This window comes from Hanstruepera sp. CR43, from assembly GCF_055227665.1.
On record NZ_CP200078.1, the window covers coordinates 1,672,473 to 1,730,143 of the forward strand.

A 57,671-nucleotide genomic window follows, 5' to 3' on the forward strand; every position below is an offset into this window, starting at 1 on the left:
AACCGTTGGTGTTGACGTTCAATCAAAAAATGTCATTATTGGATTCCTTCAAGATTTGAACAAAAAAGGAACCACCATCATCTATACTTCGCATCACTTAAATGAAGCAGAATCTTTTTGTACACGAGTTGCCATAATAGACCATGGTAAAATCATTACGAAAGGAAAACCAGCAGAGCTTATTAATAAACATCAAGGCACTCATAATTTGGAAGATGTGTTTTTAAGATTAACCGGAAAAGCTTTACGAGACCATGCATAAACTCAAGGCTTCAACATACAAGGAATTTCTATTGCTTACCAGAGACATTGGAGGAATCGCTATTTTATTTATTATGCCATTGGTTCTAATTATAACCATAACGCTTATTCAAGACAGCACATTCAAAACAGTATCTGATGTTAAAATTCCTATTCTTTTAGTAAACAATGATAATGGAAGTGTTTCAGAAACCATTAAAAATGGTCTCTCGGAATCAAATGCATTTGAAGTCATTCTAAAATCTAATGAAAATGAAGCGAAGGAATTGGTGTTTTCAGGAAAATATCAAATGGCCATTATCATTCCCAAAGACTTATCTTCCGATTTAGAAAAAAAAGTCAGTCAAAACGTTGATGGAATCATTGCCAAATTTGGACTGGAAGAAGAAACGGAAACAGAACCCATTGACATTCCAAACAAAGAAGTCAAGCTTTACTTTGACCCAGCTACCCAAGTATCATTTAAATCTTCTGTGAAAAACGGTATTGATAAAATGATTTCGAAAATTGAAACACAAACCATTTATAAGGCTTTTCAAGAACAAATCTCCGACGACCCATCAGAGGTTGTTTTTGAAACTGATAATTTCATCACCTTTACAGAAATTTTACCCCAAGACGGCGATAAGGACATTATTCCAAATTCTGTACAACATAATGTGCCAGCATGGACATTGTTCGCCATCTTCTTCATAATCGTACCACTATCCATAAACATTGTTAAGGAAAAAAGTCAAGGGACTTTTGTGAGGTTGCGAACCAATCCTGTTTCTTATGCAACAGTCCTTGGCGGGAAAACTATTGTTTACCTGATTGTTTGCTTGATTCAATTTGTTTTGATGTTGCTTATTGGAATCTATTTATTCCCAGCAATCGGACTGCCAACATTGGATATCTCAGGAAGATTGCCGTTACTATTTATCGTTGCAACTTTTGCTGGTTTGGCTGCAATTGGTCTAGGTTTATTATTGGGAACTATTGCAAAAACACAAGAACAATCTGCTCCATTTGGTGCTACTTTTGTGGTTATTCTTGCCGCTATAGGTGGGGTTTGGGTTCCTGTATTTATTATGCCAAAGTTCATGCAGGTTTTATCAAATATTTCTCCCATGAATTGGGGTCTAAATGCATTTTACGATGTATTTTTACGGAACGGTTCGTTACTGGACATCCTTCCCGAGTTGTTACTGCTACTCGCATTTTTTCTGGTAACTATTTTAATTGCTATTGCTTATAATGAAAAAAAGAACGCTGTCTAAACATAAAGAAATATCACATACTAGCCAGGTTCGTGTTCGCTTTGTAGAAACAGATCCTTTGGGTATAGTTTGGCATGGCAATTATATTCAATACTTTGAAGATGGTCGAGAAGCCTTTGGAAGACAGCACGGCATATCCTATTTAGATCAAAAAGAATTTGGCTTTGCTACGCCTATTGTAAAATCGAGTACAGACCATAAGTTACCGCTACGCTATGGTGATGTAGCTACCATAAAAACCATTTACGTTGACAGCCCTGCGGCAAAAATGGTGTTTCGATATGAAATTTACAATCAAAATCAGCAATTGGTTTGCACTGGCGAAACCGTTCAGGTTTTTGTAGATAATATTGGTGAAGGTGATTTGGCGCTTACTGCTCCTGAATTTTTTATGGATTGGAAAAAACGTGTTGGCTTACTGGATGACTGATATCTATGTTTCACATAACAATATTCTATCATCATTAGGCTTTAATAGTGAATCTGTTGTGAAAAATATTCACAATGAGGTTTCTGGACTCCAATACATTGATGACCAAGGCATTTTACCTGAACCTTTTTATACCTCATTAATTCCAACAGAAAAACTAAATCAAGAATTCAACAATTTAAATCCTCAAAAAACACATACCTGTTTGGAGAAGATGATGATAACATCATTAAGCAAGGTCATAGCCTCTTCAAACATAGATTTAAATGACCGTGTTGGTTTAATTATTTCAACAACCAAGGGCAATATTGATGCTCTTGATAACAACAATCCGTTTCCGAAAGAACGAGCTTATTTGAGTGAATTAGGAAAACAGATTAAAGATTTTTTTGACTTTAAGAATGATGCTATTGTTGTTTCAAATGCTTGTGTCTCCGGGATTTTAGCTGTTGCAATTGCTAAGAGATATATTGAACAAGGTGTTTACGATCACGTGTTTATTACAAGTGGTGACGTAATTACTGAATTTATTCTTTCTGGATTTAATTCTTTTCAAGCGTTAAGTAATGAGCCTTGCAGACCTTATGATGCTCATAGAACTGGAATCAATATTGGAGAGATTTCAGCCAGTGTATTAGTGACAAAAGAGTCCAAAAATCTGCCTGATGAAACGGTAAGAATATTAGGTGAAGGTTCCTGCAATGATGCCAACCATATTTCTGGTCCTTCAAGAACTGGGGAAGGTCTTTTTAGAAGTATGCAATCGGCTTTTTCTCAAGCAACCATTTCAGTTAATGAAATTGACTATATTTCTGCTCACGGAACAGCAACGCTTTTTAATGACGAGATGGAAGCTTTAGCTTTCAATCGTATGGCATTAGGGCCAGTTCCCCTAAACAGTTTAAAAGGCTATTTTGGTCATAGTTTAGGAGCATCGGGTCTGGTAGAAACCATTGTTGGGATGCATTCCTTGAAGAATAATACGTTATATAAATCTTTGGGTTTTGAATCTTTAGGAGTAACAAAACCCATTAATATTATAAAACAAACAACTGAAAAAAAATTACACACGTTTTTAAAAACAGCTTCAGGCTTTGGGGGCTGCAATACGGCCGTAATTTTTCAAAAAATTAAATAAAACTATATGTCAACACAGAACCTAAAGGCTATAACTGCTCTGGAAGAAGCTCATAAAATTGCTTTTGCTCCATTTATATTTCAAACCGTCGTGTCATTAAGAAAACTCGGTGTCTTTGACCTTATTTTCGAAAGAAGAAGAAAAGGTGGTATTACTATGGAAAGCATTGCTGAAACATTGAGCTTAAGCCTTTATGGTGTTGGTGTGCTGTTGGAAATTGCTGAATCATCCAATATTGTTGTGCAAGATGATTCCGGGCAATTTAAATTAACAACTATAGGTTATTTTTTAGCCTACAATGAAACCGTTAATGTTAATATCAACTTCGCAAATGAAGTTTGCTATAAAGGCATGTTTCATTTAGATGAAGCCATTAAAACAGGTAAACCTGAAGGCTTAAAAGAACTGGGGAATTGGAAAACGATTTATGAAGGTCTTTCCCAACTAACTCCATTAGAACAAAAATCGTGGTTTGAATTTGACCATCATTACTCGGATGATATTTTTGGAGACGCATTAAAAATTATCTTTCAAAAGAATCGTAAATCCATGTTGGACATTGGTGCCAACACTGGAAAATTTACCATTCAATGTTGCAAGCATAATGATGCTGTTAATATGACTATGGTAGATCTTCCTGGCCAGTTAAACGTGGCGTTAAAAAACGTAGAAAAAGAAGGATTTCAAAACCGTGTTAAAGGCCATCAGATAGATTGGTTGTCCGAAAACCCAAAGCTTCCTCATGGTGCAGATACATTTTGGCTTTGTCAATTTTTAGACTGTTTTTCAAAAGACGAGATTTTAAAAGTGCTTCAAACCTGTGTAGAAGTCATGGATGACAATGCTGAACTTATTATCGTCGAAACATTTACTGATAGGCAACGATTTCAAAGTGCTAAATTTATTTTAGAAGCAACATCATTATATTTCACAGCTTTGGCCAATGGTAACTCAAAAATGTATAAAGCCGATGAATTTATTGAAATTGCTGACAAAGCCGGTTTAAAACTCAATGAAGATGTGGCATTGGGTGAATATCACACGTTGTTCACATTTACTAAAAAAGTTTCATGAGCACTGATTTTTACATAAAATCTTATTGCAGAATAAAAAATAATACGGTTTCTTTAAATGATTCTGTTCTCTTTAATGATGAGTCGAAATCATTTACAGATTTTATTAAATCGGTTTACAAAAATCAAAATATTAAGTATCCTAAATTTTTTAAAATGGATAACTTAAGTAAACTCGCTTTTTTGGCTGCTGATATTTTACTGAAAAATGAAAATCTCAAATTGGAAAATGAAAATAATATTGCTATTGTTTTTTCCAATAGGGCTTCTAGTTTAGACACCGATAGAAAACATCAAGAATCCATCCAAAATAAAGAAAGCTACTACCCTAGCCCAGCCGTATTTGTTTATACTTTACCAAATATTTGTATTGGTGAGATAAGTATCAAATATAAACTGTATTCTGAAAATAGTTTTTTTATCTTTGACAACTTTAATGCTTCGCATTTACTAACGTACTCAAATAGTTTGTTATCAAGTAACAAAGCCAACGAAGTGTTGTGTGGTTGGGTGGAATTTGACGACGAAAATAATTACGAAGCCTTTTTATATTTAGTTTCAAAAACAGGAACTATAAAACATACGGAACAAAACATAATAACATTATATAATACATAATTATGGATGCTTTAAAACAAGAATTAAAAGAAAATATAATTGAGCAATTGAATTTAGAAGACATGTCTCCAGAGGATATTGCAAATGACGATATGCTTTTTGGTGACGGATTAGGTTTAGATTCTATTGATGCACTGGAGTTAATCGTTATGTTGGATAAAAGTTATGGTATCAAATTAACTGACCCTAAAGAAGGTCGTGCGATTTTTGAATCGATTGATACCATGGCTGCTTATATCACAGAACACAGAACCAAATAAGTCGTTCATTTGAGTAAAGGAGTTGCTATCACTGGAATAGGGATTATTTCTGCCATTGGAAACAATGTGGCAGAAAACTACCATGCACTTATTAACGGTAATAAGGGGATTTCCCGTGTTAAAAAAATTAAAACGAATCATGTCAATGATATCATGGTTGGTGAAATTGCATTTACCAATAGTGAATTTGAACAACAACTCCATTTAAGTTCAGACAATAATTACTCCAGGACTGCTTTCCTAGGTGTAGTGGCCGCAAAGGAAGCTATTAAAAATGCCGGAATAACCGATATTAATGCTCACAAAACTGGATTGGTTTCAGCGACAAGTGTTGGTGGCATGGATATGACAGAACGCTATTTTTATGATTATCTTGAAAATAAAGCCACACAAAAATATATCGAAGGACATCATGCTGGTGATTCTACACAGAAAATAGCAGAACAACTAGGCATTGAAAAAAGCTTGGTTACAACTATTAGTACTGCTTGTTCTTCGGCTGCTAATTCCATTATGCTTGGAGCTCGATTAATTAAATCAGGCTTATTGGATCGTGTGATTGTTGGAGGTGCCGACTGTTTATCAAAGTTTACAATCAATGGATTCAAGACGTTAATGATATTATCAGATACCTACAATACGCCTTTTGATGAAAACCGAAAAGGTTTGAATTTAGGTGAAGCTGCCGCTTTCTTGGTATTGGAATCGGATGCTGTCGTGCAGGCAGAAAATAAAACTGTTTTGGCCTATGTAAAAGGTTATGGGAATGCCAATGATGCTTATCACCAAACAGCATCTTCAGATAATGGTGATGGCGCATTCCTAGCAATGGAAAAAGCATTAAAAGTAGCCGACTTTACTCCTGATGATATAGATTACATCAATGCACATGGCACAGCAACTGGCAATAATGATTTATCAGAAGGTCGTGCTATCATTCGTGTTTTTGGAGAGCATGTTCCTGATTTTAGTTCTACCAAGGCCTATACAGGACATACACTAGCTGCAGCTGGAGCGATTGAAGCTGTTTATTCGGTTTTGGCACTTCAAAACAATGTAGTTTATCCCAATCTGAATTTTGAAACGCAGATGAAGGAATTTAATATTACACCACAACTTGAGTTAAAAGAAAAGCCTCTTAAAACAGTTATGTCCAATTCGTTTGGATTTGGTGGCAATTGTTCAACTGTTATATTTTCTAAAGAACAATAATGAAGCAAGTCTATATAAATAGTATTGGTTCCATTTCAGCTCAAAAGACATTTGACAATAATGAATTTTTGAATGACATTGTTGATTATGAAGACAACGTTATTTCTGTTATAGACCCTATTTATAAAGACTACATTCCTCCTGCTGCTGCAAGACGTATGGCAAAAGGTATTAAAATGGGTGTTGTAGCATCAAAAATAGCTTTACAAGATGCAGGTTTAGAAAATGTTGATGCCATTATAACCGGAACTGGAATGGGCTGTGTGCGTGATTCCGAAAAATTCGTGAGTGCCATAATTGATAATGACGAGCAATACCTAACCCCAACATCATTTATTCAGTCAACACATAATACCGTAGGTGGACAAATTGCATTGGAATTACAATGTAAAGGATATAATTTTACTTACGTACATGGAAGTAACTCATTTGAATCTGCGCTTTTGGATGCTAAACTTCAATTGGAGAACAATGAAGAACACAATATCCTTGTCGGTGGCGTTGATGAACTTGGAGATCATACCGTTACCATTCACAAACTCATCAACCATATAAAACCGCATGCGGTTAAAAGTTCTGAACTTTTAAAATCAAATTCGGTTGGAGCAGTTTTTGCAGAAGGTGCTAATTTCTTTGTATTGTCAAATGAAAAACAAGCCTCTTCTTATGCTGAAGTTACTGCAGTAAAACTCTTCAACACACTCACAAAAGCTGAAATAACAAAAGCTGCTACTGATTTTTTAGCTGAAAACAACCTTGAGGTTTCAGATATTGATATTCTGATTCTGGGTAACAATGGCGACATTGAGCATGATGGTTATTATCATGAATTGCAATCAGGTCCATTTGAAAATACGCAACAGGTTTATTACAAACATCTCTGTGGTGAATTCAATACTGCATCGTCATTTGGTTTCTGGTTAGCTTCCAAAATTTTGAAAATGCAATCTCTTCCAGAAGGTGTTAAGCTAAACAACATTAAACATACATCTTTTAAAACTATATTGTTGTACAACCAGTATCGTGGAGAAAACCATAGTTTCACCTTACTAAAACAATGCTGAATTTTAGGTCAGTAAATATCACAACAAGCATTCTTTTTGTATTATTTATTTGCTTACATTTCCTAATTAATATGTCTTTTTGGTGGCTTTTTCCAATCGGTCTGGCCTGGTTAGTTTTAACTGTTTTAGGTTCAGGTTTAATAGGTTGGAACTACCATTTAAAGGCTCTAAACAACAATCCAAAATCCAATAATATTGCCATTACCTTTGATGATGGTCCAAACCCTGATTTCACACCTAAAGTTTTAAAGGTATTAGAAACGTACCGAGCAAAGGCAACATTTTTTTGTATTGGCCAACACATAGAATCACATCCAGATATTATTAAAACCATTATTGAACATGGTCATACAGTAGGTAATCACACCTATTCACATGCCAATAAATTTGGATTTTTTAGCACTCAAAACGTAATTGCTGAATTACAAAAAACCAATTCTATTGTCAAAAATGTGTTGGGTATAACCCCATGCCTATACCGTCCTGCCTTTGGCGTAACAAATCCCAAAATAAAAAGAGCTGTTAAACACTTACATTTAACCACTATTGGATGGAACAGACGCTCTTTTGATACTACCAACCTCAACGAAAATCAAATTTTTAATCGCATAACAAAAAACCTAAAAAAAGGCGATGTTATTTTACTTCACGACACGAGTGAAAAAACAATCAGAGTTTTGGAACGGTTATTGTTATTTTTGCAAGAGAAAAACCTACAGTCTGTAACTGTAAATGATTTATTTAATGTTAAAGCCTATGCATAAAATCTTTTTCATTCCATTTTTTTTGATTTCGGTAAGTTTATTTGCACAATCACCTATGAATAGTCAAGAAGCAGTCGCTTTAAAAAATTTGGTTAAAAGCAGAGCGGCAACTACTAAAACCATTACAAGTGATTTTACCCAATCAAAGCATTTGGATTTTTTGGATAACGATGTTGTAACCAAAGGACAATTGGCCTTCAAATCGCCTAATTTGATTAAGTGGAGTTACCTAGATCCTTTTAAGTATTCCGTTATTTTCAAAAATGAAACCTTATATATCAATGATGAAGGTAACAAAAGTAATATTGATATTGGCTCGAATCAGATGTTCAAACAACTAAATAAACTCATCATAAATAGTATTAAAGGTGATATGTTTGATGATGAGACGTTTTCAATTGAATACTTTAAAAACGATCATTCTAGTTTGGTTCAGTTTGCATCCAAAGACAAAAAGTTATCAAAATACATTAAAGCCTTTCATATTACCTTTAATAGCAATGGAGATGTAGAACAGGTGAAAATGATTGAACCTTCAGGCGATTATACTAAAATAGTTTTTTCAAACCGAGTGTTAAATAGTCCGATTAATGAAGCGGTTTTTTCTAATTAGTTTCTCCTTATTGATATTGGGTTGTGGATCTTATCCTAAAAAGCAGGGTTTCAAATTGGACGCCACATCCCAAATGGCTCTGGTAAATCCATATTTCTCCAACAGTGAAATTGATTATGTTTACAAGGCTAAAATTGAGGTATATGATAGCCATTTTGGTGGGCTGTTAATTATCAAAAAAATTAATGAGCTTGAGCATCGGGTTGCTTTTACCACTGAAATGGGCAATAAGCTATTTGATTTTTCTTTTTCTGAAAATGATTTCAAGGTCAACTATATCGTTGATGACTTCGACAAAGGATTACTGATTAAAATTCTAAAACAAGATTTTAAAACCCTGATCACCGAATCCTTGAGCAGCGAAACGTTCTATAAAAATAACTTTCAGAATGTTTATGAAACATCCTTGTACAATAAAAAGCATTTTTACTTTTTTGACGCTGGAAAACTTGTTAAAATTAACCGAGTCAAAGGCATAAAAGAAAAAGTATCTTTTATCTTTTCAGATATTAGTAATAGTATTGCAAAACAAATAGAAATTAACCATCATAACATAAAGCTTAAAATAACTCTAAACTCAATTAAACAAATATGAAGAAATTAATTTTGGCATTTGCATTAATTCTTATATCTACCGTTGCTTTTTCACAAGTAAAAGTGAGACCAGGGGTTAGACTTGGACTAAACTCTTCTAGCATTTCTAATGTTGAACAAGCCGACAGAAAACTTGGTTTAAGTGCAGCCAGTTTTGTGAACATCCGATTTTCTAGATTTTATGCATTGCAAGTTGAAGGAACTTACAATAATCAAGGTATTTCACAAAACAACCGTATTATCTACTATGATTATTATGGTAATCCAGTTATAGAACCTGGGTCTAGTGACTTAAACATTCATTATGTTGGTATAGGTATAGCCAATAAGTTTTTTATTATTCCTGGTGTTGGATTCCATTTTATAATCGGACCCAGTATTGAGGTAAATGTAGAAGATGATGGCGCCGATATCACACCTGTTGATTTCTCCTTATTTGGTGGAATTGGTTACGAATTTCCTTTTGGCCTTGGTATTGAAGCCCGATATAAACAAGGTTTAATTGATGTAAGAGATGACTATGATGGTTCTTATTATATTGGAAATGATTATTACTATGCTGAAAGCGATGGTGATTATTATGATGGTAATAACCTTTTAAATGGTGTAATTCAATTAGGCGTTTACTACAAATTTTCTTGGTAATGTTGTTAGAAAATTTTTATACAGTTAATAATTTAGATATTGCAGAAGGTTCTGCAATTGCTAATATCACCATTAACAAAGACCATGAAGTCTTTAAGGGGCATTTTCCTGGAAATCCAGTAACACCTGGTGTTTGCATGATGCAAATCATTAAAGAGTTAACCGAACAGGTTGTCAGTGAAAAACTGTTTATGCAGTCATCCAGTAATGTAAAATTTATGGCAATCATAAATCCTGAAATAAATCCTGATCTTGAACTAACCTTAACAATTCTTGAGGAAGATGGTCTTTTTAAGGTTAAGAATATTACCAAGTTTGATGATACGATAGCCTTAAAACTTTCAACTGCTTTCAGAAAAAAATAATTCTAATGAAACCTTTGATTTCCTTATTGTTTTTGACATTATCCATGAGTTTTCAGGCTCAAGATATGTCAACGGTACGCGAAAGCTACAAGGTAGCAGCCCAAGACAAAACGCATCTGGAATCATTTTACGATATGATGAAGCCCGTCACCAAAAGCGACCATGTTGCTCTTGTGGCATACAAAGGAGCTGCATTGGCATTGCAAGCCAAATATGCCAAAACCATAAAGGAAAAAAAGGATGGATTTATTGATGGTGTGGACTACATTGAGTATGCTATTGAAAAAGAACCCAACGCCATCGAACCCCGTTTTGTTAGATTGGGTATCCAAGAAAATGCCCCTAAAATTTTAAAATATCGTGGAAATATTGAAGAAGACAAGGCATTTCTCTTGAAACAATTTGAACATATTGGATCAAAAAATCTTAAAGGGCATATTAAAGACTATATTTTACAGTCAAAATTATTCACTGAAGAAGAGAAAATAAACATAGAAGCACAATAACTAATAAATTATGAAAAAAAGCTTTATACTATTACTATTCATCTTTAACATTTCGATATACGCACAGGATTTGATAATTACTGTAAACAAAGAAGAAATACCATCTAAAATTGAAGAAATTAATGTCGAAACCATTTCCTATAGAAAATTTGACAATTTAAATGGTCCATTATACCACATTAAAAAATCACAAGTTCAAAAAATAGTTTTTGAAAATGGTAATATTGAAACGTTTTCAAAAATATCAGATTATGAAAATGTTTCATTAGAAGAAACCAAAGCATTTATAGTTGAGACAATCAATAAGTATGGTTACAGTGATAATGGCTATCTAAAAAACGCATATAAAGCTACTTTTGAAAATGATTTTTTAAGACTGGTTCTTTACAATAAAAATAAAACAAAAGAGCAAAGTAATATTCTTTATGACCTCCAAAATATGTACGCTTTGAGAACTCCTGACAGGAGGAGTAATGATCTAGCCTACTTAAATATCTACCTCCCTTTTTTAAAAAATGAAAAAAAAGACCAATGGGAAAAAATTAAACTTGTTATGAGTATTGAAGGTCACGATCACGCAAAATCTCTGGAAAATGCATTAAGACACTGTAGCAAATTACTAAAAGAGAAAAACAAAAAACCTGGACAAAAGTTTTAGTTGTAATAATTTATACTATCCCTTTAAATACGAAGAAAAAGCTTTAATTTTGATTTTATAATTTGAAATGCTTGCTATTGCGTGCAAAATACCCTCATTCAACAAAAAATTATTGATTTAAAGGTATGTGTGCTTATTCCCACATACAATAACGAGCGCACCTTAAAACGTGTCCTTGATGGTGTATTGGAAATTACCAATCAGGTTATTGTAGTCAACGATGGTGCAACTGATTCTACAGCGCAAATACTCCAGCCCTATCAAAATATAACTCAAATTCATTTTTCCGAAAATCAAGGAAAAGGAAAGGCTTTAAGGGGAGGCTTTAAAAAAGCCCAAAAACTGGGCTACGAATATGTCATCACAATAGATTCAGATGGTCAGCATTTTCCGTCAGATATTCCAAATTTTGTCAATGCTATAGAAACTTCAGAAGACGAGGCGCTTTTACTGATAGGCTCCCGCAATATGGAACAAGAGGGCGTCCCAGGCAAAAGCAGTTTTGGAAACAAATTTTCCAACTTTTGGTTTTGGTTTGAAACTGGCATCAAGCTAGATGATACGCAATCGGGTTTTAGGTTGTATCCTCTTAACGTTTTAAAAAATATAACTTTTTATACCTCAAAATTTGAATTTGAAATTGAAGTGATTGTTAAAGCAGCTTGGCGTGGCGTTACTGTGCAAAACATCCCCATTCAAGTGCTGTATGATGAAAACGAACGGGTATCACATTTTAGACCATTTAAGGATTTTACACGTATCAGTATTTTAAATACCTGGTTGGTAATCGTTATGCTTTTTTATATCAAACCTCGAGATCTTTATAGAAAATTCAAACGCAAAGGAATTAAACGCTTTTTCTTTGAAGATTTTTTGGGAAGCGGCGATTCAGCCAAGAAAAAGGCACTCTCCATAGCATTGGGTGTTTTTATAGGTTTATCTCCTTTTTGGGGATTTCACACGGTTATAGTCATTTTTTTGGCTATTTTCTTAAGATTGAATAAAGCCATTGCATTTGCCTTCTCCAATGTCAGTTTACCACCTTTTATTCCCTTTATTTTATATGCAAGTTTTGAGTTTGGTCAATATATTCTGAATGTTGATTATGGTTATTCAAAACAAGAACTCGTTGATAATTTTGATGTGCTTAATCATTTAAAAGCCTATATTATTGGAAGTTTCTCCTTGGCTGTGGTTTGTGCAACCGTTTTGGGACTATGTGGTTATATATTTTTCTTAATTTTTGACAGAAAGCATGTTGTTTTAAAAAATGGGTGATTTTTTTTATAGCATATACCAATCCATTCAATCCAAAAAGATTATTGGTATTGCTGTTTTTTTGGCTACAATTTCCCTATTAGGATGGTTAGCTTCCCAAATAAGCTTTGAAGAAGACATTACCAAATTAATACCTACAACCAAAGAAAACTCGGATGCCCAACGCGTTTTAAAAACTGTCAATTTTGCCGATAAAATTATTGTAAACATCAAACGTGAAGGTTCAGGTTCCGTTGATGATTTAACCGGATACGCTTCACAGTTTATTGATAGTCTATCAAAGAACAACAGTAATTACTATACCAAAATTCAGGGTAAGGTTGAAGATGAAACTGTGTTGAACACATTAGACTTTGTTTATAACAATTTACCCTTGTTTCTGGAAACCCAAGACTATACTGAAATTGAAAACAAACTTCACAAAGACAGTATTGATAATATTACCCGAAACAATTATAAAACGCTTATTTCACCATCAGGCTTTGTAACCAAGGAAACTATTCTAAAAGACCCTTTAGGGTTATCGGTTATGGCACTAAAAAAATTGCAGCAACTAACCTTTGGCAATTCTTTTTCTTTACATAATGGATTTTTATTAAGCCAGGACAAAAAGCATATTCTGTTATTTATCACACCAACCCATAAGTCCAGTGAAACTGCTGAAAACACGCTTTTTTCAGAAGAACTTTACCTCTTACAAGATCAATTGAACTCTGAATTTAATGGTACTGTTTCCAGTGAATATTTTGGTGGTGCATTAATTGCTGTTGCCAATGCCAAACAAATTAAAGGTGATATCCAACTAACCGTTTCAATAGCCATGAGCATCCTCTTATTGATTCTCATTGTTTTCTACAGAAAAATTACGCTGCCATTAATTTTGTTTATACCTACTGTTTTTGGTGGTTTATTGGCTGTAGCCCTATTATTTATCATTCGCACCAAAATCTCTGCAATTTCACTTGGCATTGGTTCCGTTTTATTGGGAGTGACCTTGGATTATTCTCTGCATGTACTAACCCACATTAGAAATAACAATAACATTAAAACACTTTACGAAGAAATCACCAAGCCTGTATTAATGAGCAGTTTGACAACTGCTCTAGCTTTTTTATGTTTATTATTCTTAAATTCTCAAGCTCTACAGGATTTGGGCATTTTCGCTGCTATTAGCGTTCTTGGTGCATCATCGTTCGCCCTTGTTTTTATTCCACAAGTTTATAAATCTAATGGTAGTCTTTCCAACAAAAAAACAGTTATAGACAAAATAGCCCATATTGATTTACATAAAAAGCAATGGCTTATTATAACTTTGGTGATATTCTTCTGTATTAGTTTCTTTACCTATAATAAAGTTGATTTCAACAATGATTTGTCGAAACTTAATTATGAGCCACCTGAAATGATGGAGGCCCAAAAAAGGTTGGATGCTTTAACCAATATCGCTTCTAAATCGGTTTATTTGGCGGCATATTCTGAAAATGAACAAGAGGCTATTCAGATTAATGATAGTATATACACCAAATTAACCACCTTAAAGTCTCATCATGATATTGTTGACTTTAGCTCTATTGGCGCCATTATACAATCAGAAACAGAACAAGCCAAACATCTAAAGGTTTGGAATGATTTCTGGACCGACCAACGTAAAGAATCTCTACAAAACAATCTCATTGAGAGTGGTCATATCTTGGGTTTCAAACCATCAACATTTCATACTTTTTATGAGCATTTGAATTCTGAATTCAGTCCGCTTACTGTTTCCGATTTTTCGGCACTGGATGTGATTAATATTGATGACTACATTAATACCGAAAACAATTTTACCACCGTTACCTCCCTTGTTAAATTACAAAATGAAAAAACGCAAAATTTGGTCAATACCTTTAAAGAAACCAATCAAACTTTGGTTATTGACCGTAAACAAATGAACGAAACCTTTTTGGGTAACCTGAAAAATGATTTTAACAGCTTGGTAGGCTATTCCTTAATTGTAGTTCTTCTCATTTTATTCCTATTTTACAGAAGCCTCTCACTAACATTGGTAACCAGTATTCCCATTGCGCTAACTTGGTTGTTAACCATTGGTATTATGGGGCTTGTTGGAATTGAGTTTAACATTTTCAATATCATCATCTCTACGTTTATTTTTGGTTTAGGAATAGATTATAGTATTTTCATTACCAATGGTTTGCTAAAAACTTATCAAACGGGTGAACAGGTTATTGCAACCAATAAAACTTCCATAATTTTATCGGTAATTACAACCATTTTAGGTGTTGGTGTTTTGATTTTTGCTAAACATCCTGCATTATATACCATTTCATTGGTATCCATAATTGGAATTCTTTCCGCAATGTTAATGGCATTTACCATTCAACCATTATTGTTCAAATTATTCATTGGTAGTAAAAGTAAACGTCCAATTTCATTGCGCTTATTATTGCATTCTTGTTTATCATTTGGGTATTATGGTATTGGCGGTTTTGTACTATCGATGTTGAGCCTTATTCTGATTCCATTAATTCCGATTAGCAAGAAGGTTAAAATGGCGTGGTTTCATAAAACCATTTCGGTATTTATGAAATCCGTTTTATATTCAAATCCTTTTGTTTACAAAAAGATTATCAATTGTCACAATGAGACCTTTGAAAAGCAATGTATCATTATTGCTAACCACACATCCTTTTTGGATATATTGGCGATGGGCATGCTACATCCAAAAATCATATTTTTGGTAAACGATTGGGTTTATAAATCGCCCATTTTTGGCAAAGCGGTACAATTGGCAGGCTTTTATCCTGTTTCCAGTGGGATTGAAAATGGATTGGAGCATTTAAAGAAAAAAGTGGAACAAGGCTACTCGCTTATGGCTTTCCCCGAAGGAACTCGTTCCAATACCAATAAAATTAGGAGATTTCATAAAGGTGCTTTTTTCTTGGCCGAACAACTCAACCTAGATATCGTTCCGGTATTGATACATGGAAATTCTGAAGTGCTCCCTAAAGGTAGCTTTATAATTAAAGATGGCAGTATCACGCTTAAAATATTGGAAAGGATATCGACTTCCGATACTAGATATGGAACCACCTACAAAGAACGCACCAAGCAAATTAGTCAATATTTTAGATCAGAATTTAATTCCTTAAGAGAAAAGATAGAAAATGACACCTATTTTCATCCAATCGTTTTGGAAGATTTTAGATACAAAGGTGATCAGTTATACAAACATGTAAAACGCGACCTTAAAGAGCATGCTGCTGAATATAAACTCCTAATGGATACTATTGATAAACAAGCAAACATTGTTCATCTTTCAAAAGATTGTGGCCAATTGGATTTTCTGTTATCTTTAGACAGCCCAGACCGAAAAATAACGACGTATATTGAAAATTCACTGGTTCGGGAAATTGTTGCCAATAGTTATATAAGCAATACGCATTATAAAATAACGATAGCCCAAACAGTAGCGGAATTATCATCAAATATTGGTGATGCCTTAATTTTAAACACATCGGAAAACATTGAAAATTTATTCGATAGCTTGTTGACTGACACTTTTGAAAATATTATTTTGTTGCATGAAAGTCAGAGGTATTATTTGAATGTTTTAGAATCAAAATCATTCAATATTATTTCTAAAAACACTAATTATACTATTTTAAAAAATAAACACTAAATGAAAGCGCATTACGATGTTGTAATAATTGGAAGCGGATTGGGAGGATTGGTATCTGCCATTATTCTTGCCAAGGAAGGTTACAGTGTTTGTGTGCTTGAGAAAAATCAACAGTTTGGTGGTAATCTCCAGACCTTTGCAAGAGACAAAACCATATTTGACACAGGTGTTCACTATATTGGTGGTTTAAGCGAAGGTCAAAACCTGCATCAGTATTTTAAATATTTAGGTATCCTTGACGGGTTAAACCTAAAAAAGCTTGATGAAAACGGATTTGACATAATTACCTTTGAAGGTGACAACAAGGAATATAGACATGCACAGGGTTATGATAATTTTGAACGTGTTTTAATTGAAGAATTCCCTGATGAGGCTGAAGCTATTAAAACTTATTGCAAGAAATTAAGAGAGACTTGTAATAAATTCCCTCTTTACTCGCTTAAAAAAGGTAAGCCTTATTATGACGATACCGAAATTTTTCAATTACCCGCCAAAGCCTATATTGATTCACTAACTGATAATGTTAAACTCCGCGGTGTTCTGGCAGGCTCAAATTATTTGTATGCTGGTGATAGTGAACGAACTCCTTTTTATGTCCATGCGTTATCAGTTAACTCTTATATTGAAAGTGCTTACCGCTGTATTAATGGAGGTAGTCAAATTACCAAACAGCTCATTAAAAAACTCAAGGAGCATGGTGGTGAAACCTATAAACGCCACGAGGTTATTAAATTTGGATTTGATGAAGAAAGCAAAAAACTAACTTCTGCCTTATGCGCCAATGGAAAAGAAATTTTTGCTGATATGTTCATTTCCAATATTGAACCAAAATTAACCCTGAAATATGTTGGTGAAGATAAATTCAAAAAATCCTATACCAATCGGGTTAATCAAATTGAGAGCACTATTGCAGCCTTTAGTTTATATTTAGTTTTAAAGCCTAATTCTTTCAAATATCAAAATAGAAATTTTTATCATTTTAAGTATCCGGATCGTATTTGGGATGCACAAGATTATACTGAAGAGTCTTGGCCCGAAGGTTATATGATGTCTATGGGTATTAAAAAAGATATGGATGAATTTGGAGACAATATAACCGTCATGACTTATATGCGATATGATGAAATGGCGCCTTGGATTGATACCTTTAACACTGCTGCCAATAAAAATGACCGTGGTCAAACCTATAAAGATTTTAAAGCTGAAAAAGCCGAAAAGCTCATTGCAGAGTTGGAGAAAAAATTTCCAAACATTAGAGATTGTATCCAAGAGGTTTACACCTCAACGCCACTTTCCTATAGAGATTATATTGCGTCAAACAATGGATCGATGTATGGCTACGTAAAAGATGTTAATAGACCCATGCAATCGTTTATTTCACCTAAAACCAGAATCCCCAATTTGATGTTTACTGGTCAAAGTATTAATATGCATGGTATTTTGGGTGTTACCATTAGTGCTATCATAACCTGTTCTGAAATTTTAGGAAAGGATTATTTATTGGATAAAATTTTAGAAGCCAATACCGAAGAAAAAATAATGTAATATGGCAGCTATTAAAACACAGCCCATAACGCGCATTAAGGAAATCTCAAAAGCAGATTTTATCAAGTATTACTATAAGCCTCAAGTACCGGTTTTAATTGAAGGCCTGACCAAAGATTGGCCTGCTCATAAAAAATGGAATATTGAATATATTCAAAGTTTAGCTGGTGATCAAATTGTCCCATTGTACAATAATGAACCAACAAAGGGAAAGCAAAAATCGGCGGAACCAACTACCGAAATGAAGCTCTATGACTATTTAGAACTCATTAAGTCCAAACCAACCGATTTACGAATCTTCTTTTATGACCTTATGAAGAATATGCCTGTATTGGCTAAAGATTTTGATTATCCAGACATAGGTCTCAAATTTTTTAAGCGATTACCTGTTATGTTCTTTGGAAGTAAAGGATCCAAAGTATTGCCTCATTATGATATGGATTTGGCAGATTTGGTGCATTTTCATTTTCATGGCAATAAAAAAGTGGTACTTTTTGCGCCTAGTCAAACGAAATATCTATATAAAGTTCCCTATGCGGTACACAATGTAGAAGCTATTGATTTAGACAATCCTGATTTTGAAAAATATCCTGCATTAAAAAACCTTGAAGGATTGGAAATTGAAATGAAACATGGTGATGCACTTTATATGCCGAGCGGTTATTGGCATTATATCACCTATTTAAACGGTGGTTTTTCCATGACGTTGCGTGCTTTTTCAAAAAAGCCACAAGTACTATTAAGAATGTTATACAATGTGTTTTTTATGAGGCATTTTGAGAATAAAATGCGAAAATGGAAAGGTCAAAAATGGATTGATTACAAAGATCAAAAGGCTATTAGAAGAACCAACAAACTAGTTTCAAAACAATAGAATCATGTCTCTAAAAAAAAATGTTGTTGGTCTTTTTGTACTATGTATTCTTACTTCCTGTGGTGTTTCCAAATCATTGGAAGACGTTCCCGACGTTAGTCATTATAACCAAACCAAACCTCAAAGAATAGCGACTTCCGATTCCACCTATAAAACATCAAATGCCTTCATTACAGGCAATAAATATGGTCAATGGGAATTGTTTGCTGCTGGAGACCCTTATCAAATTGGGTTGCAATCAGGAGCCGTAAGTCAGGAACTTTTTGAAGAACAGGAACGCGCATTTTTGAGTAAGGTTGATGAAATTGTCCCCTCAAAGTTTAAACAATATTTACTCCGGAAAGTTTTGGCTTGGTATAATCGGAAAATGTACCAACATGTGCCAGAAGAATATAAAGCTGAAATATTGGGCATTTCTAAATATGCTGGTGATGATTATGATTATGTAGCCGATGATTATTTGAGAATGCTCTATTTACATAGCGCTCATGACATAGGTCACGCCCTACAGGATTTGGCATTGGTTGGCTGTTCGTCTTTTGCTGCCTGGGGAGATAAAACAGAAGATGGGCATTTGATCATTGGACGAAATTTTGATTTTTACGCAGGTGATGCCTTTGCCAAAAACAAAATCATTGCTTTTATGCAGCCCACCAATGGTCATAAATTCATTTCCGTTACCTGGCCAGGAATGATTGGCGTTGTTTCAGGTATGAACGAAAAAGGATTGACAGTAACCATCAATGCTGGAAAGTCTGATATTCCTTGGTCTGCTAAAACACCCATTTCAATATTAACGCGTGAGATTCTGCAATATGCGGCAACAATTGATGAGGCCATTGAAATTGCCAAAAAGAGGCAAGTTTTTGTTTCCGAATCCATATTAATTGGCAGTGCTATAGATAACCGTGCCATAACTATTGAAGTGTCACCTGAAAACTTTGGAATCTATCAAGTAGACAATTCCAATGAGCTGATTTGTTCCAATCATTTTCAAAGTAATGCCTATGCCAACGACGAAAATAACATCAAACATAAAGCTGAAAGCCATTCACAATATCGTTACGAGCGTATGGAGGAGCTATTGAATGACACTCCAAAGCTCACGCCGAAAGTGGCCGTAGGCATCTTACGAAACACCAAAGGCTTGGATGACGAATCCATTGGTTATGGCAATGAAAAAGCATTAAATCAGCTCTTGGCACATCACGGTATTGTATTTAAACCGCATGAAAGATTGGTGTGGGTTTCAGCTAATCCTTATCAATTAGGAGCCTTTGTGGCTTATGATCTCAATACAGTTTTTCAGGAAGCACTAAAAAACAGTTCTGGAAAATCGCTTCACAATGAAGTCCTGACCATTGAAGCCGATCCATTTCTATATACGGAAGCCTATAAAAACTATGAGCGAAATCGAATTTTAAGTCGCGAGATTTCGAAAGCGATTAAAAATGAAGAAAACGTTACCCCTGAAACATTAAAAGAGTTTCAACAAACCAATCCTGACTATTGGGAGGTGTACTATATTATCGGTAAGTATAACTACGAAAAAAAGTACTATCGAGCTGCTTTAAATGCCTTTGAAATGGCAAAAACCAAAGAAATAACTACGGTTCCAGATAGGGAACAAATTGATTTATATATTAAAAAAATTAAAAGACGATTGAACGAATGATTCCAGAAATAGAACTAGCGTCTAAAGAAACTATAAAAAGCTTTCAAGAAAGTAAGTTACAAGATTTATTGGCCTATTTGAATAAGAATTCCACGTATTATCAAGGTGTTTTTAAAGCTCACAACATAGATATTTCTGAAATTAAGAAACTGGAAGATTTAAACCAGATTCCTGTTACAACAAAAGATGATTTACAACAACATAATGATGATTTTTTGTGTGTGCCCAAAGAAGATATCATTGATTATGTAACGACATCAGGAACATTAGGCGATCCTGTTATTTTCGCCCTTACTGATAACGATTTAAGCCGTTTGGCATACAACGAAGCCATTTCATTTGCCTGTTCCGGAGTTACCAAAACAGATGTCATGCAATTAATGACGACCATCGATAGGCGTTTTATGGCTGGTCTTGCCTATTTTTTAGGTGCCAGACAATTAGGCGCTGGTATCATTCGCGTGGGTGCTGGAATTCCGGAATTACAATGGGACTCTATTTTGAAATTTAAACCTACCTATTTAATTGCCGTACCATCATTTTTGTTGAAACTCATTGAATATGCCAAGCAACATGATATTGATATCAATCAATCCGGTGTTAAAGGTGCTATCTGCATTGGCGAACCTTTACGAAATCAAGATTTCACCTTAAACACATTGGCACAAAAAATTACGGATAACTGGAATATTGAGCTCTATTCAACCTATGCCTCCACTGAAATGAATACCGCCTTTAATGAATGTGAAGCGCAACGTGGTGGTCACCATCATCCAGAACTTATCATAGCGGAAATTTTAGATGATGATAATAATCCCGTTGCTGATGGCGAAATAGGTGAATTGACCATCACTACTTTGGGCGTGGAAGGTATGCCGCTGTTACGCTTTAAAACAGGCGACATGGTAACAGCACACACCGAAGCCTGTTCTTGTGGCCGAAACACCATGCGCTTGGGCCCTGTGGTTGGTCGTAAAAAACAAATGATAAAATATAAGGGTACAACCTTATATCCACCTGCCATGGATAATATTCTAAATGACTTTACCGAAGTTCAAGGCTATGTTATTGAAATATCTAAAAACGCTATTGGCACTGATGAAATTTGCATAAAAATAGCCTCCAAAAACCCAAATGATAAGTTACTATCCAATATCAAGGACCACTTTCGGGCCAAGTTACGGGTTTCTCCTACCATTGAATTTCATGATAAAGAAACCATACAAAAATTACAGTTTCCTGTTATGAGTCGAAAACCTATTTTATTGATTGATAAGCGGAAACAGGAATAAATCCTAAAAAACTAATTCCAAATTAGAATATTTTGTATGCGAGATAACAGAAAAGATTTAAGCTATTTTCAAAACCATTCTAAAAAACAGGTAAATGGAATAAAATTGTTTAAAGAAGCTTTTGATAAAGGAGGAGAAGGAAGACTAACTAAAGAAGAAGCTGCCAAAACGATAATAATGTATTATACAAATTTATTGGGTTCTAAATACTCAATGGGGTCTTATGAAAATGAGCTGCGTATAATAGTATTAGAAATGCTACCCTATTTGGAATTCTTTGAAACTTCAAATTATTATGTTCAATTATTGTGGTTGTTATCAATAGCCTATATATTAGAAATAGAGGCTGAAAAATTAGAAGTTTTAAAACAGAAAATCATAGAAAACAAATATGATGATTATGTAGTCAGTACTATTTTAAATGCCATTTTTAATGATGTTAGTATCAAGACAAGCTTTAACTGGCCTACTCCCTATGCTAAATTAAAACCAGTATTGGATGCAAAGGAAAATGCAGGCATAAAGGATATTGAAAAGTATTTAAAATCATATTGGTACAAAGGACATAGCGATTCTTCTTGGTATGAGAGTCATAAAAGAGATAAATTGGCTTATGCTGGTTATTGGAGTTTTGAAACGGCAGCTTTGGTTAAGCTTTTTAATTTGGATGATGAAGGCTTGAAAGATGTAGATTATTATCCGTATGATTTATTGCATGCTTAAGACTATAATAAATTAACTTTCTCTATCTTAATCATTTAAATCAATTTTTTTTAAAACCAATGGAAAAACCCAACGAAATTGCTAATCGTTTTAGAGAGGTTCTCCTCAATGGCACTTGGATAGCTAATACCAACTACCAAGATCAACTATCCAATGTCACATGGCAACAAGCTATAACAAAAGTAAGCTCATTAAATACCATAGCCCTTTTGGCTTTTCATATCAACTATTACATAGCGGGTGTTTTGAATGTTTTTAAAGGTGGAAATCTTGAGATTCGGGATAAATACAGTTTTGATATGCCCGAAATAACTTCAGAAGAACAATGGAACACCTTATTGGAAACTATGTGGCAAAATGCCGAAGAATTTGCGCAATATGTTGAAAAAATGAACGAAGAACAATTGGATAGTTCATTTGTTGACCCAAAATATGGCACATATCGTAGAAATATTGAAGCCTTAATTGAGCATAGTTATTACCATTTGGGGCAAGTATCTTTAATCAAGAAAATGATTTTAGAAAAGGCAAACTAATAGTACCTAATCACTTCTCTAACAATTCAAACTCAAAAGTTACTGCAACTTCATTAGATAGTTTATTACTGACTATTTTTGGGATTTCAATTTTAAAATCAGATGCTAATACGTTAAAGTTTCCCGTAAGTTTCAAAGTATTATCTATTTCCGATAGGGTTACTTTAATACCCTTTAAAGATTTAGATACGCCGTGAAATGTTAAGGTTCCATCAATAGTGTAAGTGCCTGATAATTTATCACTCGAAAAGTTTTTAAATGTGCCTTTAAATGTCGCTTTCGGATAGGTATTGGACTCGGCATAATTTTCATTAAAATGCTCTTCCATCAAAGCGTTTTTAAACCGAAATCCCTTTACTAATATCAACGCAGCAAACTCACCGTTTTCCGAGTTCAAGATGGCGGTTGTTGACGCATTGGTAGCTTTGACCTCCTCAAATGAAGGCACGGAAGCTTCAAAAGTTACATTTCCTGTTTTGGTCATATACTTGCTTTGAGCCTGTGCAAGTAATGCAAACCCCAAGAACATAATACATACAATTTTTTTCATAGTTCTCTTTTTGTTATTCTTCCTGAAGACCTTCGGCCTCCCATAATATAACCGTATCGATTAAATTTTGGGGTAATCTGGGGCCTCCAAATGGCATTAAAAATCCTAAATTATCGGATGATATTCTATCTATCAATCCTCTATTCTCAACAGCATCTCTGACATTTTCGTAAGTAATGAGCGCCATTGGCGCTCCATTTTCTGGAGGATTTGAATGACAGCTAATACAATTATTATCAATAATCGATTTTACATGGCCTACATAAGTTACCATGTCATCAGGCAAAACCGTTTGCTCTATGAGGTCTTCCTCACTGACGGATGTGCAGCCAAAAACTATCAATATGCTCAAAGTGAAAATTATACTGTTTGGTTTCATACTATTTGATTAAAAAACACGACTTAAATTAAATCCAAAATAAATATCGCCTTCACTCCAATCACCAGTAGACTGACCTAAAAAGGTATTAGTGTTCATAGGCTGTGCATTGGTAAAATGCATTTGAAAAACGTGTCCGCCTGTTTCCAAATCAATCCCAATGGACAGTGGATTTCTAAATGGTGAATTGGAAGCTCTATTTAAATGCCATCCATAATCAGCATTTAAAGACCAGCGCTTACCTAACTTATAACGTCCTCCAAAACCTAGTGCAAACTGCGAATTATCTTGATCGTTAATCATGACATAGTTATCATGAAAAAACGTTGGCGCGATTTCTAATGACAACTTTTCACTCATTTTTCTTGAAACCAATATTTGAGCGGTATATCCCAAACGATGTTTGAACTCCAATTTTGGCAAATTGTCCTCATCCAAAGCCGTATTGATTAAAATGGAATTAAAGCCAACTACAGTAAATGGAAAACCATTATTTTCTTGCCTTAAAATGCGATACTTGAGAGAGCCTTCGTAAATTTTTTGATAGGAACTTCTTGAAATACCTATGTTAAACCCATCTGATATTCCATATATAAAATTTAGTCGCGTAACGGCATCATCTAAACCAAAAAACGTGTCAAACCCATTTTCAATACTTCCGAATCTATGTGCTACTACCAGCGTAAACTCCTTTTTGGCCACCAATTTGGTTGACTCAAAATTGACGATTTTTAATCCTTTGAAAGCTGCTGTTGTATAAGAGCTAATCACAGAATCAGAATCAATTTCATCAAGCAAATCTTCTTGAGCCCAGGAAACACTTATAGAAAAAACACATATTAGGAACCATAACGTTTTCATAACCTGATTGAAAATGAAATTTGACACGCAATTCATCACTATTGAATGATTAATCTTTTTGTAATGGTATTTTCTTCAAATTCCAAACGGATTAAATACATACCGGATCCTATTCCAGAAACATCAATATCTAATTCTTGATTTGAATTTGCGAGGGTTCTATTAAAAACCATTTTGCCTGTTAAATCAACTATCTTCAATTGGCCATTAGTAAATCCGTTTGGCAAACCAATCGTTAAATTGGTATTTACTGGATTCGGAGTTAACCTAACAGATGCACTGTTAAATTCATCAACACTTAAACCTTGCTGAACGGTAATAACACCAGACATGCTTCCTGCACCATGAATTCCACAGAAATAAGGGTTAACACCTTCTACTGTAAATGTGTATGAATATGTCTGTCCCAAACCTGTGAGTATACCACTATTAAAGGTTTCTGTGCTACCGGTGTTATTTTCAACCGTGTGTGGCACATCATCAGTCCATGTCCATCTCACAGTATCGCCCACATCAATGGTCAAATCAGCTTCTGGACTGGTAAAGTTTCGTTCCCAAATAAGATCATGGGTTGTTTGAGCTTGCAATCCAATTGTTAATACAATGGCAAGCATAAGTAATCTTGTCTTCATAATTTTTGGTTTTAATTAATTAATAATATGGCATTGGTCTAATTTGATTTCTTCCAATAAATCATCATAGCCCAAAAACCGTCCTTTTATTGTTATGTTTTTTGAGTTCTGTAGTATGGGGTCTATTTTATCTTGAAATTGGCAAAACACCGAATTATCCAATACTATTGCATGACTCTCTACTTGAGTTGTGGTGCCAGATATTGTAATCGTCTGATCTAAATATTTGGATTCGGAATCTTCTGAATTAATTTGAAATTCCTCTAAAATATTCTTGGATGTTACTGAAAAGGCCGATGCTTCAGACTGAATATCTCTATGATCTTGATACACATAGTTATATCCTAGAATCCCAATAAGAATGAGTAATAATATTAAAATGCTCCAATTACGCATGAATATTGTTTTTAAAAACTGCCCCAACTATCTTCCAAATTGGAGCAGTCAGCTATTAATCAATATAATTTGGGAGCAATAAAGTAGGCTGTGTTTTTTGTCTAGTTACGTTCGAATGTCAAAGTATCAATACCGCCATTTCCACCACTTACATCACGTAATTGAATTCTATCGGCTGAATGAGAAACAATGTCCCAGTCGTCGTTAAGGTCTTCAAAATCATTTGTATCCGGTACATTGAAAAGGATGTTGAAATCAATGTCATCGCTACTATCATCGTTACTGTTGCTATCGGTTACTGACCAAGACCCAGATTCGGTATTATTGCCATTGGTTGCCGTAATTGTTCCATTTGTCCCAAAGGTGAAATTGTAACCCGTAAAATTGTTGGTTTCGTCTTGACCGGAATCCACAAAACTAGTAATACGCCAAGTTCCAGATTCAGCCTGGTTTTCTATTTGCTGAATTACTGCGCCTGTATTATTTGAGGAATTATCATCATCCGATGAACACGATGTTAATATCATAGCCAGACTTAACCCTAACATCATTCCGTTTAAAATTGCTTTTTTCATAATTTTTGCTCTTTATTTGATAATTGTTTTTAGTTAATTGCAAGTGCTTTCATACCGTAGCCTATCGTCATCTCCAACACGAAGATCTACTTTAGTTTCACCACTTGAGTCTTGTATTTCATGAAGTCCCCAGTTATTATTGCATAATGGTAATGTGGGTATGTCTATAATAACCGTTATCTCATTTCCTGAACCTTCTGTTGACCAGGTTCCATAATAATTGTTGGAGTTATATACTGATACAATGGTTCCATCGCTCATGAAGTTGAAAACATAGCCATAATAAGCATCATCCAAATCAACACCATCTCTTTCAAGTTTATCGACTATCCAATCTGAACATCCCGTAAGAATATCTTCTAATTGGTTTGAAGTACAGTTATTACAATCATCATCGTTAAAATCATAATCATCATCTTCATCACAACTGTCGGAAAAGTTGGTAATCGTTGCCTCCAGCTCCATTAAATTATTAATGGTTAATTGTGTTCCATCATAAAGAATCATAGAAATTGGAAAAGCAATTGCCACAATATCATTACTATCGATATTGTTGATAAAGGCATACAGCTCGTAATCATTTTGAAGGGAAACAGTGTTAATTAGTTCGTTATTGGTATTAAAAATCGATGCGCCAATTGGGTATACAAAATCAAGACATTCAATATCATCATCAATAATATTCTCGCCATTACAATTGGAGGCATAATTTGATAATTCCAAGTAATCATTAATAATGACTTCGGTAAAATCTGATAAAATAATAGTTATGGGATACGAAAAGAAAATGGTATCCACATCCGTATCCGATTCCTCAAAAATGATTTCAACAATATTCAGGTCACTGTCATTGTTTATAACTACTTCCTGGCCATTAGCAGTGACGGTTACTGGAAACTGAACATTGAAACAATTGGCATAATCTAAAATATTGTCGTTGGAACCATCGTTTAATGCCGTAAGTTTCATAAGACTGGCCACATTTGAATTGGGTACCAAAGTATTTTCTGGAGGAGATTCTATGCGCTCCAATTCTTCTTTTCTACAGCTCGTGAATAAAATCAGCACTGATAAAACTAATATGAAATACGATTTTAAGTTCATTTTATAAATCTGCTATTTGAACATAAAACAACCTTCTTTTAAAAACTCCTGAAAAAAAATTAAAAAATTTCAATACTTTTATGAGCAATCAAAACAATCCATGCCTAAAGAACTTCACGAAAATATATGTAGCGACACGGTTTTTGAGCAGATTTATAATAAATATTCCAAAGACTTAAACGATTTTTTGTTCTACAAATATGGTTCTGACCTAAATCCTGCAGACAAAGCTCAAGATGCCTTTATAAAGCTCTGGGACAACTGTAAAAAGGTAAGCTTTAGCAAAGCCAAATCATTCTTATTTACGGTAGCCAACAATTTAATGCTGAATGAAGTAAAGCATCAAAAAGTCGTTTTAAAATACCAAAAAATACAACCCGATAATACCACGCATGAAACGCCTGAATTTCTATTGGAAAAAGAGCAATATTTAGAACGCTATAAAATGGTACTGGAAAGTTTAACAGAAGAACAACGTGTTGCTTTTTTATTAAATAAAGTTGAAGGAAAAAAACATAGTGAGATTGCCGATATGTTAGGAGTAACTCAAAAAGTGGTTGAATATAGAATTTACAGTGCTTTTAAAATTTTAAAAACCGAATTGGAAAATTTTTCAATAAAATAATCAGGAGAAATGTGGATTAAGTTGTTTAATAGTAAATGCGAATCATTTTATGGAAAATGAACATTTAATAAAAAAATGGCTAAATAACGAATTAACCCCTGAAGAAGAAGTAATCTTTAAGGGCTCTGATGACTATTCTAAAAATCAAGCTATTATTGATGATGCTAAAGCATTCAAAGCCTCACATTTTTATCAATTAGATGATTTTGCCAATTTCAAAAAGCACTACAATGTGAACCAAAAAACGAGCAAGCAATTAAATTGGAAATCACCTTTTTTAAGGATTGCGAGTGTTATTGTTGTAGCCTTATGTGTCTATTCCGTTTTTTATTTTAACAATACCTCTGAAATAAAAACGCTAGCTGCTCAAAAAACAACTTTTGAACTTCCCGACGCCTCAAGCGTCACCTTGAATAGTGTTTCTGAAGTTTCCTTTAATAAACGCAACTGGGATTCCAATAGGTCATTGAATTTAAAAGGAGAAGCTTTCTTTAAGGTCTCTAAAGGGAATACTTTTGATGTTGTTACATCAGCAGGTATAGTTACAGTTGTTGGCACACAATTTAATGTCAAACAGCGTCAAAATTTCTTTTATGTTGAATGTTATGAAGGTATTGTGAGTGTGACATCTGATACGATTACCAGAAAGCTTCGCGCTGGAGATTCATTTAAAATTTACAACGGAATGTTTTCTGAAGATCATTCCGATTTAATGGAGCCTAAATGGATCGGTAATTCCAGTACCTTTCATGCCATTGCCATAAAAGACGTACTTTCTGAATTGGAAAGACAGTATGATATAGAAATAATACTTCAAGATGTTGATATTGAAAAATTATTCACTGGCACTTTTACGCACAACAATTTAGAGCAAGCCCTTATTTCCATTACACAACCAATGAATTTAAGCTATGAAATAAATTCTTCCAATCGTGTTGTACTGTATGAAAATAAGAACTAAACTTTTTTTTATTAGTACTATTGTCTGTTTGCTGCATTCCTTTCAGGCATTTACCCAAAATGAAACAGACTCGATATTATTGCACGATGTCCTTGAGGCGGCAGAAAAAAAATACGAAGTCCAGTTTAATTATGCCGAAGATGTAATTGCAGACATTCATATTTCGCCTCCTACTGATGATTTGTCTGTTGAAGAATTAATCATTTTTTTAGAAACACAATCGAAACTCATATTTTCAAGATTAAGTGATTCTATTATTTTGATAAAGCATAGACCTAAAAATCTAATCTGCGGTTATATTAAAAGTTCCGTCGATAATTTACCTATACCATTAGCCACGCTCCAAAAAGGGGCGGAAGGCATTGTAGCCGACAATAGTGGCTATTTTGAAATACCAGATTATAACCCTAATGGCACCTATGAAATAAGAGCTTTAGGCTATAAAAGCATGATCCTGAATTTACAGGATTATAATTTAAACAGCTGTTTTACCATACTTTTAGAACCCGACATTGAAGCATTATCAGAAATTTTCATATCAAACTATATTACGAAAGGAATTAGCAAACTCAACAATGGGTCCTTTAATATTAATATAGAGGAGTTTGAAATTTTACCTGGTTTGATTGATGCCGACGTACTAAATTCGGTTCAGGCATTTCCTGGCATCCTAAGTGTATCTGAAACAGTATCCAATATCAACATTCGCGGCGGATCACATGACCAAAATCTTATTTTATGGGACAATATCAAAATGTATCAATCGGGTCATTTTTTCGGACTCATTTCCATGTATAATCCTCAAATAACACAAAACGTCTCATTATTTAAAAACGGAACCGATGTTACTTTTTCCGATGGTGTTTCTGGAACTATTGCCATGTACACCGAGAAAAAATTGAACAAAGTATTTAACGGCAGTATTGGTATAAATTTAATTGACGCCAATGGATTTGCCGATGTACCATTAGGTGAAAAATCGTCATTGCAAATAGCCGCCAGAAAATCAATAAGTGATTTCACGAAAACCCCTACTTACGATCAGTTTTTTAAACGTATTTCTCAAAATAATGAATTACAAAATGACATAAACTCTGATCAGGAATTTGATTTTTATGATGCATCCCTGCGATGGATTTATAAAATTAATGACAATAATGAATTAAGGCTTAACTTCATTAACGTTTCCAATAATTTAGTATTCAACGAAAATGAAACTGTCAATGCCGTTGAAGCCTCACGAGAGAGTAGTGTTTCTCAAAGTAGTATTGCAGGTGGATTACAATATCTAAGACAATGGAACGCTAACTTCAATACGACACTTGAAGTTTATGAAACAGATTATAAACTAGAATCCATTAACGCCAACATTACAGAATCACAACGCTTTTTACAAAAAAATCAGGTTTCTGAAACCAGTCTCAAATTAATAGCCGAGCAAAAACTCAACGAGAAATCACATGCAACCTTTGGATACCATTTTACCGAAACCGAAGTCACCAATTTAGATGATGTTGATGTTCCAAGATATAAATTACTGGTTTCTGAAGTATTGAGGGAGCATAGTGCGTTTGCCAAACTCAATTGGAAAACCTTAAATAAAAAAACCCATGTGGATTTAGGGTTTCGGTATGCGTATTTAAATGAGTTTCAAAAACATTTTCTGGAACCCAGGTTGAGTGTGACTCATAAGCTTTCAAATAGTTTGTCCATTGAAGCTTTAGGCGAATTCAAACACCAAAACACCTCTCAAATAATTAACTTTCAAAACGATTTTTTAGGAGTTGAAAAAAGACGTTGGCAATTAACAGATAACGACTCTATTCCAATAATAAAAAGCAAACAATTATCATTAGGAATAAATTTTGATAATAATGACTTTTTGTTAAGCTTAGAAGGTTACTATAAAAAAGTCAGTGGAATAACCTCTCAGAGTCAAGGTTTTCAAAATGACTTTGAGTTTGCCAAAACATCAGGCAATTATGAAGTTTATGGTATTGACTTTTTGACAAGAAAGCGTTTTGATGCATTCAATTTATGGTTAAGTTACTCCTATATGGATAACAAATACCATTTTAAAGAGCTTTATGAAGATGGATTCCCAAGTAATTTTGATATTACACATGCCATAACATTTGGGTCTTCCTATACAATTAATAAATTTAAATTGGCAGCAGGTTTGAACTGGCGAACCGGAAAGCCATTAACAGAACCCATTGATGGCAATGAAGTTGTCAATAATACAATAAACTATGCCTCTCCTAATTCTTCATCATTGGAATCCTATTTTCGAGTAGATTTATCGGCACTTTACTATCTCGATATTGGGAAAAAATTAAAAGGCCAATTTGGAGCTTCTGTTTGGAATGTATTCGGAAAGGACAATGTCATCAATAGATACTACCGATTAAGCAACATAAACCTTGTTGAGATAAACGAACTGTCTTTAGGTTTTGTTCCGAATGTATCCGCTAGAATTCTATTTTGAACGTATTGAAGAAGTTCACTAATGTAACTTCATAATTCAGTTACATCTCTTGAAATTACTGTTCAAAATTATCACACCTAACTTGCTTCCCTAAATAAGAAAATGACAAAAAAAGCATAATAATATTGATAATAATAAAATATTAGGATTTAAAATATTTTATTTTATATTTGTGTAATCGATTACAATAAAATTATTCTTATGTCAAAATATACAACAAGATATGCTTCAAGCCCACAGGCTGTAAAACAATATGATACCCAAGAGTTACGTGATGAATTTTTGATTGAAAATGTCATGAAAATCGATAATCTGGAATGGGTGTATTCACATTATGATAGATTTATGACCGCTGGAATCGTTCCAGTTAAAAAAACAGTTTCTTTAGAAACCATAGACCCCTTAAAGGCTAATTTCTTTTTAGAAAGAAGGGAGCTGGGCATTATTAATATTGGTGAATCTGGAATTGTAAAAGTTGATGGCGAAACTTATGAATTACATCATAAAGAAGCCTTATATCTTGGAAAAGGAAATGAATCGGTAGAATTTTCAAGTAAGGACTCTAACAAGCCTGCAAAGTTCTATTTAAACTCAACACCTGCTCACAAAAAGTTTCCAAATAAAAAAATAGGCACCAATGATGTTGAAGTTATTGAGCTTGGATCACCTGAAACTGCAAATGCCAGAACATTACGTAAATATATTGTCAATAGCGTGGTTGATGTTTGCCAGTTACAAATGGGGATGACGACCATAAAAACAGGGAGCAGCTGGAATACCATGCCAGCTCACGTTCACGACCGTAGAATGGAAGTCTATTTTTACTTTGAAGTGCCAGAGGATCAAGCTGTATCTCATTTTATGGGGCAACCTCATGAAACCCGACATATTTGGATAGGAAATGAAGAAGCTGTAATCTCACCGCCTTGGTCCATTCATGCTGGCTCAGGAACTGCCAGTTATTCATTCATTTGGGGAATGGCAGGAGAGAATTTGGATTATGGCGATATGGATGTTTGTAGAATAAATGAATTAAGATAACCAACTATTAGTATGTTTGATTTAACAGGAAAAACGGCTCTCGTAACAGGTTGTAAAAGAGGCATTGGTTTCGCCATGGCTGAAGCATTAGCCGAAGCTGGTGCTGATGTTATCGGTGTTTCTGCTTCATTAGAAAAAGAAGGTTCAGCAATAGGAAAACGCGTTGCAGAGATTGGAAGAAAATTCACAGCCTATCAATGTGATTTCTCCAGTCGTGACTCACTATATAGTTTTATAAAAGAAGTAAAAGCAAATCATTCCAAGATAGATATTCTGGTCAATAACGCTGGCACCATATTAAGAAAACCTGCTGCCGAACACCCCGATGAATATTGGGATAAGGTCATAGAAGTAAATTTAAACGCCCAATTTATTTTAAGTAGGGAAATAGGCAAGACCATGATAGAAAACGGTTCTGGTAAAATCATTTTTACGGCGTCATTATTGACATTCCAAGGCGGAATTACAGTTCCTGGTTATGCGGCTTCAAAAGGAGCTATTGGTCAGTTAACTATGGCGCTTTCTAACGAATGGGCTTCAAAAAATGTACAAGTCAATGCTATTGCGCCAGGTTATATCGCAACAGATAATACCGAAGCGTTACGCAATGATGAAGATAGAAGTCAATCAATATTAGCAAGAATTCCTGCTGGAAGATGGGGAACACCAAAAGATTTTAAAGGACCTATAGTTTTTCTAGCTTCAGAAGCAAGCAACTATATGAGCGGCTCAATTTTAACCGTAGATGGCGGTTGGATGGGACGATAAATTAAATAGAATGAAACAGTTTATACACGATAATTTTTTGCTTGAAAACAAATATGCTGAAGAGCTATATCACAATTATGCAAAAAATCAACCTATTATAGATTATCATAATCACCTGCCTCCACAGGAGATTTTAGAAGATAAAATATATAATAATCTAACTAACGTTTGGATTAATGGCGATCATTACAAATGGCGTGCTATGAGGACTTTAGGAATCCATGAAAGATTCATTACTGGAGATGCATCGGATAAGGATAAATTTTTAAACTGGGCAAAAACAGTGCCCTACACCATGCGTAATCCACTATATCATTGGACGCATTTAGAATTAGCACGCTATTTTAATGTTCACGACCTGTTAAACGAAAAGTCTGCCGAACGTATTTTTGAATCCTCTTCTGAACAATTGAGTTCCCCTAGTTTTAGTTGTAGAAATTTACTACGCAAGGTCAATGCCGAATTGGTATGTACGACTGAAGATCCAATTGATACATTAGAACATCACCAAGCTCTTGCCAAAAGTGATTTCGAAATTAAAGTCAGTACAGCGTTTAGACCAGATAAGGCTATTTTAATAGCAAACAATGGTTATAACAATTATATAGACGCTCTTGGAAAAGCAGTCGATAAAGAAATTTCCAATTATCAAGATTTAAAAGACGCATTACGCAGTAGAATTGAATACTTCCATAACAATGGGTGCAGATTGTGTGATCATGGCCTAAATCAAATTTCTTTTGTGGCTTATACTGAGAGCGAAGTAGAAGCTGTTTTCAAAAAGAAAAGAACGGGTGCTTCACTTTCCAAAAAAGAGGCGCTTAAGTTTGAAACCGCAATACTGTTGTATCTGTCGGAAACCTATCACGAATTCGGTTGGGTGCAGCAATTTCATTTAGGAGCCTTAAGAAATAATAATTCAAGAATGCATAATATTCTCGGTCCAGATACTGGCTGGGATTCTATTGGTGATTATCCACAAGCTGAAAAATTATCGGCTTTTTTAAATGCTTTGGATGGAAAGGATAAGCTAACAAAAACTATAATTTACAACTTAAACCCCGCCGATAATGAAGTCATGGCAACGATGATTGGCAACTTTAATGATGGTAGTGCAAAAGGGAAAGTACAGTTTGGTTCTGGCTGGTGGTTTCTGGACCAAAAGGATGGTATGACCAAGCAAATGAATGCCTTATCCAATATGGGATTGATTAGTTGTTTTATCGGTATGCTTACCGATTCCCGGAGTTTCCTCTCCTTTCCGAGACATGAATATTTCAGACGATTGCTTTGTAACTTATTAGGCGATGAAATCCAAAGAGGCGAATTACCCAAGGAGGAACTGGAATGGATAGGTAAAATAGTAGCAGATATTAGCTATTTCAATGCAAAAGAATATTTTAATTTTTAAACTTAAAAAGTAATCATATAATGAGTAAAGTAGTAACATTTGGAGAAATCATGTTAAGATTGGCTCCACAAGGGTTTTTGAGATTTTCTCAAGCCAATAATTTTGATGTTGTTTACGGTGGCGGCGAATCAAATGTTGCCGTGTCACTCGCAAACTATGGAGTTTCCGTAGACTTTGTAACACGTTTACCCAAGAACGACATAGGCGAATGTGCCATGATGGAGATGCGCAAGCGTGGTGTTGGAGTGGATAAGATTGTTTGGGGTGGAGACCGTCTAGGAATTTATTTCCTGGAAACGGGTGCTGTTAGCCGTGGTAGTAAAGTGGTTTATGACAGAGCTCATTCAGCAATTGCTGAAATACAACCTGGAATGATAGATTGGGACAGTGTTTTTGAAGGGGTAGAATGGTTCCATTGGACTGGAATTACACCAGCTATTTCTCAAGGTGCCGCTGATGCGTGTTTAGAAGCTGTAAAAGTGGCCAGTGGCAAAGGGATAACCATTTCAACAGATTTGAACTACAGAGCCAAATTATGGCAATACTGTGATGATGCTCAAAGAGAAAAAATTATGACAGAACTGACATCCTATTGCGATATTGTTTTGGGCAATGAAGAAGATGCTGAAAAACATTTTGGCATACATCCCGAAGGACTGGATGTACATAAGCATGGTCATGACGTAAAAGCTGAAGCCTTTTTATCGGTTTGTAAACAAATGATGAAAAAGTTTCCACGTGCCAAAAAAGTTATTACCACACTTCGTGGTTCGATCTCGGCTTCGCATAATACATGGGCTGGTGTTTTGTACGATGGCAAAAAGATGTACGAAACCCGCCAATACCAAATTACTGATATAGTAGATAGAGTTGGTGGTGGTGATTCCTTCATGGGAGGGTTGATATACGGATTATTAAAATATCCTGAAGATGACCAAAACGCTCTGGATTTTGCTGTTGCTGCATCATGTTTAAAACATACTATCAAAGGGGATGCTAATTTGGTAACCGTTGCTGAAGTTGAAAAGTTAATGGGCGGCGACGCTTCCGGAAGAGTAGCACGATAATAAGCCGAACACTAAAGCTCTAAAGAAATTATTAATTTCTATGATGACATTACGAGAAATATCGACAATAACTGGGTTTTCAGTGTCAACTGTATCGAAAGCATTAAATAACCGTTTTGATATCAACACGGATACCAGAAAGTATATTCAGGACATTGCTAACAAAAACAATTATGTCCCCAATAAGAATGCCATTTCATTACGAAAAAGCAAATCGCATATTATTGCTGTAATATTACCTCAAGTCAATAATTCTATTTATAGTGAAGCCCTATTTGCAATGCAAAAAACAGCCTCTAATTCAGGATATAGAATTATGTTATTTCAGTCATTCACTAAAGTAGAAAAAGAAAAACAGTATTTAGACGAAATCAATGACGGAAGTGTTGATGGCGCAGTCGTTCTATCGATAACAAAACACCTTAAAAACGCAGTCAATAGAACCATTGATACGATACCGATTCAATATTTAATTATTGAAAAAAAACAAAAAACCGAAGATATTAAACAACAATGTATCGATAGCTTTAAAAAGCTATTAAAACAAATTAAATAATGGCACAATATTCAAGGCTAGAAGTAGCACAAGTAATGAAAGACACCGGAATGATTCCGTTGTTTTTTAACAGTGATGTAGAATTAAGTAAAAAAGTGTTGAAGGCTTGCTATAATGGCGGGGCAAGACTACTAGAGTTTACAGCAAGAGGTGATTTTGCCTTTGAGGTTTTTGGTCAGTTAACCAAATATGCCATTAAGGAATTACCTGGGATGATTATGGGAGTTGGTTCAGTAACTGATGCTGCAGCAGCTTCCTTATATATGCAATTGGGTGCTAACTTTATTGTTACACCTGTTTTGCGAGAAGATATTGCTGTTGTCTGTAACAGAAGAAAGGTCTTATGGTCGCCTGGTTGTGGTTCTTTGACAGAAATAGCCAGAGCTGAAGAACTGGGTTGTGAAATTGTTAAGTTATTCCCAGGCGATGTTTATGGACCTGAATTTGTAAAAGGTGTCAAAGGGCCACAACCATGGACCTCCATTATGCCAACTGGTGGCGTATCGCCAACCGAAGAAAATCTCAAAGCATGGTTTGATGCTGGCGTAACCTGTGTTGGAATGGGATCTAAATTAATTTCAAAAGACATTATTGCTAAACAAGATTTTGACACCCTTGAAAGGGACGTCAGAAATGCATTGGCAATTATTAAAAAAGTACAAAAATAGCTCAGTATGAAATTACTACTAAAATCTTTTCTCGCTTTAGCTGTCATTAGTATGTTTTCTTCATGTAGTCAAATCAACGATACACGAACAATCAAACTAGCACACAGTCTGGATGTCAATCATTCTGTTCATAAGGCTATGGTCAAAATGGGAGAAGATTTAGCAGCAATTTCAGGTGGAAAAATGCAGTTGGAAATTTATCCAAGTCAGCAATTGGGCACCGAGCGTGAGTGCATAGAATTACTCCAAATAGGTAGTTTGGACATGACCAAAGTATCGGTTGGTGTTATGGAAAATTTTGCACCTAGAACCAAAGTATTTGGACTTCCATTTCTATTTAGAGACAAACAGCATTTATTCAGTGTTTTAGATGGCCCTATCGGAAAAGAATTGTTGGACGAGGGTACCAAGTATTGGATAAAAGGAATGGGTTACTACGATGCGGGAAGCAGAAGCTTTTACACCAAGGACAAACCGGTTAATTCGCCCGCAGATTTAGAAGGATTGAAAATTAGGGTTATGGAAAGTGTCACTGCTATGGATATGGTAAAAAGCCTTGGCGGTTCGGCAACACCCATCTCATGGGGAGAACTCTATACATCTTTACAGCAAGGTGTTGTAGATGGTGCCGAAAACAATCCGCCCAGTTTTTATCTATCGAGACATTATGAAGTATGTAAATATTATTCTTTAGATGAGCATACATCTTTACCAGATGTTTTAATCATTGGAACACATATTTGGAATAATCTATCCGAACAGGAAAAATCATGGCTGCAAGATGCCGTGGATAAATCTGTTCTATATCAGCGGACATTATGGGCAGAGGCAGAAAAAGAAGCTTTGGACGCAGTTGAAGCTGCGGGTGTTCAAGTGAGTCGTCCGGATAAGACTTTATTTGAAAATAGTGTAGAAGATGTGTATTTGCTATATGAACAAGATAAGGATATGAAAGGTTTAATTGACAGAATAAAAAACACTCAATAATTATGACTTTAAGGGAGAAAGTGGATAAGGTTCTGGCCAAAATTCTCATTGTCATAATGAGCATTATGGTTATTAATGTTCTTTGGCAAGTATTTACCAGATTTGTGGTTGGAACTCCCAGTTCCTTTACTGATGAATTGGCCAGATACTTGATGATTTGGCTTGGGATTTTGGGCGCAGCCTATGTCTCGGGAAGAAATATGCATGTGGCAATCGATGTATTGCCATTACGATCAACAACAAAGACCCAAAGAAAACTTAAGCTCATTGTGTATTCCTTAATAATTTTATTTGCCTTGTTTGCCATGGTGATTGGTGGTTTAAGATTGGTATATATTACCTACGTTTTAGGGCAGCATTCACCAGCCTTGCAAATTCCTTTGGCTTTAGTCTATTTTGCAATCCCATTGAGTGGTATCCTTATTATTTTTTATAAGGTTTCAGATATTATAAATATTAGATAGCATGGAATATATACCAATTTTAGTTTTAGTTATTAGTTTCATTGGTTTACTTTCCATCGGAACACCAGTGGCATGGAGTATCTCAATTTCTTCTGTTCTGACCATGTTGGTCAGTATTCCTGCATTACCGGCTTTTACAACAGTGTCTCAAAGAATGGGAACTGGGTTGGACAGCTTTGCACTTTTAGCAATACCGTTTTTCATTTTATCAGGGCAACTCATGAATAAAGGTGGAATTGCCCATAGACTCATAGCTTTTGCCAAAACATTGGTTGGTTCGTTGCCAGGCGGATTAGCACTTATAAATGTAATTGGCGCAATGCTTATGGGTGCCATAGCCGGATCTGCCATGGCTTCAGCGTCAGCCATGGGAAGCATTTTGGGGCCTGAAATGGAAAAAGAAGGGTACTCAAAAGAATTTGGCGCAGCTGTAAATATTACCTCGGCAACTACGGGTTTGATTATTCCTCCCAGTAATGTACTCATCGTTTACTCTTTGGCTAGTGGCGGTGTATCCATAGCAGCATTGTTTTTAGCAGGCTATATCCCCGGAATATTAACAGGATTGTTTTTAATGATAGTTGCCAGTTTTTGGGCCAAAAAGAAAAAATATAAGCTAGGCAAAAGAAGTTCTTTAAAAGAGGTTGTTAAAACATTTATTGATGCCGTTCCAAGTTTGTTTTTGTTGGTCATAGTTATCGGAGGGATTGTTGCCGGAATTTTTACCGCTACTGAAGCTTCAGCGATTGCCGTATTGTATACATTGATTTTAGGATTTGCCTATAAGGAAATCAACATGAAGTCATTACCAGAAATTTTATTGGAATCATCAGCTACCACAGCTGTTGTCATGCTGCTTATTGGAGCCTCTATGAGTATGTCTTGGGTGATGTCCTATGAAAATATTCCGCAAGACATCAGTTCAACATTATTGGCCATAAGTGATAACAAGATTATAATTTTATTGATTATAAACCTCATTCTACTATTCGTTGGAATTTTTATGGATATGACGCCTGCCGTGTTAATTTTCACACCAATATTTTTACCTGTGGTTACCGATTTAGGCATGGATCCTATCCACTTCGGTATTATTATGGTATTAAATCTTTGCATTGGCCTATGCACGCCACCTGTGGGCTCGGTTCTTTTTGTAGGGATTGGTGTCGCCCAAACAACTATACAAAAGGTTATGAAACCATTGCTCCCATTGTTTATTGCCATGGTGATTGCCCTCTTTATAGTTACTTATTTCCCAGAACTGACACTATGGCTCCCGAGAGTTTTTGGGGTGTAGACTAAACTAACCAAACGTTTAAAATGAAGTTATTAAATAGAAAAAATATGAACCTTAACTCCACTAGCCCAATTAAGGTTGTGCAATTTGGAGAAGGTAACTTTTTGAGGGCTTTTGTTGAATATGCTTTTCAAAAACTCAACCAAAAAGCCAATTTCGATGCTGGTATCGCAGTTGTACAGCCTATAGATAGAGGTATGGTTGATATGCTGAATGACCAGGACGGACTGTATACCTTGTTTTTAAAAGGCGTTCAAAAAGGTGAAGAAATTCAGACCAAAGAACTTATCACCAATATCGTTAAAGGGATAAATCCGTATACCGAATTTCAGCAATATATCGATTTGGCCAAAGAATCAGAATTACTATTTATCATATCCAATACCACCGAAGCAGGTATTACTTATGTAGAAAGTGATACTATGGAAATGCAACCTCCAAGTTCATTTCCAGCAAAACTTACGGTGTTGTTGTATGAGCGTTTCAAACATTTTAATGGTGCTTCAGATAAAGCATTGACGATTATTCCTTGCGAATTAATCAATTACAATTCCGATACATTAAAAGACATCATATTAAAATATTGCGCCGATTGGAATCTTGAAGACGGTTTCAAAACATGGCTAACCCAAGACTGTTCATTCCATAATACCTTGGTAGATAGGATTGTTCCTGGCTACCCAAAAGACCAAATTGAAGAATACAACGCACAGTTAGATTATAAAGACAATTTAATTGTTTCAACTGAAGCATTTTTACTTTGGGTTATTGAAGGCGATGATGACTTAAAAGCTAAATTACCTTTTGATAAAACCGATTTAGACGTAAAAATCGTTAAGGATATGCAGCCTTATCGTACTAGAAAAGTGCGAATTTTAAATGGTGCACATACCTCTATGGTGCCATTTTCATTACTTTATGGAAATGAAACCGTAAAAGAAACCGTTGATAACGATTTTACTGGAACCTTTGTTAACAGTGCCATTTTTGATGAAATCAACCAGGTATTGCCAATGGATAAAGCAGAATTAGACAGTTTTGCTGAAGAAATTTTGGACCGTTTTAGAAACCCATTCATAAAGCATAAATTAGCAGATATCGCTTTAAATTCTATTTCAAAATTTAAGGTAAGAGTATTACCAAGTTTATTGGAATACAACAACAAGTTTCAAAAGTTACCTGTACATTTAACCTTTGCTTTTGCATGTTTAATTAAATTTTACAAAGGTGAATGGCATGGTAAATCATTGCCCATAAATGATAGCGAAGATATCGTAAACGCATTCAAAACTATTTGGTCAACTGCCGACCATAGAGCTGTTGCCACAGCAGCATTGCAAAACACGGCGTTTTGGGACCAGGACCTGACACAAGTTAGTAACCTGATAGATGCCATTGCAGTAGCTTTAGAAGAAATTGAAACTCATGGTATTGAGCAAGGTTTGAAGAATTTTAAAGACAAATACTAAAGATCAGAAAACCGAGAGGTTATGCAGAAGAAGTTAATAAAAGTACATCCAACAGATAATGTCGCAGTGGCTTTGGTAAATTTAAAGGCTGGCGAAGTTATTGCATTTGAAAATCAAGAAATAAAAGTGATTTCAGATGTCAAGGCAAAACACAAAATTGCATTGGAGGATTTTGGTGCTGGCGATCGTATTATGATGTATGGCGTATTGGTAGGGAAAGCCAGTAAAGCTATTGCAGAAGGCGATGTACTCACTACTGAAAATGTAAAACATCAAAGTGCAAAAGTCACTCAAAAAACCGATACCATTGGTTGGTCCATCCCCAATGTAGACAAATGGCAAAACAAAACCTTTATGGGTTACCATAGAGAAGATGGTCAGGTTGGCACGGCAAACGTGTGGTTGTTTTTTCCTTTAGTTTTTTGTGAAAATAGAAATATTGAATTATTAAAGGATATTTTCGAAAAAGAGTTGCTGACTCAAAAGTCGAATAGTCATAGAATGCTACTACGCTCGTTGGTCAATGAAGGCAACGGAAGTACAGCAGTTGAACCTGAACAAACCACTAATGTTTTTGATAATATTGAAGTCAAATTCATTACGCATCCAGGAGGTTGTGGTGGTATTCGTCAAGACTCCGAAAGTCTGGCACGTTTGTTAGCTGGTTACGTGAAAAATCCAAATGTAGCAGGTGCAACCGTGTTGAGTTTAGGTTGTCAAAATCTTCAAATCGATATTTTCAACAAAGCATTGAAAACTATCAGTCCGAATAACAAAAAACCCGTGTTGATGTATGAACAACAACAAATGGGAACGGTTGATGAGATGCTTACAGCCATCATAAAAAATTCCTTTGAAGCCATTAAAGAAGCCAATAAAATTCAACGACAACCAGCGCCTTTGTCTAAATTAAAAGTTGGTTTGGAGTGTGGTGGTTCTGATGGTTTTTCAGGTATTTCAGCAAACCCAACCTTGGGTTACACTTCAGATATGTTAGTCGCGCTTGGTGGCACCGCCATTTTAGCAGAATTCCCAGAACTTTGTGGTGTTGAGCAGGAGTTGGTCAACCGTTGTGTGGAAGAAGAAAAAGCCAATAAGTTTTTAGACTTAATGCAGGCTTTTGAGAAATCTGTTGTAGATGCTGGTTCTGGTTTTGATATGAATCCTTCTCCTGGAAATATTAAAGATGGACTCATTACTGATGCTATGAAATCTGCTGGTGCTGCCAAAAAAGGCGGCACATCACCAGTTGTAGATGTTTTGGATTACGGCGAATATGTTACTAATCCTGGTCTTAATTTATTGTGTACACCTGGAAATGATGTTGAAAGTACCACAGCCATGGTAGGTTCTGGAGCAAATATCGTGTTATTCACCACTGGATTGGGAACACCAACAGGAAACCCAATTACTCCTGTTATAAAAGTGTCTTCGAACTCGGAATTAGCTTCAAAAATGAGTGATATTATTGATGTCGATACAGGAGCCATAATTAAAGGCGAAAAAACAATAGAGGAAATGGCTGAAGTTATGCTACAATACATTATCGATGTAGCGAGTGGCGCTATAAAATCAAAAGCTAGCATCTTAAATCAAGATGATTTTATTCCGTGGAAACGGGGCGTCTCATTATAATTAAAAGATTACTTGATCTTTTTTAAAGGGGTTTCGTTTTCTAACGTTTTTAATGAAGAGTCTCTAATAATTAGTTCGGGTTCTAAAATCACTTTTTTCTCTATCTTAATATCAGTGTTTTCCATTTGCTCTAAAAAAACTTTTGCAGCAATTTTACCCATATCCAAAGCCGATTGATCTACTGTTGTGATACTCAATTCCATGAATTTGGTGAAGGGTTCGTTACTAAAACCTGCAACTGCAAAATCGGTTGGGACTTTATAGCCTCTTGATTTCAATTCTTGAATGGCGCCCAATGCGGCAAAATCACTCGAAGAAAAAATGGCTTCTGGTGGATTGTCCAGTTCCAGAAGTGTGGTTACTGCTTTGGCACCTTCTTCCCTATTACTTTTTGCTTGAACAATATAATCGGGATTAATTTCAATTCCTGAATCCATTAATGCTTTTTTATAACCTTTGCAACGTTCCTTGTAAATTTCAATCGTCTTATCTACAGATAAATGAGCAATTCTGGTGAAACCCTGATCAATTAAATGTTTTGTCGCTTTGTAACCGCCTTCAAAATCATTGATTACAACGGAGCTGACCCCTCTCATATCAATTCTTCTATCAAAAAATATCAAGGGTTTATTCTTCTTAATAATTCTTTCAAAGGGTTCGGTTTCACTGCTGGAAGTAGACACCAAGATACCATCCACCTGGGCATTGAGCAGCATATCAATATTAGCCGATTCTTTTTCACTGCTCTCATGAGTTTGACATATAATAACATGGTAACCGAATGGATTTAACTCCTCTTCTATACCTCTAATTACTGTACTAAAAAAATTACTATCTATTCGAGGAACGATGACACCTATATTATTGCTTTTACCGCTTTTAAGGGCCAAAGCAAGTTTATTTTGCTCATAGTTCATTCTTTTGGCCGTTTCCAATACCAGTTCCCTGGTAGCCTTACTTATTTTTGGGTTATTGTTTAAAGCCCTAGAAACCGTAGCTGCGGTTATATTAAGTTCTTTAGCAATATCATAAATAGTTGTTTTTTTACTCATTATAGTGCAATTTTATAGAAACATGACAAATATAACAGAAGTGTCTTGAAAACAAAGTGTTATCGATTACGTAAAACTCAAAAACAGTAATCTGATTTATGATTTTTGTTAATTTACTTGTCTAAAATAGCACTTTTAACAAAAACAAAACCCGTTTTTTTCGATTTTATTAATTTTTTTTGGTTTTTTTTAAGAAAAAGTTTGGATTGTATGGAGTATTTGTTTACGTTTGGTAATCGATTACATTATCGAATGACAAATATCTAATTTTATTAAAATATTATTTCCGAGTAATGAGAGTGTTGTCTTATTATGAAATTAAAAAAAACTTAAATGGTTTATTGCGCATGCCGCAATTATCAATGTTTGTACTAGCAGTGATTTTTATTTCGTGTAAAAAAGAGCAAAATCAAGCTGTTGTAGCAGACAACACGTGGGACAATATGCAAAACATATTAGCTCAAGTTAAAGAACCCGTATTCCCTAAAACTATTTTTAATATTATAGATTATGGCGCTACAAGTGGTGGTGAAATATCCAGCACTGAAGCGTTTAAAAAAGCTATTCAGGCTTGCGTAGAAAATGGTGGCGGTCAAGTTTTTGTGCCTAAAGGGGTGTTTTTAACAGGTCCGATTCATTTAGATAATAACGTCAATCTTCATCTAGAAGATGAGGCTGAAATAATTTTCAGCACCAATACTCAAGATTATTATCCATTGGTTCATACATCCTATGAAGGTATCGAGTTTATGAACTATTCCCCATTGATTTACGCATACAACAAAAAAAACATTGCCATTACCGGTAAAGGTATCTTGAATGGCCAGGCCAACACCACAAATTGGTGGCCCTGGTGTGGGAAAGACACCTATGGCTGGCAAGAAGGTACGCCTCACCAAAGAGACAGCCTCAATTTACCCCGACTCATGGAAATGGGTGATGCAGGGGTTCCTGTTGAAGAAAGAGTTTTTGGAGATAATCACTATTTAAGGCCAACATTTTTGGAGCCTTTTAACTGCGAAAATGTTTTAATAAAAGACATCAAAATCATCAATGCCCCTTTTTGGGTCATACATCCATTTAAATCCAAAAATGTTATTGTTGATGGTGTAACCGTGGAAAGTCACGGCCCTAATAATGATGGATGTGACCCGGAATATTCAAAAAATGTCATCATCAGAAATTGCACCTTCAATACAGGTGATGATTGTATTGCTATAAAAGCTGGTAGAGATGCTGAAGGTCGTCGTGTTGGCATAAAAAGTGAAAATATCGTAGTTCAAAACTGCAGCATGATTGATGGTCATGGTGGTGTCGTTATTGGAAGTGAAATGTCTGCTGGTGTAGCAAATGTATTTGTTGAAGATTGCAGAATGAATAGTCCAAATTTAGATCGTGCAATTCGCATTAAAACCAACTCTAGGAGGGGTGGTACTGTCAATGGTGTGCATGTTAGAAACATTGATGTTGGCCAGGTTAAAGAGGCCGTTTTAAAAGTTAATATGCATTATGCTACCTACAACAATCAAACAGGGGATTTTATTCCCCAGATCCAGAACATTTCACTTGAAAATGTATCGGTAAAAAATGGTGGTAAGTACGGCATTTTGGCTTCAGGGTATGAGGAATCGCCTATTAAAAACATCACTTTTAAAAATGTAACTATAGAAAAGGTGGAAGAGCCTTTTTCATTAAAAAATGTGTCCAATCTTAACCTGATTGACACCTATATAAACGGGACACTTACACTGGCCCCAACAAACTAAAATTAATTTTAACTAACTTAAAATTTAAATTATGAACACCAGATTTTTACTCAAAAATTGTTCTAAACATTTTTTGACATTGTTAATTTTCTTTGCAATGCTTGGGTTTAACTCCATTTATGCGCAAGAGGGATCTACTGTTAGTGGAAGCGTAGTAGATTCAGAATCGCAAATGCCTGTACCAGGTGTTAATGTCATTGAAAAAGGAACAACTAATGGTACATCAACTGATTTTGATGGCAATTTTACCTTGACTTTAAGGAACGATAATTCAGTTCTTGAAATTTCGTCTTTAGGATACCAATCCAAAGAAGTTCCTGTAAGTGGCACGACACTCAATATTGTTTTAGACCCTGATACCGAAGCTTTGGATGAAGTGGTATTGGTTGGTTATGGTTCTGTAAAAAAGGAGGACCTGACTGGATCTGTAGTAGCAATTGATTCCAAGGAAATAACTGAAAGAAACACTACAAGTGCATTGGAAGCCATCCAAGGTAATATTCCAGGGGTTCAGATTTCATCGAGCACAGGTCGATTAGGTGATGGGTATGATATCTCGATTAGGGGTTCGAATTCACTTTTAGATGACACAACACCTTTGTATGTTGTTGATGGAACACCAACTGACGACATAAGCTTTTTAAACCCTCGGGATATTGAGCGTATGGATGTTCTTAAAGATGCTTCTTCTGCAGCCATTTATGGTTCCAGAGGTGCCAGTGGTGTTATCATCGTTACAACAAAAAGTGGTGCTAATGCTAAATCTGGTTTTAATGTGTCTTTCGATACGTCTTATGGAACAAGAGAAGTTGCCAGATTACCAAAAATGATGAGCGGTGAAAAATGGTGGTACTATCACCAATCAGCTTATTTTGCAACAACAAATGGTGGTGATGCTGAAAACACAACAGCCGAAGATTTAGCCAATACTGTTGTTGGAAGCAGCAACCCATTATTATTGAGAAGGGTACAAGAAAACAATACTTATGACTGGTATGATGGAGTTCTTCAAAGTGGTTCCACTCAAAACAGCTATTTAAATATTAATGGAAGAACCGATGGAGGTTTAGGATACAATTTAGGATTGGGTTACCAAAAAGAAACAGGTAACATCCCTAATGAATCCATCGACAAGTACACATTGAAGTTAGGTGTCAATCACAAGATTAGTGATAAAGTTTCAACAGGCGCCAATATAACGATTGCCAGAACGGTTGAAGAATTGGGTAGTGAGTTGGCCATGCGAGAGGCTTTTCGATTAAACCCATTTTTATCACCATGGGCAGTAGATGATAATGGTAATGAAATAATAGGGCAATTATTCCCACAGCCTGGAAAATTAACACTCCCTAGTGATCCTAATACGTTCGTAATTAATAAAACCAGTACCTGGAACCCTATTCTAGAAATTCAAAACGCTTCTGATGAAATAAAAAGATGGCGTACTATTGCTGATGTTTTTGTGGAATACAAACCGTTAAGTTGGTTAACATTGAAATCGTCTTTTTCCGGTAATTACAACAATTATCAAAGAGGAAAATCTTGGGGAAGACTGACTAATACAGGATCGGCTAACGGACCAACTTCAGAATTGACCACCAGCAACAACTTTAACTACACTTGGGATAACCAATTTAATATCAATTATACGCTTAATGAGGACCACGTGTTCAACTTTTTAGGTCTTCAAAGTTTGTACTCAAACGAAACTGAAAGCGCTTTCCTAGAATCTAGAAATCAGCCTTTTGAAACAGGCTATTATAATATTGGATCTGGTGATGCATCAACATTTAATTTAGGATCAAATTATGTAAAACGTACATTGAACTCCTATGCGGTGAGATTGAATTACTCATTTAGAGACAAATACTTACTGACACTTTCTAATAGATGGGATGGGTCTTCCGTATTATCTGAAGGTAACAAATGGGAATCATTCCCTTCAGCTGCTGTGGCATGGAAAATTAGTGATGAAGGTTTCTTGAACGACAGTAAAGCAGTTTCCAACTTAAAGTTACGTGTAAGTTATGGTTTCACAGGTAATGACAATGTTAATGCATATTCTACCTTGAATGCACTTAACCAACAAGTTTACTATGATTTTAGTGGAAATTCTGCAAATGGATGGCTTGCTGAAACATTAGCAAACAGTGATCTGTCTTGGGAAAAAACACGAGAATTTAACGTTGGTCTTGATTTCGGCTTCCTTAATAGTCGTATTACAGGTAGTGTAGATGTTTATGATAGATTATCGGATGATTTAATATACACACAAGCATTACCTCTGGAATCAGGTTGGGAAACAACTATTTCTAATGTAGGTTCTGTTAGTAATAAAGGTGTTGAGGTGTTGTTAAAAACACGAAATGTTCAATCTAAAAAAGTAACTTGGGAAACCACTTTTGTTTTCTCTAAAAACACCAACAAACTAGAGTCATTATATGGACAAAGTGAAGTTGATGATGTAGGTAATAATTTATTTATAGGAGAGTCCATAAACTCACACTATAACTATGTATTTGATGGCATCTGGCAGCCAAGCCAAGAGGCTGAAGCAGCGTCTTATGGTCAAACGCCTGGTCAAGCTCGTGTAAAAGACTTGAATGGCGATGGTGTTATTGATGCGAATAATGACCGTACTATTTTAGGTAATTCAGATCCTGATTGGTCAGGAAGTTTAAACTCTTACTTAAGAGTTGGTAACTTTGATTTTGTAGTTTCAGCTTTTACCAATCAAGGTGTATTTGTTTATAGTGAATTCCACCAAAACTTTACGGATGTGAGAGATAGAGGTCGTCAAAAATTAGATATTGATGATTGGTATATTCCTGCAAATGGTGCTGGTTTACCAGCTCAATACTCCAATTCATATCCACAACCTCGTAATGCAGGTACATACTGGAGAAATGATGGTGTTGGATACTATAGAGATGCTTCTTTTGTAAAAATTAAAAATATCGCTTTAGGCTATACATTTAATGACGCAATCAATGATAAACTAAAAATCAAAAGTTTACGTGTTTACGCCAATGTCTTAAACCCATTCGTATTTACAGATTATGAAGGATATGATCCTGAATGGGCTGGCGCAGGTTACAATATTTCAAGAGTAAGTTCTATTACTTATCAATTAGGCTTAAGTTTAAAAATTTAAAAAAAATAACATGAAAAAATTATTGATATTAGGAATTATAGCATGCTGTTTTAGCGCATGTTCTGATTATATTGAAGAAGACAACCTGTCGAATGCTGATGCGGAATCAACCTATACTACAGCAGCAGGTTATGAATTATTGGTTAATGCAGCCTATTCACAATTGAGAAGTATTTATGGTGATGATGCTTATGTATTTTGTGCTGGAACGGACTTATATGCTGTTGGTTCTGGTAGAGGTTCTGAACCGGATGGGCTATCACAATACACACAATTAAACTCATCATCTGGTGGTGGTATTGAAGAATTATACCAAGAATGTTACAAGGGAATTCGTATAGCTAATACAGCTATCCATTATTCCGGACTTACCGAACAATCAAGTAATTTGAGCGCACGAGTAGGTGAAATTAAATACTTAAGAGCCAATGCTTACTTTTTACTGGTTCAAACATTTGGTGGTGTTGCAATCGTAACAGATTTTGTAGACAGTCCAGTGCTATCCTTTGATAGAAGTTCTGCTGAAGATGTATATGCATTGATTATATCAGATTTAGAAGATGCTTTAGATGCTGTTGAAGATGGCGCTTTTTCAGGACGTGTTAATAAAAGAGCTGTGCAACATTTATTAGCTAAAGTTTACTTAACAAGAGGTTATGAGGACTTTGGAAGTGCGAACGATTTTACTACTGCTGCTAGTTATGCTGATGAAGCTATTGCTGGCCAAGCGTTAACCATTCCTTTTGGCGAACTTTGGTTTCCAGGAAATGAGTTAAATGAAGAGGTGTTGTTTTCAGTACAATTTGATGCTTCTTCAGTTAGTGCTGACCCAACAGAATTAGGACACAAGCAAGCTAACTGGTATAGCTCTTATTTAGGTGGTTCAGAAAATATTATTGATGGTGTTGTAACTGCACCTTGGAGAAGTTATACCCTATTGGCAACTGATTTCGCTTTAGGATTGTATACTGAAGATGACGAGCGTTATGAAGCAACATTTATGTCAGAAGCTTTATGGAGATATTACGGATATTTTACGGGTGATAATCCAACAGGACAAGTTAGACACTATTATGCACCTCAATGGGCTACTCAAGCTGATATTGATGCTTATGCATTAGCTCATCCAGAAGCTCAAATCCATGAATGGGGAACTTATGCTGCTGGTGTTGTTAGTAGTGATTACCAAACTATTCCTTGCAAAAAGTTTGATGACCCTTCTGCACCTTTTGAAAATGATGCCAGAGTAAGTACCAGAGATATTATATTATCGCGTTTGGGTGAAACTTACCTGATTGCAGCAGAGGCGTATCTTCAAACGAACCCAGGATTAGGATTACAGAGAATCAATGAAGTTAGAAATAGAGCTGGCGTTGCACCATTAGGTTCTTATGATATGGATACGCTTTTAGATGAAAGAGCAAGAGAATTATTTGGAGAATACCACAGATGGTTTGACTTAAAGCGTACTGGTAAACTGGTTGAAAGAGCTTCAGCGCACAATTATTTAATTGAAGCAGGAAACTTTGCTGGAAATAATGGTGAATTAAAGATTTTAAGACCTATTCCGCAATCGGCTCTAGATTTAAATCAAAGTAGCAATTATCCACAAAACCCTGCTTATAACTAAAAGGCAGTATATAGAGAAATTATTCATTTCATATCTTTATTTGGGTGTAGTCTAAAATTGATATAATTTCTTATGAATAAGCCTGGTTTCTAAAATCAGGCTTATTTTTTAATAAAGCATCTATGACAGTTAACTATTTGAAAATATTGTTGTTATCATTACTCCTGGCGAGTGATTCGGTTTTGGCTTTCCAGATTAACATGGAAAAGGATACAACCTATTCGATAAATAGTGCCTATCTGAAATACAAAAAGAACTATCCTGAAATTAAAATTGTTGTCCCTAAATATTTTGACCACGTTATTGAGAAAAAGGATATAACCTACAGAATTCTGGATAATAGAAATTTATATTTAGATGCCTACATCAATTCCACAAAAAATAATCCTGCGGTTATTTTAATACATGGTGGTGGCTGGAAATCTGGCGATAAAAGTATGATGCAGCCCATGGCTCAATACATTGCTTCAAAAGGGTACTCATGCTTTGCCATTGAATATCGATTATCAGATGAAGCTGCCTATCCAGAAGGTATTTATGATATAAAAAAAGCCATCCAATTCATCAAGGAAAATTCAAAAGCATATCATGTAGATAGTTCCAAGGTTGCTGTTTTAGGCTGCTCTTCCGGAGCACAAATGGCTTCATTGGTTAGCGTTACAAACAACAACCCGAAATTTGAAGAAAATTTAAATAGTCATGTGTCGTCTTCCGTTCATGCAATAGTCAATTTAGATGGCATTTTGGCTTTTAAACATCCTGAATCTCAAGAAGGAGCCATGGCCAGTCTTTGGCTTGGTGGAACCTATGAAGAAATTCCGAAAATTTGGGAAGAAGCTTCACCGCTAACCCATACAAATATGAACACACCTCCTATTCTATTTATCAATAGCCAATTCGAACGATTTCATGCAGGAAGAGATGATATGATTGCTGTTTTAAATGAACATCATATTTATAGTCAAGTAGAGACATTGCCAAATAGCCCGCATAGCTTTTGGCTATTTCATCCATGGTTCGAAAGCACCTTGGAATATATTATCCCATTTTTAGACAAAACACTCAAAAGAAAATAACCCTATGAAAACATTAAAATTCATCCCCATATTATTATGTACAGTAACAATCATTGCTTGTAAAACTGACAAAAAAGAAACAACGGACCAAACTGAAACAACCGTTGTTGAAAAAGAAGTTGAAGCTACACCTAAAACCTATGCTGAAATATCCATAGCAGAAGGCGGTCAATGGGCTGACGGATCTAGAGGTCACCTGGAATATAGTAATGGCACCTCATTTAAAAATGTTACGTCATTAAAAGTACCTGAACAACATACCGATCACACATGGTACATTCGTTATGAAGGCCCAGGATGGGAAAGTAATCATGTAGGATATAGATTGTACTTGGACTGGCGAAATGCTATTGATATTTTCGGAAAAAAAACAGACTCATTGGTCCTGGCTCATGTAGGTCAGGATGGTTTTGATTCTTACCACGAACCGCAACCTTGGGGTCAAGACATCTTGAAAGTTGGTAAGGGATTGGGAATTGGTTCTATTGGTAGATTAGTTGATAATGAGGTTCTTCACTTCAATTCTGTTGATTCGACATTTGCAAGCGTTGAAAATGATGCAACCAAATCTACTGTTTTGGTGAATTATTTTGGTTGGGAAACTGCTGGAGATAAAATTGATTTGAAATCTACTTTATCCATTGAGCCAAATAGTCGTATCACCAAACATACTATTGAACCTTCAAAAGCTATATCAGGAATTGTAACCGGAATCATTAATCACGATGTTAATTACTTCCATAAGGTCAGTGACAACAAAAAATGGGCTTATATGGCCACATACGGAGTTCAAACGTTAGTGCCCGATAAATTAGGTATGGCTATTTTCTACGAGGTAGATACAGTGTCAGGTGATGTTATTAATGGCACTGATGATTATTTAGTGGCATTTAATCCTACAACAAACCCGATAAGTTTCTATTTTCTGGGAGCCTGGGAACAGGAAAAGGATGGAATTAAAACAGAAGAAGATTTTATTTCTTATTTGAATGATAAATTAATGGAATTAAATAATACCAATGCTCTTTAATAAAGCAAAAATGTTTATCAAAAGAAATCATGCATTCACGGCGTTCTTGGTTATTGTTTGTCTATGCCAGAATATAACAACCGCCCAAGAAAAACAATATTCCATTGAGAACTGTGTCAATACGCTTTCAGAAAGCAATGTTATTCCAACGAAAGTAGGTTATCAATATTGGTTTGCAGATAAAGATTTTTTAGATGGACAAACGCTTAAAATGAGTGTGGTTGCTCCAGGAAAATCAACACATGCACCTCATCAACATCCCGAGGATGAATTCTTTTATGTTTTAGAAGGAACAGCCAAGTTCTTTTTAGATGGTAAGGAAAAAATTGTTCCAGCAAATACCAGTTTATACTGCCCTCCCAATAGTATGCATGGTATCAGTAATGTTGGTGATACAGAATTAAAATATTTGGTAATTAAAAAATACGAAAAGAACTAAACAATGAAACAGAACAAAATCTTAATCACAATATTAATAGTTGCAGTATCCCTTGTCTTTAATTGTAAGGATGAGAAAAAAGCGGTTACCGTAGATAGAACCGATAAAGAATTAGCAATCTCTGATAGTTTACCATGGTCCGAACGTATGGCGCTGTCTGTAATGAAACGCTATCCAAAAGCTTGGAATATTGATGACAAAACAGCTACCAAGTGGGATTACAAAATAGGAATGTTTTGTTTATCGCTCCAAAAGCTTTCAGCAAAAACAGGGAAAGATATTTACTTCAACTATTCCAGAGATTATGCCGACACGCTGATAAATGATAACGGTGAAATCAAAGATTACAAACTGGAAGATTACAATATTGATAATATCAATGCAGGTAAAATTCTGTTTGATGTATATGAAAAAACCAATGATCAAAAATATCTTACAGCGCTTGAAACATTGCGTAGCCAGTTAGAAACGCACTTAAGAACACCTTCTGGTGGATTTTGGCACAAGCGTATTTATCCCAATCAAATGTGGTTGGATGGTTTATATATGGGGCAACCTTTTTACGCCAGATACAACACCCAATATGAAAATGGTGATAAATTAAATGATGTTGTCCATCACTTTCAATTACTTCATGACCATACTAAAGATCCCGAAACAGGTTTATACTACCACGCTTGGGATGAAAGTAAACAAATGGATTGGGCAAATAAGGAAACTGGGACAGCCCCCAATTTCTGGTTGCGTGCCCTTGGTTGGTACAGTATGGCTCTGGTTGATACGTTAGATTACTTCCCTGAAGATCATCCAAAAAGACAACAACTTATAGATTATTTAAATGAATTAGCCGAAGCTGTTATTAAGTATCAGGATGATTCAGGACTTTGGTATCAGGTTCCTAATATGCAAGACAAGGAGCCCAACTATTTAGAAGCTTCAGGCTCTGGAATGCTTATTTATGCGCTTGCTAAAGGAGTCAATAAAGGATATTTACCTGACACCTATAAATCTAATGCTGAAAAAGGATTTAACGGATTAATTAATGAATTGATAACTGTTGATGATGACGGTGAAATCCATATCAATCAAGTATGTAAAAGCGCTGGACTTGGTGGAAACCCATATCGTGATGGCACCTTTGAATATTATATGAGCGAACCCATTTTAACTGATAACTCGCATGGTCTTGGTCCTTTTGTTTTGGCTGCCATGGAATTGAATAGATAAACAGATATGGACCCCATTTTCATAATTCTTATCGGTACTGCCATAGTACTCCTCTGCATTTTGGTTTTGCGAATGCATGCAGTAATTTCATTATTATTAGCTGCATTGGTTACGGCATTTCTAACTTCCCCAGAATTAATTTATGGCTTTGCTTTAAGCACAGGTATGACTGAACAAGAAGCCTTGTCATTTTCTCAAGTTTCGCTTGGCAAAAGATTAGGGGTTGCATTTGGTAATACCAGTGGTAAAATTGGAATATTGATTGCGTTGGCCTCAATTATTGGAACCTCACTAATGCGAAGTGGCGGTGCTGAACGTATCGTACGCAGTTTACTGAAACTCTTTGGAAAGAAAAATAGTTCCATAGCCCTTTTGTTTAGCAGTTTTACATTGGCTATCCCAGTGTTTTTTGATACTGTCTTTTATTTGATGATTCCTGTAATAAAATCAATCGGTATTAAGGATCCCAAAAAATTTGGTCTCTACCTAATGGCTGTTATTGCAGGTGGTGTCATGGCTCACTCATTGATTCCTCCTACTCCTGGGCCTTTATTTGTAGCCGAAACTATGAATATTGATTTAGGGATCATGATGATAGGTGGTATTGCCATTGGTACTATTACCATACTGGCTGGATATGGTTATGCCAAATGGGCAAACATGAAATGGGATTTACCTATGCGAAGCACACCAGATATCAGCATTGATGAATTAGAACAAATTTCAGAAACGGAAAATAAAGATTTACCCGGTTTGTGGTTGTCACTATTACCTGTAATACTACCTATTATACTAATAACTGGGAATACATTTTCAAAAATGTTCGCTGAAATGAATCCAGATTTGAGTTCAGTTCAAGAACAGGTGTTTTCAGTGTTCTCCATCATTGGAGATCCCAATATAGCATTATTTATTTCAGCAATCATAGCGATGTATTTAATGTGGATTCGTGAAGCGAATACCGAAAATTTCAAAAAATATATCTACGAAGCACTGTCAAGTGCTGGTATGATTATTTTAATCACCTCTGCAGGTGGCGTATTTGGTCAGATGTTGCAACAAACAGGTATTGGCATCAGAATTCAAGAGCTTTCTTCAAATTATCAAATGGCTTTGTTGCCAATGGCTTTTCTCATTACTGCTGTTGTTAGGAGTGCTCAAGGATCTGCCACTATAGCTATGGTTACCACCATTGGAATCATTGGAGGAATTGCTGATGCTGGTTTAGCCTTTCACCCGGTGTATTTGGCTTTAGTCATTGGATGTGGTTCTAAAATCTTTGCCTGGATGAATGACAGCGCTTTTTGGATTGTTACCAAAATGGCAGGTATGGAAGAAAAGGAAACCATCAGGCACTTTTCCATATTATTGATGGTTATGGCATTAGCTGGTTTAATTGCCATTATGATATTATCTAAAATTTTCCCTTTTGTTTAATATGGAATCAGCAAAAAACATATTATTAAAAACTACCAAAATTGATAACGTAGGTATTGTTGCCAATGAAATGGGCTTACAAAAAGACACGGTCTTGGCCGAAGGATTTCAATTATTGCAATATGTACCTAATGGACATAAAGTGGCATTAAGTGATTTGAAGATTGGTGATAAAATCATTCGATATGGTGAAGTCATTGGTTATGCCAATCAGGACCTTCAACAAGGCAGCTGGGTAAATGAAACCAATATGGTGTTGCCAGAACCACCAGAGTTGGAATACCTATCGATGCCAGAAACTAAAACTGTATCTATTGAGCCTCTGGAGGGTTATACCTTTCAAGGATATCGAAATAAAGATGGTAGTGTTGGAACCAAAAACGTTTTGGCTATTTCCAACAGTGTGCAATGCGTAGCTGGTTTAACTGATTTTGTGGTTAAAAAAATCAAAGACGATCTGTTGCCTCATTACAAGAATGTTGATGACGTTGCTGGCTTAACTCACAGTTACGGTTGTGGTGTTGCTATCAATGCTCCTGCAGCCATTGTTCCCATCAGAACAATTCAAAATATTGCGGTCAATCCCAATTTTGGCGGAGAAATTATGGTTTTAGGCTTGGGATGTGAAAAATTGCGCCCCGAACAAATAATCAGGGAATCAGAAAATTCTGGAGATACTGTTACCTATATGCAAGATGAATCCTTTCATGGATTTAATGAAATGATCAAAGGAATTTTAGAAACAGCTAAAATACACTTGGAAAAATTAAACAAGCGGCAACGGGAAACATGCCCTGCTTCAAATTTGGTTATTGGAATGCAATGTGGTGGTAGTGACGCCTTTTCTGGATTAACAGCCAATCCTGTAGCCGGTTTTGCTTCAGATTTGATTGTTAGAGCTGGAGGCAGTGTGATGTTTTCAGAAGTCACAGAAGTTAGAGATGCCATACATCTATTGGTGCCAAGAGCCGTAAATAAAGATGTGGCAAAAGCCCTTATTGAGGAAATGGCATGGTATGATAATTATTTACTTCAAGGGCAGGTTGATCGAAGTGCCAACACATCTCCGGGCAATAAAAAAGGGGGTTTAAGTACCATTGTTGAAAAGGCATTGGGATCTGTTATCAAATCTGGAACCAGTCCCATTGTAGATGTTCTCAAACCCGGAGAAAAAATACGGAAGAAGGGGTTAACCTTTGCGGCAACACCAGCAGGTGATTTTGTTTGTGGAACGCTGCAAGTTGCTTCAGGTATGAATGTTCATTTATTCATGACTGGACGTGGAACACCTTATGGTTTATCGATGGTTCCAGTCATCAAAATAGGAAGTAACTCCAAATTAAGTAAACGATGGTTTGACCTCATCGATTTTGATGCGGGTGAAATTGCTTCAGGTGATAAAACGATAGAGGAAATGGGCTGGGAATTGTTTCATTTAATATTGGAAGTTGCCAGTGGCAATAAACAAGTAGCCGCAGATAAATTAGGATTACATAACGACTTGGTATTATTTAACCCAGGTCCATTAACATAAAAATACATGAATTCAAAACATCAAAATATCAAAACAGCTTTAGGTGATGGATTACTCTCCTTCCCTATTACAGACATGGATGAAAATGGACATTTTAATCCATCCACTTTTGCAGACAGATTAGAATGGTTTATCTCACATGAGGTTTCGGCAATATTCGTTGCAGGTGGAACGGGTGAATTCTTTTCATTGTCAAAAGAGGAATATAAAAGCATTGTAGAAATTACCTCAAAAACTGTGAATGGACGCGTACCAACCATTTCAAGTGTTGGAAGAAGCATTCCTGAAGCCATTGAATTTGCTGCCCTTGCGGAAGAAGCTGGAATTGAT

56 protein-coding genes (2 of these 56 cut by a window edge) are annotated in these 57,671 nt (G+C 35.3%); 48 read left to right on the plus strand and 8 right to left on the minus strand.

Translation table 11 applies throughout. The features are described from left to right. The 24 genes from ACKXGU_RS07640 to ACKXGU_RS07755 all read left to right on the plus strand — a co-directional run. Nucleotides 1–262: the 3' portion of an ABC transporter ATP-binding protein gene (locus ACKXGU_RS07640; protein WP_463464755.1), read on the plus strand. 482 nt of this gene lie to the left of the window's left edge; the window shows 262 of its 744 coding nt (coding positions 483–744); the start codon falls outside the window, past its left edge; the stop codon is at nt 260–262. Further along, a complete protein-coding gene (locus ACKXGU_RS07645) occupies nt 255–1,520 on the plus strand; it encodes an ABC transporter permease (RefSeq protein ID WP_463464756.1) in 1,266 nt (421 codons plus the stop codon). Before ACKXGU_RS07640 ends, ACKXGU_RS07645 begins: the two co-directional genes overlap by 8 nt. Then, nucleotides 1,498–1,950: an acyl-CoA thioesterase gene (locus tag ACKXGU_RS07650; RefSeq protein ID WP_463464757.1), complete on the plus strand. Its 453-nt coding sequence runs from the start codon at nt 1,498–1,500 to the stop codon at nt 1,948–1,950. Before ACKXGU_RS07645 ends, ACKXGU_RS07650 begins: the two co-directional genes overlap by 23 nt. Beyond that, a complete protein-coding gene (locus ACKXGU_RS07655) occupies nt 1,943–3,088 on the plus strand; it encodes a beta-ketoacyl-[acyl-carrier-protein] synthase family protein (protein ID WP_463464758.1) in 1,146 nt (381 codons plus the stop codon). Before ACKXGU_RS07650 ends, ACKXGU_RS07655 begins: the two co-directional genes overlap by 8 nt. A gap of 6 nt (nt 3,089–3,094) precedes the next feature. Next, nucleotides 3,095–4,162: a class I SAM-dependent methyltransferase gene (locus ACKXGU_RS07660; RefSeq protein WP_463464759.1), complete on the plus strand. Its 1,068-nt coding sequence runs from the start codon at nt 3,095–3,097 to the stop codon at nt 4,160–4,162. Then, nucleotides 4,159–4,779, plus strand: a complete 621-nt coding sequence (locus ACKXGU_RS07665) for a 3-oxoacyl-ACP synthase (RefSeq protein WP_463464760.1) — start codon at nt 4,159–4,161, stop codon at nt 4,777–4,779. Before ACKXGU_RS07660 ends, ACKXGU_RS07665 begins: the two co-directional genes overlap by 4 nt. A gap of 2 nt (nt 4,780–4,781) precedes the next feature. Continuing rightward, nucleotides 4,782–5,039: a phosphopantetheine-binding protein gene (locus ACKXGU_RS07670; RefSeq protein ID WP_103050504.1), complete on the plus strand. Its 258-nt coding sequence runs from the start codon at nt 4,782–4,784 to the stop codon at nt 5,037–5,039. 9 nt (nt 5,040–5,048) lie between these two features. Next, nucleotides 5,049–6,251, plus strand: coding sequence for a beta-ketoacyl-[acyl-carrier-protein] synthase family protein (locus tag ACKXGU_RS07675; protein WP_463464761.1), 1,203 nt, complete (start codon nt 5,049–5,051; stop codon nt 6,249–6,251). After that, nucleotides 6,251–7,315 (plus strand): beta-ketoacyl synthase N-terminal-like domain-containing protein, encoded by a 1,065-nt coding sequence (locus ACKXGU_RS07680; protein WP_463464762.1) that lies wholly within the window; start codon nt 6,251–6,253, stop codon nt 7,313–7,315. The genes ACKXGU_RS07675 and ACKXGU_RS07680 overlap by 1 nt, the downstream gene beginning before the upstream one ends. A gap of 71 nt (nt 7,316–7,386) precedes the next feature. Continuing rightward, nucleotides 7,387–8,079 carry a polysaccharide deacetylase family protein gene (locus ACKXGU_RS07685; protein ID WP_463464763.1) on the plus strand — a complete coding sequence of 231 codons (693 nt, stop codon included), beginning with the start codon at nt 7,387–7,389 and terminating at the stop codon, nt 8,077–8,079. Further along, the gene (gene lolA2 / locus ACKXGU_RS07690) at nt 8,072–8,692 is read left to right on the plus strand and encodes a flexirubin biosynthesis/transport protein LolA2 (protein ID WP_463464764.1); all 621 of its coding nucleotides are present in this window, start codon (nt 8,072–8,074) and stop codon (nt 8,690–8,692) included. The genes ACKXGU_RS07685 and lolA2 overlap by 8 nt, the downstream gene beginning before the upstream one ends. Further along, nucleotides 8,670–9,287: a flexirubin biosynthesis protein LolB2 gene (lolB2, locus tag ACKXGU_RS07695; protein ID WP_463464765.1), complete on the plus strand. Its 618-nt coding sequence runs from the start codon at nt 8,670–8,672 to the stop codon at nt 9,285–9,287. The genes lolA2 and lolB2 overlap by 23 nt, the downstream gene beginning before the upstream one ends. After that, nucleotides 9,284–9,931: a porin family protein gene (locus ACKXGU_RS07700; RefSeq protein WP_463464766.1), complete on the plus strand. Its 648-nt coding sequence runs from the start codon at nt 9,284–9,286 to the stop codon at nt 9,929–9,931. Before lolB2 ends, ACKXGU_RS07700 begins: the two co-directional genes overlap by 4 nt. Next, nucleotides 9,931–10,296 carry a 3-hydroxyacyl-ACP dehydratase gene (locus tag ACKXGU_RS07705; protein WP_463464767.1) on the plus strand — a complete coding sequence of 122 codons (366 nt, stop codon included), beginning with the start codon at nt 9,931–9,933 and terminating at the stop codon, nt 10,294–10,296. The genes ACKXGU_RS07700 and ACKXGU_RS07705 overlap by 1 nt, the downstream gene beginning before the upstream one ends. A gap of 5 nt (nt 10,297–10,301) precedes the next feature. Beyond that, entirely contained in the window at nt 10,302–10,802 is a 501-nt protein-coding gene (locus ACKXGU_RS07710; RefSeq protein ID WP_463464768.1) for a hypothetical protein, read from the plus strand. Nucleotides 10,803–10,812: 10 nt separating this feature from the next. Next, entirely contained in the window at nt 10,813–11,460 is a 648-nt protein-coding gene (locus ACKXGU_RS07715; protein WP_463464769.1) for a hypothetical protein, read from the plus strand. 81 nt (nt 11,461–11,541) lie between these two features. Beyond that, entirely contained in the window at nt 11,542–12,738 is a 1,197-nt protein-coding gene (locus tag ACKXGU_RS07720; RefSeq protein ID WP_463464770.1) for a DUF2062 domain-containing protein, read from the plus strand. Continuing rightward, a complete protein-coding gene (locus ACKXGU_RS07725) occupies nt 12,731–16,417 on the plus strand; it encodes a 1-acyl-sn-glycerol-3-phosphate acyltransferase (RefSeq protein WP_463464771.1) in 3,687 nt (1,228 codons plus the stop codon). The genes ACKXGU_RS07720 and ACKXGU_RS07725 overlap by 8 nt, the downstream gene beginning before the upstream one ends. After that, nucleotides 16,418–17,962, plus strand: a complete 1,545-nt coding sequence (locus ACKXGU_RS07730) for a phytoene desaturase family protein (RefSeq protein WP_463464772.1) — start codon at nt 16,418–16,420, stop codon at nt 17,960–17,962. Between the two features lies 1 nt (nt 17,963). After that, on the plus strand, nt 17,964–18,836 hold the full coding sequence (locus ACKXGU_RS07735) for a cupin-like domain-containing protein (RefSeq protein ID WP_463464773.1): 873 nt from the start codon (nt 17,964–17,966) through the stop codon (nt 18,834–18,836). A gap of 4 nt (nt 18,837–18,840) precedes the next feature. After that, nucleotides 18,841–20,511, plus strand: coding sequence for a C45 family autoproteolytic acyltransferase/hydolase (locus ACKXGU_RS07740; RefSeq protein WP_463464774.1), 1,671 nt, complete (start codon nt 18,841–18,843; stop codon nt 20,509–20,511). Beyond that, complete coding sequence (gene flxY, locus ACKXGU_RS07745) at nt 20,508–21,803, plus strand: flexirubin biosynthesis putative acyl-CoA ligase FlxY (RefSeq protein WP_463464775.1); 1,296 nt, start codon at nt 20,508–20,510, stop codon at nt 21,801–21,803. Before ACKXGU_RS07740 ends, flxY begins: the two co-directional genes overlap by 4 nt. A 36-nt stretch (nt 21,804–21,839) precedes the next feature. Next, nucleotides 21,840–22,526 carry a PoNe immunity protein domain-containing protein gene (locus ACKXGU_RS07750; RefSeq protein ID WP_463464776.1) on the plus strand — a complete coding sequence of 229 codons (687 nt, stop codon included), beginning with the start codon at nt 21,840–21,842 and terminating at the stop codon, nt 22,524–22,526. Nucleotides 22,527–22,585: 59 nt separating this feature from the next. Further along, complete coding sequence (locus ACKXGU_RS07755; RefSeq protein ID WP_463464777.1) at nt 22,586–23,062, plus strand: DinB family protein; 477 nt, start codon at nt 22,586–22,588, stop codon at nt 23,060–23,062. 10 nt (nt 23,063–23,072) lie between these two features. Here the strand turns inward: ACKXGU_RS07755 and ACKXGU_RS07760 are convergent, their stop codons facing one another. The 7 genes from ACKXGU_RS07760 to ACKXGU_RS07790 form a co-directional block, all read right to left on the minus strand. After that, a complete protein-coding gene (locus ACKXGU_RS07760; RefSeq protein ID WP_463464778.1) occupies nt 23,073–23,612 on the minus strand; it encodes a YceI family protein in 540 nt (179 codons plus the stop codon). Between the two features lie 13 nt (nt 23,613–23,625). After that, nucleotides 23,626–23,991: a hypothetical protein gene (locus ACKXGU_RS07765; protein WP_463464779.1), complete on the minus strand. Its 366-nt coding sequence runs from the start codon at nt 23,989–23,991 to the stop codon at nt 23,626–23,628. A 9-nt stretch (nt 23,992–24,000) separates the two neighbouring features. Then, nucleotides 24,001–24,852 carry a DUF5777 family beta-barrel protein gene (locus ACKXGU_RS07770; RefSeq protein ID WP_463464780.1) on the minus strand — a complete coding sequence of 284 codons (852 nt, stop codon included), beginning with the start codon at nt 24,850–24,852 and terminating at the stop codon, nt 24,001–24,003. Nucleotides 24,853–24,890: 38 nt separating this feature from the next. Continuing rightward, nucleotides 24,891–25,484 carry a T9SS type A sorting domain-containing protein gene (locus ACKXGU_RS07775; protein WP_463464781.1) on the minus strand — a complete coding sequence of 198 codons (594 nt, stop codon included), beginning with the start codon at nt 25,482–25,484 and terminating at the stop codon, nt 24,891–24,893. Between the two features lie 15 nt (nt 25,485–25,499). Continuing rightward, a complete protein-coding gene (locus ACKXGU_RS07780; RefSeq protein ID WP_463464782.1) occupies nt 25,500–25,880 on the minus strand; it encodes an OB-fold protein in 381 nt (126 codons plus the stop codon). Between the two features lie 101 nt (nt 25,881–25,981). Continuing rightward, nucleotides 25,982–26,455, minus strand: coding sequence for a hypothetical protein (locus tag ACKXGU_RS07785; protein WP_463464783.1), 474 nt, complete (start codon nt 26,453–26,455; stop codon nt 25,982–25,984). A gap of 33 nt (nt 26,456–26,488) precedes the next feature. Then, a complete protein-coding gene (locus ACKXGU_RS07790) occupies nt 26,489–27,559 on the minus strand; it encodes a hypothetical protein (RefSeq protein ID WP_463464784.1) in 1,071 nt (356 codons plus the stop codon). Nucleotides 27,560–27,659: 100 nt separating this feature from the next. Here ACKXGU_RS07790 and ACKXGU_RS07795 point away from each other — a divergent pair, with 100 nt between their 5' ends. The 14 genes from ACKXGU_RS07795 (at nt 27,660) to ACKXGU_RS07860 (ending at nt 42,996) form a co-directional block, all read left to right on the plus strand. Next, nucleotides 27,660–28,184, plus strand: a complete 525-nt coding sequence (locus ACKXGU_RS07795; protein WP_463464785.1) for an RNA polymerase sigma factor — start codon at nt 27,660–27,662, stop codon at nt 28,182–28,184. Between the two features lie 49 nt (nt 28,185–28,233). Continuing rightward, entirely contained in the window at nt 28,234–29,145 is a 912-nt protein-coding gene (locus ACKXGU_RS07800) for a FecR family protein (protein ID WP_463464786.1), read from the plus strand. Then, nucleotides 29,129–31,633 (plus strand): TonB-dependent receptor, encoded by a 2,505-nt coding sequence (locus tag ACKXGU_RS07805; protein WP_463464787.1) that lies wholly within the window; start codon nt 29,129–29,131, stop codon nt 31,631–31,633. The genes ACKXGU_RS07800 and ACKXGU_RS07805 overlap by 17 nt, the downstream gene beginning before the upstream one ends. A gap of 201 nt (nt 31,634–31,834) precedes the next feature. Beyond that, a complete protein-coding gene (gene kduI, locus ACKXGU_RS07810) occupies nt 31,835–32,674 on the plus strand; it encodes a 5-dehydro-4-deoxy-D-glucuronate isomerase (RefSeq protein ID WP_463464788.1) in 840 nt (279 codons plus the stop codon). Nucleotides 32,675–32,686: 12 nt separating this feature from the next. Beyond that, complete coding sequence (locus ACKXGU_RS07815; protein ID WP_463464789.1) at nt 32,687–33,442, plus strand: SDR family NAD(P)-dependent oxidoreductase; 756 nt, start codon at nt 32,687–32,689, stop codon at nt 33,440–33,442. A gap of 10 nt (nt 33,443–33,452) precedes the next feature. Further along, the gene (gene uxaC / locus ACKXGU_RS07820; RefSeq protein WP_463464790.1) at nt 33,453–34,853 is read left to right on the plus strand and encodes a glucuronate isomerase; all 1,401 of its coding nucleotides are present in this window, start codon (nt 33,453–33,455) and stop codon (nt 34,851–34,853) included. A 20-nt stretch (nt 34,854–34,873) separates the two neighbouring features. Continuing rightward, the gene (locus ACKXGU_RS07825; protein ID WP_463464791.1) at nt 34,874–35,920 is read left to right on the plus strand and encodes a PfkB family carbohydrate kinase; all 1,047 of its coding nucleotides are present in this window, start codon (nt 34,874–34,876) and stop codon (nt 35,918–35,920) included. Between the two features lie 40 nt (nt 35,921–35,960). Further along, nucleotides 35,961–36,476 carry a LacI family DNA-binding transcriptional regulator gene (locus tag ACKXGU_RS07830; RefSeq protein WP_463464792.1) on the plus strand — a complete coding sequence of 172 codons (516 nt, stop codon included), beginning with the start codon at nt 35,961–35,963 and terminating at the stop codon, nt 36,474–36,476. Then, nucleotides 36,476–37,144 carry a bifunctional 4-hydroxy-2-oxoglutarate aldolase/2-dehydro-3-deoxy-phosphogluconate aldolase gene (locus ACKXGU_RS07835; RefSeq protein WP_463464793.1) on the plus strand — a complete coding sequence of 223 codons (669 nt, stop codon included), beginning with the start codon at nt 36,476–36,478 and terminating at the stop codon, nt 37,142–37,144. Before ACKXGU_RS07830 ends, ACKXGU_RS07835 begins: the two co-directional genes overlap by 1 nt. Before the next feature lie 6 nt (nt 37,145–37,150). Continuing rightward, complete coding sequence (locus tag ACKXGU_RS07840) at nt 37,151–38,131, plus strand: TRAP transporter substrate-binding protein (RefSeq protein WP_463464794.1); 981 nt, start codon at nt 37,151–37,153, stop codon at nt 38,129–38,131. Between the two features lie 2 nt (nt 38,132–38,133). Further along, nucleotides 38,134–38,595: a TRAP transporter small permease gene (locus tag ACKXGU_RS07845; protein ID WP_463464795.1), complete on the plus strand. Its 462-nt coding sequence runs from the start codon at nt 38,134–38,136 to the stop codon at nt 38,593–38,595. Between the two features lies 1 nt (nt 38,596). After that, on the plus strand, nt 38,597–39,892 hold the full coding sequence (locus ACKXGU_RS07850; protein ID WP_463464796.1) for a TRAP transporter large permease: 1,296 nt from the start codon (nt 38,597–38,599) through the stop codon (nt 39,890–39,892). A gap of 23 nt (nt 39,893–39,915) precedes the next feature. After that, complete coding sequence (locus ACKXGU_RS07855) at nt 39,916–41,361, plus strand: tagaturonate reductase (protein ID WP_463464797.1); 1,446 nt, start codon at nt 39,916–39,918, stop codon at nt 41,359–41,361. A gap of 21 nt (nt 41,362–41,382) precedes the next feature. Next, nucleotides 41,383–42,996 carry a UxaA family hydrolase gene (locus tag ACKXGU_RS07860; RefSeq protein WP_463464798.1) on the plus strand — a complete coding sequence of 538 codons (1,614 nt, stop codon included), beginning with the start codon at nt 41,383–41,385 and terminating at the stop codon, nt 42,994–42,996. A gap of 8 nt (nt 42,997–43,004) precedes the next feature. Here the strand turns inward: ACKXGU_RS07860 and ACKXGU_RS07865 are convergent, their stop codons facing one another. After that, nucleotides 43,005–44,048, minus strand: a complete 1,044-nt coding sequence (locus ACKXGU_RS07865) for a LacI family DNA-binding transcriptional regulator (RefSeq protein ID WP_463464799.1) — start codon at nt 44,046–44,048, stop codon at nt 43,005–43,007. A gap of 347 nt (nt 44,049–44,395) precedes the next feature. On the opposite strand from ACKXGU_RS07865, the gene ACKXGU_RS07870 reads away from it, so the two are divergent. From ACKXGU_RS07870 to ACKXGU_RS07915, 10 genes are all read left to right on the plus strand, one after another. Beyond that, a complete protein-coding gene (locus ACKXGU_RS07870) occupies nt 44,396–45,814 on the plus strand; it encodes a glycoside hydrolase family 28 protein (protein WP_463464800.1) in 1,419 nt (472 codons plus the stop codon). Between the two features lie 97 nt (nt 45,815–45,911). After that, a complete protein-coding gene (locus ACKXGU_RS07875) occupies nt 45,912–48,968 on the plus strand; it encodes a SusC/RagA family TonB-linked outer membrane protein (protein WP_463464801.1) in 3,057 nt (1,018 codons plus the stop codon). A gap of 10 nt (nt 48,969–48,978) precedes the next feature. Then, nucleotides 48,979–50,598 (plus strand): RagB/SusD family nutrient uptake outer membrane protein, encoded by a 1,620-nt coding sequence (locus tag ACKXGU_RS07880; RefSeq protein ID WP_463464802.1) that lies wholly within the window; start codon nt 48,979–48,981, stop codon nt 50,596–50,598. Between the two features lie 122 nt (nt 50,599–50,720). Then, entirely contained in the window at nt 50,721–51,674 is a 954-nt protein-coding gene (locus ACKXGU_RS07885) for an alpha/beta hydrolase fold domain-containing protein (protein WP_463464803.1), read from the plus strand. 4 nt (nt 51,675–51,678) lie between these two features. Next, nucleotides 51,679–52,704, plus strand: coding sequence for a DUF4861 family protein (locus ACKXGU_RS07890; RefSeq protein WP_463464804.1), 1,026 nt, complete (start codon nt 51,679–51,681; stop codon nt 52,702–52,704). A 10-nt stretch (nt 52,705–52,714) separates the two neighbouring features. Next, nucleotides 52,715–53,143: a cupin domain-containing protein gene (locus tag ACKXGU_RS07895; protein WP_463464805.1), complete on the plus strand. Its 429-nt coding sequence runs from the start codon at nt 52,715–52,717 to the stop codon at nt 53,141–53,143. 3 nt (nt 53,144–53,146) lie between these two features. Then, the gene (locus ACKXGU_RS07900; protein WP_463464806.1) at nt 53,147–54,370 is read left to right on the plus strand and encodes a glycoside hydrolase family 88/105 protein; all 1,224 of its coding nucleotides are present in this window, start codon (nt 53,147–53,149) and stop codon (nt 54,368–54,370) included. 6 nt (nt 54,371–54,376) lie between these two features. Beyond that, nucleotides 54,377–55,807, plus strand: a complete 1,431-nt coding sequence (locus tag ACKXGU_RS07905; protein WP_463464807.1) for a GntP family permease — start codon at nt 54,377–54,379, stop codon at nt 55,805–55,807. Between the two features lies 1 nt (nt 55,808). After that, complete coding sequence (garD, locus tag ACKXGU_RS07910; protein WP_463464808.1) at nt 55,809–57,341, plus strand: galactarate dehydratase; 1,533 nt, start codon at nt 55,809–55,811, stop codon at nt 57,339–57,341. 6 nt (nt 57,342–57,347) lie between these two features. Further along, nucleotides 57,348–57,671: the start of a 5-dehydro-4-deoxyglucarate dehydratase gene (locus tag ACKXGU_RS07915; RefSeq protein ID WP_463464809.1), read on the plus strand. It continues 600 nt past the right edge of the window; the window shows 324 of its 924 coding nt (coding positions 1–324); its start codon is at nt 57,348–57,350; the stop codon falls past the right edge of the window.

Coding starts and splice junctions, on each gene's coding strand:
- ACKXGU_RS07700 (WP_463464766.1), top strand. CDS start 9,284: ATGAAGAAATTAATTTTGGCATTTGCATTAATTCTTATATCTACCGTT.
- ACKXGU_RS07645 (WP_463464756.1), top strand. CDS start 255: ATGCATAAACTCAAGGCTTCAACATACAAGGAATTTCTATTGCTTACC.
- ACKXGU_RS07890 (WP_463464804.1), top strand. CDS start 51,679: ATGAAAACATTAAAATTCATCCCCATATTATTATGTACAGTAACAATC.
- ACKXGU_RS07740 (WP_463464774.1), top strand. CDS start 18,841: ATGTCTCTAAAAAAAAATGTTGTTGGTCTTTTTGTACTATGTATTCTT.
- ACKXGU_RS07795 (WP_463464785.1), top strand. CDS start 27,660: ATGCCTAAAGAACTTCACGAAAATATATGTAGCGACACGGTTTTTGAG.
- ACKXGU_RS07755 (WP_463464777.1), top strand. CDS start 22,586: ATGGAAAAACCCAACGAAATTGCTAATCGTTTTAGAGAGGTTCTCCTC.
- ACKXGU_RS07650 (WP_463464757.1), top strand. CDS start 1,498: ATGAAAAAAAGAACGCTGTCTAAACATAAAGAAATATCACATACTAGC.
- ACKXGU_RS07835 (WP_463464793.1), top strand. CDS start 36,476: ATGGCACAATATTCAAGGCTAGAAGTAGCACAAGTAATGAAAGACACC.
- ACKXGU_RS07685 (WP_463464763.1), top strand. CDS start 7,387: ATGTCTTTTTGGTGGCTTTTTCCAATCGGTCTGGCCTGGTTAGTTTTA.
- ACKXGU_RS07865 (WP_463464799.1), bottom strand. CDS start 44,048: ATGAGTAAAAAAACAACTATTTATGATATTGCTAAAGAACTTAATATA.
- ACKXGU_RS07705 (WP_463464767.1), top strand. CDS start 9,931: ATGTTGTTAGAAAATTTTTATACAGTTAATAATTTAGATATTGCAGAA.
- ACKXGU_RS07900 (WP_463464806.1), top strand. CDS start 53,147: ATGAAACAGAACAAAATCTTAATCACAATATTAATAGTTGCAGTATCC.
- ACKXGU_RS07815 (WP_463464789.1), top strand. CDS start 32,687: ATGTTTGATTTAACAGGAAAAACGGCTCTCGTAACAGGTTGTAAAAGA.
- ACKXGU_RS07885 (WP_463464803.1), top strand. CDS start 50,721: ATGACAGTTAACTATTTGAAAATATTGTTGTTATCATTACTCCTGGCG.
- ACKXGU_RS07860 (WP_463464798.1), top strand. CDS start 41,383: ATGCAGAAGAAGTTAATAAAAGTACATCCAACAGATAATGTCGCAGTG.
- ACKXGU_RS07830 (WP_463464792.1), top strand. CDS start 35,961: ATGATGACATTACGAGAAATATCGACAATAACTGGGTTTTCAGTGTCA.
- lolB2 (WP_463464765.1), top strand. CDS start 8,670: ATGAAGCGGTTTTTTCTAATTAGTTTCTCCTTATTGATATTGGGTTGT.
- ACKXGU_RS07655 (WP_463464758.1), top strand. CDS start 1,943: ATGACTGATATCTATGTTTCACATAACAATATTCTATCATCATTAGGC.
- ACKXGU_RS07730 (WP_463464772.1), top strand. CDS start 16,418: ATGAAAGCGCATTACGATGTTGTAATAATTGGAAGCGGATTGGGAGGA.
- ACKXGU_RS07735 (WP_463464773.1), top strand. CDS start 17,964: ATGGCAGCTATTAAAACACAGCCCATAACGCGCATTAAGGAAATCTCA.
- ACKXGU_RS07770 (WP_463464780.1), bottom strand. CDS start 24,852: ATGAAAACGTTATGGTTCCTAATATGTGTTTTTTCTATAAGTGTTTCC.
- ACKXGU_RS07905 (WP_463464807.1), top strand. CDS start 54,377: ATGGACCCCATTTTCATAATTCTTATCGGTACTGCCATAGTACTCCTC.
- ACKXGU_RS07660 (WP_463464759.1), top strand. CDS start 3,095: ATGTCAACACAGAACCTAAAGGCTATAACTGCTCTGGAAGAAGCTCAT.
- ACKXGU_RS07845 (WP_463464795.1), top strand. CDS start 38,134: ATGACTTTAAGGGAGAAAGTGGATAAGGTTCTGGCCAAAATTCTCATT.
- uxaC (WP_463464790.1), top strand. CDS start 33,453: ATGAAACAGTTTATACACGATAATTTTTTGCTTGAAAACAAATATGCT.
- ACKXGU_RS07840 (WP_463464794.1), top strand. CDS start 37,151: ATGAAATTACTACTAAAATCTTTTCTCGCTTTAGCTGTCATTAGTATG.
- ACKXGU_RS07760 (WP_463464778.1), bottom strand. CDS start 23,612: ATGAAAAAAATTGTATGTATTATGTTCTTGGGGTTTGCATTACTTGCA.
- ACKXGU_RS07790 (WP_463464784.1), bottom strand. CDS start 27,559: ATGAACTTAAAATCGTATTTCATATTAGTTTTATCAGTGCTGATTTTA.
- ACKXGU_RS07805 (WP_463464787.1), top strand. CDS start 29,129: ATGAAAATAAGAACTAAACTTTTTTTTATTAGTACTATTGTCTGTTTG.
- ACKXGU_RS07750 (WP_463464776.1), top strand. CDS start 21,840: ATGCGAGATAACAGAAAAGATTTAAGCTATTTTCAAAACCATTCTAAA.
- ACKXGU_RS07725 (WP_463464771.1), top strand. CDS start 12,731: ATGGGTGATTTTTTTTATAGCATATACCAATCCATTCAATCCAAAAAG.
- flxY (WP_463464775.1), top strand. CDS start 20,508: ATGATTCCAGAAATAGAACTAGCGTCTAAAGAAACTATAAAAAGCTTT.
- ACKXGU_RS07670 (WP_103050504.1), top strand. CDS start 4,782: ATGGATGCTTTAAAACAAGAATTAAAAGAAAATATAATTGAGCAATTG.
- ACKXGU_RS07825 (WP_463464791.1), top strand. CDS start 34,874: ATGAGTAAAGTAGTAACATTTGGAGAAATCATGTTAAGATTGGCTCCA.
- ACKXGU_RS07665 (WP_463464760.1), top strand. CDS start 4,159: ATGAGCACTGATTTTTACATAAAATCTTATTGCAGAATAAAAAATAAT.
- ACKXGU_RS07785 (WP_463464783.1), bottom strand. CDS start 26,455: ATGAAAAAAGCAATTTTAAACGGAATGATGTTAGGGTTAAGTCTGGCT.
- ACKXGU_RS07775 (WP_463464781.1), bottom strand. CDS start 25,484: ATGAAGACAAGATTACTTATGCTTGCCATTGTATTAACAATTGGATTG.
- ACKXGU_RS07895 (WP_463464805.1), top strand. CDS start 52,715: ATGTTTATCAAAAGAAATCATGCATTCACGGCGTTCTTGGTTATTGTT.
- ACKXGU_RS07710 (WP_463464768.1), top strand. CDS start 10,302: ATGAAACCTTTGATTTCCTTATTGTTTTTGACATTATCCATGAGTTTT.
- ACKXGU_RS07850 (WP_463464796.1), top strand. CDS start 38,597: ATGGAATATATACCAATTTTAGTTTTAGTTATTAGTTTCATTGGTTTA.
- ACKXGU_RS07855 (WP_463464797.1), top strand. CDS start 39,916: ATGAAGTTATTAAATAGAAAAAATATGAACCTTAACTCCACTAGCCCA.
- ACKXGU_RS07875 (WP_463464801.1), top strand. CDS start 45,912: ATGCTTGGGTTTAACTCCATTTATGCGCAAGAGGGATCTACTGTTAGT.
- garD (WP_463464808.1), top strand. CDS start 55,809: ATGGAATCAGCAAAAAACATATTATTAAAAACTACCAAAATTGATAAC.
- ACKXGU_RS07780 (WP_463464782.1), bottom strand. CDS start 25,880: ATGCGTAATTGGAGCATTTTAATATTATTACTCATTCTTATTGGGATT.
- ACKXGU_RS07800 (WP_463464786.1), top strand. CDS start 28,234: ATGGAAAATGAACATTTAATAAAAAAATGGCTAAATAACGAATTAACC.
- ACKXGU_RS07715 (WP_463464769.1), top strand. CDS start 10,813: ATGAAAAAAAGCTTTATACTATTACTATTCATCTTTAACATTTCGATA.
- ACKXGU_RS07870 (WP_463464800.1), top strand. CDS start 44,396: ATGCCGCAATTATCAATGTTTGTACTAGCAGTGATTTTTATTTCGTGT.
- ACKXGU_RS07680 (WP_463464762.1), top strand. CDS start 6,251: ATGAAGCAAGTCTATATAAATAGTATTGGTTCCATTTCAGCTCAAAAG.
- lolA2 (WP_463464764.1), top strand. CDS start 8,072: ATGCATAAAATCTTTTTCATTCCATTTTTTTTGATTTCGGTAAGTTTA.
- kduI (WP_463464788.1), top strand. CDS start 31,835: ATGTCAAAATATACAACAAGATATGCTTCAAGCCCACAGGCTGTAAAA.
- ACKXGU_RS07765 (WP_463464779.1), bottom strand. CDS start 23,991: ATGAAACCAAACAGTATAATTTTCACTTTGAGCATATTGATAGTTTTT.
- ACKXGU_RS07880 (WP_463464802.1), top strand. CDS start 48,979: ATGAAAAAATTATTGATATTAGGAATTATAGCATGCTGTTTTAGCGCA.